The sequence below is a fragment of the Streptomyces sp. NPDC093261 genome (genome assembly GCF_044753645.1).
Taxonomy (GTDB): Bacteria; Actinomycetota; Actinomycetes; order Streptomycetales; family Streptomycetaceae; genus Streptomyces.
Genome location: NZ_JBIVNO010000024.1, coordinates 56191 through 111544, shown reverse-complemented (window position 1 = coordinate 111544; position 55354 = coordinate 56191). Strand labels below are relative to the sequence as shown.

The window sequence follows — 55354 nt, the reverse complement described above, 5'->3', positions numbered from 1 at the left end:
GGTCGTAGATGTAACCCTTCCCGGAGTAGACCTCACGGCCGATGATCACGCCGGAGTCGCCCAGGCCGGGTGCGGCGGTGGGCAGGTAGACGGCCTGGGCCTGGCCCGTGGACGTGCGGACGGGCAGCCGGGTCGTCTCGACCTTTCCGAAGAGGAAGGACGTGAAGGCGTCGGTCAGGACGGACAGCGGATCCCGCATCAGGTCCTTACCTCCGAATGCCGGTGGCGAAGGGGAGTGTGTTGACGAAGGCCCGGTGGTGCTCGCGGTCGCACCACTCCAGCTTCAGATAGGACTTGCCGGCCGAGGCGCGAATGGTCCGCTTGTCGCGCGCCAGCGCCTCCGGCGAACGGGCGGAGACGGTGATGTAGCCGACCAGGTTGACACCCGCGGCGCCGCTCGCGAGGTCCTCGCCGCGCTGGTCGAGGCGGGAGTGTGCGGCGACGTCACGGGGGTCGACGGTGCGGTTCATCTTGGCGGCACGGCTGGCCTCGGCCTCGTCGTTCGTCTTCTCGGTCAGCATGCGTTCGATGGCGACCTCGGTGGGTTCGAGGTCCATGGTGACGGCGACGGTCCGGATGACGTCCGGGGTGTGGACCAGCAGGGGCGCCAGGAAGTTCACGCCGACCGGCGTCATCGGCCACTCCTTGACCCACGCGGTGGCATGGCACCAGGGGGCACGCGTCGAGGACTCCCGGGTCTTCGCCTGGAGATAGGTGGGCTCCATGGCGTCGAGCTCGGCGGGCCAGGCGTTGCGCTTGGTCATCGCCTGGATGTGGTCGATCGGGTGGTCGGGGTCGTACATGGAGTGGATGAGGGAGGCGAGCCGGCCCTGGCCCAGCGGTTGCCGTACGCGGATGTCGGCCTCCTGAAGGCGTGAGCAGATGTCGGTCAGCTCACGCGCCATGACCACCGCGAGGCCCGCGTCCCGATCGACCTTGCTGCCGCCCTGGGGCCGGGCGGCGCGCGCCATGGCCTGTGCCTCGGCGGCGAGTTCACGGGTGTAGTGCATACACGCGACGAGGTACGCGCGGTGCTGCTCGCTGCTTGTCGACACCATGGACTGCAGCTGGTCGTAGGACTGCCGCAGCCAGGCCGGGGCGCGGTCGTCGCCGCGCTGGGCGACGTCCTTGGCGTGCGCGTCCGGGTCGGCGGGCAGGGTGCGGGCCAGCATCTGGAGGCGGGTGACGAAGCCGTCGCCGTTCGCCACGTGCTTCAGCAGCGTGCCGAAGCGGTCGACGAGGGCCTCCTGGTCCTCGCTGTCGCGCAGGCCGACGCCCGGTCCCTCGATCTCGATGGCGGCGGTGACGGTGCGGCGGTCGGCGTGCAGCAGTACGGCGATCTCGTCCGGGCCGAAGGGGGCGGCGAGCCAGGTGATCCGGCCGATGCCCGGCGGCGGTCCCACCTCGACCTCGCGCCCGTCGAACCCGGTGCCCGCCTCCATCACGGTGCTCCGGTACGCCGCCCCCTGGCGCAGCGTCCGCTTGTAACTGCGGTTGACCTCGAACCACTTGTAGAACGTGCGGTGCTTGTACGGGATGTACACGGCGGCCAGGGCGAGCAGCGGGAAGCCCATCAGGAGCACGATGCGCAGGGACAGGACCGGGACGAGGAGCCCGCACATCATGCCGAGGAACGCGCCCGCGATGATCAGCACGATCTCGCCGGACTCGCGGTTGCGGCCGATGATCGCGTTCGGCCGGGCGCGGCCGATCAGATATGTCCGGCGGGGCGTGACCGGATGCGACACATGGGACTGGGTCGTCAACGCCCTTCACCTCCCGTGCGGTTGGTACTGCTGTTGCGGGTGCTGCTGGCGTGCGGGGTGTCGGCCGGGCTGGTGCGCGGCGGGGGCGCGGACGAGGTGACGGCTCCGCCGCCCGGGGTGCGGGTGCTGTGCGCGGCCACACCGCCGCTCGCGGGGTTGGCGGGGCGGGGCGGCTGGGCGCCGCCAGGGCCGCCGCCGCTGTCGGCGCGGGTGCTGTGGGTCTTGATGCCCTGGGCGACGAGGGTCGCCGGGGAGCTGATCACGGCCGCGGCCTTGCGTTCGGCGCCCTGCATCACGCGGTTGTTGCGGCCGGCGGCGATCTCGTCGCCGAAACCGGGGACGAAGCGGTAGATCATGCCGCTCGCGAAGATGGCGAGCAGGATGATGGCGAGGCCGGAGACGACGGCCGCGAGGGAGTCCGGGCCCTTGTCCGTGGCGAGGGCGCCGGCGAGCCCGAGCACGATGACGATCACCGGCTTGACCAGGATCACCGCGATCATGATGCCCGCCCAGCGGCGGACGTGGCCCCAGAGGTTCTTGTCGACGAGCCCCGAGTAGACGACCACGCCGAGGAGGGCGCCGACGTACAGCAGGACCGCCCTGAGGAACAGTTCCAGATACAGGACGCCCGCTGCGAGGATCGAGATCAGCGACACGATGATCAGCATGATGGGGCCGCCGCCGATGTCCGTGCCCTTGCTGAGCGCGCCGGAGAACGAGCCGAAGAAGGTCTCGGTCTGGTCGCCCGTGGTCTTGGCGAGGACGTCGCTGACAGCGTCGGTCGCCGAGACGACCGTGTAGAGGATCAGCGGGGTGAAGGCGGAGGCCAGCACGGTGAGCCAGAGGAAGCCGACGGCTTCGGAGACGGCGGTGGTGAACGGGACACCGCGGACCGCCCGCTTGGCGACGGCCAGGAGCCACAGCAGGAGGGTGAGGATGGCCGAGGCCGCGAAGACGATCTCGTACTGGTGCAGGAACGCCTGGTTGGTGAAGTCGACGCTGGCGGTCTGCTTCACGGCCTCACTGAGCTTGTCGACGGTCCAGGAGGCGGCCTTGGCGCAGCCCTTGGCGAGGGAGGAGAGGGGGTCGAGGCTGTCGGTGAGGGTGTTGGAGGGGCTGTTGGAGCCGGAGGAGTTGCCTTTTTCGCAGTACTTCTTGGCAGGGCCTGAGATCAGCGAGCAGGGGTCGCTGGACGACGTGGGCGTGGGTGTCGGGCTGGGGGCGCCGTAAGCCCGAGAGGCCAGCAGCACGGCCGCCGTCTGTGCGGCTGCCACGATGCCGGTGAGCTTGAGCACGCGGTATGGACTAGCGGGCATACGTGAACCCTCCGTACTCCTCGACCGCTTTGCTGATCTCGTCGGACCCGGAGACGGGGTTGTCCCCGCTCACGGGGGTCGGCCCCGTCTGCTGGCTGGTCTCCATGACCTTCCAATCGCCACGGGTCCAGTTGAGCTTCACCGTCACGGTGAACCAGCTGCTGGTGACGGGATTGGTGGAGCTGTCGCCCGTGAGCCCGAACAGGCCGGTGCACCACACCTGCACGATGGTTGTGGAAGCGCTGTACGACGTCACTTTGGTGCCGACCGGCAGGGTGCGGTTGACGAATGTGCTGCCGGAAGGCGCACTGCCGTCATCGTTGAGGCCGATCTTCTTCAACAGGGCGGCCGAGTAGTCGGCGTCGAAGCCGGACTGGAGCCGGTTCAGCGCGCTGGGGTCGGACACCGACTGGACGATCGCGTGCCGTTTGTCGGCGTTGAACATGCCGTCGGAACCCAACGCCACCGCATAGTTCGCCGCAGCCGACTGTGCTCCCTGTTCGTCGTGGGCGTAGCCCGACGGGATCGATCCCGGTCTTGCCCGGACCGGGCGGGTGCCCGTCGCTGCCGTGGGGGCCGTGCCCGCCTTGTTGCCGTTGCCGTTGCCGTCGTCGGACGAGGACGAGTCGCCCCCGCGGTTCGCGAAGGCGATCGCGGCGATCAGCAGGACGACCACCCCGACGACCGTGGCCAGACTGCGTGAGGAGGACCGGCCCCGCCGGGCGCCTCCGTACACGTCACCGGCCCGGTCGGGCAGCCGCGTCCGCGTCTGCCCGACGCCGCCGTACTCCCCGTCGCCCCTGCCGGAGGCACTGTCACCGGGACTCACGTCGCGCACGCCCCCTCGAACTCGTGGCCGTTCCGCGTCCCGTGCGGAAACGCGTAGAAGTACGACGGTAGCCGTGCTGGTTCCCGCGCGGGCGCGGTGTGGTGACTCGACATCAGGGAAACGCAACCTCAGCCGGTGGGCGCGACGGACGGATGGGTCGGAGGAGTAAGCCGGGCGCGCCCGGAGGGGACTGGCGGCGCGCCAGGCGGGATGTGACGGTCCGGGGTCGGCCCTACACGGCCATGCCGTACACGATGGTGAACAGCGTGCCGAGTGAGCCGATGATGAAGACTCCGGTCAGCCCCGCGATGATCAGGCCCTTGCCCTGTTCGGCACTGAACGTGTCGCGCAGGGCGGTCGCGCCGATGCGCTGCTTGGCCGCGCCCCAGATCGCGATCGCCAGGCAGAGCAGGATGGCGACGGCCATCACCACTTCGACCATCACGCGAGCCTCGTTGCCCAGGCTGCCGAACGGGCCCCAGTCTGGGGCGATACCGCCGATGATCGTGTTGATGTCGCCTTTTGCGGCCGCGAGATGCATGTAAGTCACCGCCCCTGGTGGGTAGTTCCGTAGCCCCTGCCACACGCGCAGAGGTCACGGACATTCTCGCTGACAAAGACGCCGTCGTATGTCGACTTGGCGTCATTGGTTGGCGGGTTTCGCGCGTGTCCCTTGCCTTCGGCCCGTACAGGCCCCTCATGGGAACGTCGGACGGCAGGGGAGCAGGCGCATGGTCACTGTGTGTATCACGGCAGGTCACGGCGGGCAATGAGGTCGCAGCGGAACCTGTCGTGCGGTTTCGTCGTTAACCCCCTCTGTGCCGCGGCGACTCGGGCCGGCCCGTGGGGTGACCCGTTCGGCCGGTCCGTTCGGTACGGGGGTCACCCGTACGAGCGGAAGGCTATATCCGGACGGCGACGCGGGACGCTCCGGGTGCCCGCGCCCCGCCCGCATGAAGAGGGCCGCGGCTGGATGCCGCGGCCCTCTTCATGGTGGGTCGCCGGGCGGGTGCCCCACGCACCGTGCCGGCGGCCCCTTCGCCCGGAGATCAGCCCGTGAAGGCCGCGACCCCCTCCGGGGTGCCCCAGCCGGTCGGGCCGTCGTAGCCCGATCGCGCGGTGCACAGGTAGGTGGTGGTGCAACTGCCGTTGTTGCCGCTGGTCACGTCGTTGAGGGCGGAGGTGCCGGCCGCGTTGTAGGGGAACTTGGCCGGGTAGGAGCCGCTGGAGGGGGTGCCCGCGAGGGCGTAGACGCTCGCGATGATCGGGGACGCGGCGCTGGTGCCGCCGAAGGTGTACCAGCCGGCCGTGACGCCGTAGGAGTCGTAGACCGAGACGCCGGTCGCGGGGTCGGCGACGGCCGCCACGTCGGCGATGGTCCGCTTGGCGCAGCCGGTGTCGGTCTGCCAGGTGGGCTTGGCGTCGTAGGCGGAGCAGCCGGAGCCGGTGCCCTCGGTGCTGCTGGTCTTCCAGACGGACTCGGTCCAGCCGCGGCTGGTCGATGTCGACTTCGACAGGGCGGTGCCGCCGACGGCGGTGACATACCGGGAGGCGGCCGGGTATTCGGCGCCGTAGCCGCTGTCGCCGGCGCTGACGGTGATGGCGACGCCGGGGTGGTTGAAGTACGAGGAGTCGTAGGTGGTGTCGGAGGAGGACTCCGAGCCGCCGTAGCTGTTGGAGACGAACTTCGCGCCGAGCTTGACGGCCTCGTTCACCGCGGTGCCGAGGTTCGCCATGGTGGCGGACTTGGCCTCGACGAGCGTGATGTTGCACTTGGGGCAGATGGCGCTGGCCATGTCGAGGTCGAGGGAGATCTCCTCGGACCAGCCGGCGTCGCTGGAGGGCAGGGAGGTCGTGGAGCCGGTCTGGCCGACCTTCCTGAAGCAGCCGTTGGTGGTGGTGCAGGCGGGCAGGCCGTAGTACGAGCGGTATGCGGCGAGGTCCGACTCCGCGTTCGGGTCGTTGTACGCGTCGACGATCGCGATGGTCTCGCCGGATCCCTTGGCGGCGGCCGCGGCGGTCAGGCCGTAGGCCGACTGAAGGTCGCTCGGGCCGTAGCCGGAGGGGGAGGCGGCGTCGGCGGCCTTGGGGGCGACGCCCTCCGCGTCGGCCTTCGCCTTCTGGAACGCGGTGATGCCGCCGGTGACGCGCAGCGCCTTGCAGGCCATCTCCCCGGCCTTGCTCGGGGTGGCGCAGGCGCGGGTCCATGTGACCTTCGAGGAGGTGGCGCTCGCCGCGGCGTCCGCGTGGACGGCGGTGCCGAAACCGGCGAGGACCAGGGCGGCGCCGGCGAGGGCGACGGACCCGGTGCGGCGCAGGCGGCCGGACCGGGTGGATCTGCTCGCTCTGTCAGAGGATGTGATGCGCAACGTACTGCCTCCTGGGATGGGGTGACAGGGGCGGTGCGGGTGCGTGCGGAAAACCGCCGGTACGGTGTCCCCGACGTGGGGCCGCGAGGGCCTGCGGACGACGATGACTTGTTGAGTACGTGACAACAAGGGGCGTCTGGAATCCTGACTTCCGCCTTACTCGGCGAGGCCCGCGCGTTACGTTCCGATGGCCGGTTGATGGCCGCACGATGATCCCCTCTTGACCCAACTCACAGACGGATCAGGGGTTCTGCGGGGACCGGGGAAAGCGGAACCGGGCCGCGGCCGGCTGCCGTGGCCCGGTTCCGGAAGGACGCCGTCGGTCAAGTCCCCACGTCTTTCCCGGCGGTGTCCGTCCTGGTGTGGTGAGAGGGGATCAGCCGGTGAAGGCGTCGGTTCCCTCCGGGGTGCCCCAGCCGGTCGGGCCGTCGTAGCCGGACCTGGCGGTGCAGAAGTAGCTCGTCGAGCAGCTGCCGTTGCTGCCGCTGGTCACGTCGTTGAGGGCGGACGTGCCGGCCGCGTCGTACGGGAACTGCGCCGGGTAGGAGCCGCTGGACGGGGTGCCCGCGAGGGCGTAGACACTCGCGATGATCGGCGCCGACGCGCTGGTGCCGCCGTAGGTCGCCCAGCCGGTGCCGTCGCCGTAGGTGTCGTAGACCGAGACGCCGGTCGCCGGGTCGGCGACGGCCGCCACGTCGGCGATCATGCGCTTGGTGCAGCCGGTGTCGGTCTGCCAGGTGGGCTTGGCGTCGTAGGCGGAGCAGCCGGAGCCGGTGCCCTCGGTGCTGCTGGTGTGCCACACGCTCTCGGTCCAGCCACGGCTGTTGGAGGAGGTGGAGAGCCTGGTGCCGCCGACGGCGGTGACATACCGGGAGGCGGCCGGGTACTCGGCGCCGTACGCCTCGTCGCCCGCGCTCACCGTGATGGCGACGCCCGGGTGCTTGAAGTACGAGGAGTCGTAGGTGGTGTCGGAGGAGGACTCCGAGCCGCCGTAGCTGTTGGAGACGAACTTCGCCCCGAGCTTGACGGCCTCGTTCACCGCGGTGCCGAGGTTGGCCATCGAGGACGACTTGGCCTCGACGAGCGTGATGTTGCAGTTCGGGCAGATGGCGCTGGCCATGTCGAGGTCGAGCGAGATCTCCCCGGCCCACCCGCTGTCGGCGCTCGGCAGAGAGGTGGCCGAGCCGGTCTGGCCGACCTTCCTGAAGCAGCCGTTGGTGGTGGTGCAGGCGGGCAGGCCGTAGTACGAGCGGTATGCGGCGAGGTCCGACTCCGCGCTCGGGTCGTCGTACGCGTCGACGATCGCGATGGTCTTCCCGGAGCCGTTGGAGGAGGCGGCGTCGGTGAGGCCGTAGGCGTCCTGGAGGTCGCTGGGACCGTAGCCGGTGGGGGAGCCGGCGGCGGCCTCGGGGGAGACGGCTCTGGGCGTGATGCCCTCCTCCTTGGCCCGCTGCCGCTGGAAGGCCGTGATGCCGCCCGTGACGCGCAGGGCGTTGCAGGCCATCTCGCCCTTCTTCCGGGGCACGGCACACGAGCGGGTCCACGTCACCTTCGCGGACGGGGAGGCGGACGCGACGGCGGTCGTCGGGGCGGCGTTCGCGTGCGCCGCGGTGCCGAGGCCGGCGAGCAGAAGGGCGGTGGTGGCCGCGGCGGCCGAGCCGATGCGGCGCCACCTGCCGCGTATGGCCGATGAGTTGGGGGGTGTGCTACGCAACGTGCGTTCTCCTGGGTCAGGTGGGACGGGAAGCTGTGCGGGTGCGTCGCCGGGGCGTTTCCCGGCGACGAGGCGGCGGCCCGCGACGACCCTGACTTGTTGAGTACGCGACAAACAAGGGAGTTCGGGATTCCTGACTCCCGCGTTACCGAACCCAGGTGGCCGCCTTACCGCTCGATGGCCCGGTGATGGCATGTACCTGGCACTCGCTTGACGGGGTGCACACGGGGCTCACGGGCCGCCGGTCTATGCGCGTCCGCCTGTGGCGGCGTGTGGCAGGGCCGGTGTCGGTGTCTTTCGGCGAATCATTTCAATGTGGCCTTATATGAGCGGACGCTGATAGGCTCGGCCCATGCACGCATTCGATGTGCTCGGAGACCCCGTGCGCCGCAGGATCCTCGAACTGCTCGCGGACGGGGAGATGGCGTCCGGGGCGGTCTGCGAGGTCATCACGGCGGAGTTCGGTATATCCCAGCCGGGCGTCTCCCAGCATCTGAAGGTGCTGCGGGAGAACGGCTTCGCGACGGTGCGCCCGCAGGGGGCGCGCCGGCTGTACGCGGTGAACTCCGAGCCGCTGCGCGACGTGGACGAGTGGATCGGCCGCTTCCGGCGGTTCTGGGCCCCGCGGCTGGACGCGCTGGAGACGGAGCTGGCGCGAGGAAGGCGGGCACGCCGCCTGGAAGGAGACAGCGATGCTTGACGGCATTGACGTGACGCACGAGATCAATTCCGTACGGCGGCGGGTGGGCCGCAAGGTGTTCGGAGCGGGCGAGGCGCGGGTGGTGACCATCTCGCGGACCTACGACTCCCCGCTCGAGGATCTCTGGGACGCGTGTACGAACCCCGAGCGCATCCCGCGCTGGTTTCTGCCCGTGTCGGGCGAGCTGCGCCTGGGCGGGCGCTTCCGGTTGCAGGGCAATGCGAGCGGCACGATCGAACGGTGCGACCCGCCGAAGGGGTTCTTCGCGACCTGGGAGTTCGGCGGTGAGGTCAGCTGGATCGAGCTGCGGCTGACGCCGGTCGAAGAAGGGCGGACGCGCTTCGAACTGGAGCACATCGCTCATGTGGACGACGAACGTTGGGCCGAGTTCGGTCCGGGCGCGGTGGGCGTGGGCTGGGACCTGGGTCTGCTGGGGCTGTCACGTCATCTGGCGTCCGGGGCCTCCGTGGACCCCGCCGCGAGCATGGCGTGGCTGACGTCCGAAGAGGGACGCCGCTGTGTGATGCTGAGCAGCGCGGCCTGGGGGGAGGCCAACGCGGCGGCGGGCGAGCCGGAGGAGGCGGCGCGGGCCGCGGCGGAGCGGACGACCGCGGCGTACACGGGCGGGTAGGCGGTACGCCCGAAGGGGCGAGGTCGCCGTGGGCCGGATGCGCGTGCTGACCTGGGGAAACGGAAGCTCATAGGTTAATTTCAGGGTGGTCACAGAGTTTTTCTCACCTTCGTGGGCCAGAGTGGACGGTGATGAACCGCATCACACGCCCCCCTGGCAACCGCCGGCACGCGTTCCTCGGTGCTCTCGTGCTGCTGGCCGTCACGACCTCCTCCGTGGCCGCCGCCGACGGCGGTCGCGGACCGCTGGGCGTGACCGCCGAGGCCGAGGTCGGTCCGGCCGCCTCGCGGATCGGTGCGCTCTTCGGCCCCGGCGGCGCCTTGGAGGGCGGCCACTTCTGCACCGCCTCCGTGGTGCACAGCAGAGCCCACAGCCTGATCGTGACCGCCGCGCACTGCCTGGGCACGGGCACCGTCTGGTTCGCCCCCGGCTACCGGGACGGCAAGGCCCCGTACGGGCTCTGGAAGGTCACCAAGACCTACGTGGCCGACGGCTGGAGCGGGGACCAGGACGAGGACAGCGATGTCGCCTTCGCCACCGTGGAGACCATCGGCGGTGTCGACGTCGAGGACATCGTCGGGGGAAACCGGTTCGTCACGGGACGGGAGACCGGTGCCACCGCGGTCACCGTCACGGGCTACCCCGACTCCCGCGAAACGCCCGTAACCTGTGTCAACAAGCCGACCGTCCACAGTGCCACGCAACAGCGCATCGAGTGCCCCGACTTCAGCGGCGGTACGAGCGGCAGCCCGTGGGTGAACGGCGACGGCGAGGTCGTCGGCGTGCTCGGCGGCCATGAACAGGGCGGCTCCACCGCCGATGTCTCCTACAGCGTCGTCCTCAGGGACGACGCCGCGGACCTGTACCGGAGGGCGTCGGGCAGCGCGTAACCCCGGCCGCGGACGCGCCCGCGGGGTGGCCGGTGAGAGTCCGTGAATCGGCCGTGGTGGTCTCGTCTGACGGCCGTGGGGGTCACACCCATCGGTTGCCGGTGGTCTCGACGGACAGTCCATGCCGGGCCGCTTCGGATCGCCGCCTGCGGCGTGTCGATGGGCCGCTTCGGATCGCCGCCCGTGGCATATCGATGGGGAGCGGCGCGCGCCGGCCTCCGGGCGGTCGCTCGGGGAGGTGCGTCGAACAGCCGTGTGGGTTTCGGCGGGCGGCGCGGGGCGCCACCGTACCGCCGTAGAGCCTCGCCCCGCTGGACCGCCGCTGAACCGCTAGCCACCCCCGTCCGCCCCGTGACTGGCCGACGTTGTGCGGTGGTGGTGGCCGGACCAGCTCTTTTCCGGTTCTCGAGCGGCCTCGCACCTTTACACTGACGCTCGGCGGACTCCCGTGCGGCGAGGGGCGGTTGACGGTGCGTAAGGCGTGGATCTGGGCGACCGCTGCCGTCGGTGCCGCGCTGAGCTTCGTGATGCTGCTCGTCGTCGGCGTCTATCTGGTGGCCGGAAACCTGGCGAACGGCCTCGGGAACGGGACCGTCGGGCTCGCCAGGAACGCCGTGCCCGCCGCGTACGCCTCGATCGTGCAGCAGTGGGGCAACCTGTGCGCCGCGATCAACCCCGCCCTGCTCGCCGCCCAGCTGTACCAGGAGAGCGGCTTCAACCCGGAGGCCAGGAGCCCGGCGAAGGCCGAGGGGATCGCGCAGTTCATTCCCGGCACCTGGGCCATCCACGGCATCGACGGCAACGGCGACGGACGCGCCGATGTCTGGGACCCGCGCGACGCGATCCCGTCGGCCGCCTCGTACGACTGCAAGCTGGCCTCGTATGTGAAGGACACCCCCGGGAACCTGACGGAGAACATGCTCGCCGCGTACAACGCGGGGGCGTACGCGGTCATCAAGTACGGGGGCGTGCCGCCGTACGCCGAGACGCAGAACTACGTGAAGACCATCACGACCCTGGCGAAGAGCTTTGCCGCGCCCGTGCGCCGGCTCGACCCCTCGAGGCAGGCGGCGGGCGCCATCTACTTCGCGCAGAAGAAGCTCGGCACCCCGTATCTGTGGGGTGGTGACGGCACCGCCGACCAGGGCGGGCGCTTCGACTGCTCAGGACTCACCAAGGCCGCGTACGAGAGCGTGGGCGTCACGCTGCCGCGTGTCGCCAACGACCAGTACAACGCCGGACCCCACCCCAAGCGGAACGAACTGCTCCCGGGGGACCTGGTGTTCTTCTCCGACGATCTGACCAATTCCCGCGCCATTCGGCACGTAGGCATCTACGTCGGCGGCGGTTACATGATCGACGCGCCCAGAACCGGTGCCGTGATCCGTTTCGACCCGATCGACACCCCTGACTACTTCGGGGCGACCCGTGTCACCGAAGATGGCGCGAAAGCACTGCCCACTACGGTGTGAACCGGGGTGTGACGGACATCCGCGCGGCTGCGCTCCGGCTGGAACTCTCGGTTACGCACACCCCGCTGAGCTGCGAGGACGAGTCTCTCTTCGATAACGTCTGCGTGATCATTGTGTGGAGTGCGGAACGTTGACCGGAGGGCTGTGCGTTCCTTCTGACGTAGAGCGTTGACGTACGGCAGCCGGCTTGACGTGGAGCGGATCTACGGCCACGGGGGTGGTGGAACGGCGCGCACACCGGCGTGTCCGTGGAACGGGACAGAGGACGAAGGGGCCGCGCACGATGGCTGCACTCGCCGAATCCGGGTCGAACCCTGACGTCGATCTGCTGTACGACATCAATGGCCTGGCCAAAGACGCCCCGCACCGGTTCGACCGCGTCATGGCGTTCGTCGGCGAGTACGGGCTGCTGCTCGCCATGGTCCTGCTCATCCTGGTGTGCTGGTGGACCGTGCGCCGGAGGGGCGGTGCCGAGGCGGCGTCCTCGGTCGCCGCGCTGGTCTGGGCCCCGCTGGCCGCGGGAATCGCGGTGCTCGTGAACGTGCCGATCCGGGGCTTCGTGGAGCGCCCCCGCCCGTTCGCCGACCACCAGGGGCTCGACGTCCTCGCCCCCGGCAAGACGGACTACTCCTTCGTCAGCGACCACGCCACGCTCACGATGGCGGCGGCGGTCGCCCTGTTCGTCGCCCACCGGAAGTTCGGGCTCGCCGGCCTGGGACTCGCGCTGCTCGAAGGGTTCTGCCGGGTCTATATGGGGGTGCACTACCCGACGGACGTCGTCGGCGGCTTCGCCCTCGGTACGGCCGTCGCCCTGCTGCTGTCCCCGCCCGCCATGGCGCTGCTCACCCCGCTCATGAAGGCGATCGAGGCATCGCCCCGCGCCGGACGGCTGATCCGTGCCCGCGGGGCGCGTACGGCGCAGGCCGTGATTCCCGGGGCGCGCACGGAACAGACGACGGGGGAAAGGGATCTGGCGGCCTGACGACGGCCGGCCGTGCCGGCTGCCGCACGGCAGCCGGCACGGTCGGCGTGAACCCGGCCGCCGCCTGGAGCGGCACCGCCGCCGACGGCATGCTGCCGGGGGCCGCGGCCCGATGCCACGGCCCCCGGCGGCGGCCCGTGCGGGAAGGCCCGCGTGCGGCGTTCCCTACAGTGCCTGCGGGAACGTGAAGAAACCGCTCGGGTCGTACTGGTGCTTGAGCTGCGTGAGCCGGGTGGCCGCGTCCCCGTAGTACGCCTTCCGCCAGTTCGTCAGGGTCGGGTCCGTGTAGTTCTGGTACGCGGCGCCGGAGGCATAGGCGCGCAGGGAGGCGTGGGCGGACGTCAGCCAGGACTGGGCCGTCGTGCCGGAGCCGCCCGCGCCCCAGCTCGCGATGTACTGCGCCAGCATGCGCGAGCGGCGGTGCACGAACGCCGTGGCCGTCGGCGAGACCCGGTTGACCGCGCCCCCGAGGGCGGTGAACGCGACGCTGCCCGCGCCGCCCCGCGCCTGCGCCACCTGGTTCAGGATCGTCTGGATGCCGGCCGCCGGGATCGAGCGGTCGAAGAAGTCCGAGCGGGCCGCGTAGGTCTCGCGGCCGAGGGCGCCCTGCGGCGAGCGGCCCGGCGTCGAGCCCGGCAGATGGCACTGGGCGGCTGTCGGGAAGGACGAGCAGCCCGCGTAGGCCTCCATCGCGCCCTCGTACGAGTGCCGCTTGAGGGAGACGCTACGGGCCGGGGAGCCCACCTTCGCGGCGAGGCGGTCGACCGCGTTCTGGAGTTCCCCGTATGTGCCGAGCGAGAACGCCGCGACGGAGACGGTGGGCGTGCCGCCGTTCTCGAGATGGCAGGAGGACCAGATCTCGTCGGGCTGGCTGGGGCCCCACTCCTGCCAGGCCTCGAGCACGGCGGCGGCCTTGGCCCAGGGCCAGGTGAGGTAGGCCGACACCGCCTGGGGCGCCGGATGCGTCCTGAACCGCAGTTCGGTGACGACGCCGAAGTTGCCGTTGCCCGCGCCGCGCAGGGCCCAGAAGAGGTCCTTGTTCTCGGTGGCGTTCGCGACGAGCTGCCTGCCGTCGGCGGTGATCAGGGTCGCCTGGGTGAGGCTGTCGCAGGTCAGTCCGTACGCACGGGAGACCACGCCATGGCCGCCGCCGAGGGTGAGCCCGGAGACGCCGACGGTGGGGCAGGAGCCGGCGGGTATGGTGACGCCCTTCGCGGTGAGCGCGCGGTAGACGTCGATCAGCTTGGAGCCCGCCCCGATGACCGCTTCGCCGCCGCTCGCCCGTATCTGGTTGAGCTTCGACACATCGAGGATCAGCCGGCCGTCGCCGGAGGACCAGCCGGCGTAGGAGTGGCCGCCGTTGCGTATCGCGACCTTGATGTGGTGGGCCCGGGCGTACGCCAGCACGGTGCGGATGTCGTCGGCATGCGCCACATACGCGACCGCCGCGGGCTTCAGTGAGTCGAAGCGGGTGTTGTAGAGCTGGTGGGCCGCCGGCCAGGCGCGGTCGCCGGGGCGGACCAGGGCGCCCGCCAGATCCTTGGCCAGAGCCGTCCAGTCGGCGGCGGCGCGGGCGGCGGTGGTGGCCGTACGCACCGGCGTGCCCGCGGCGCTCGCTGTTCCCGCGGCGCTCGCTGTTCCCGCGGCGCTCGCTGTGCTCGCGGCCGCCGCGGAGCTGGTCGTACCGCCGGTGCACGCGGCGGTGACCGCCGTCGCGAGTGCGGCGGTGCTTCCGCCGATGAACATACGCCGTTGCATGTGGGCCTCCCCTGGGTTCTGTGGAATGAGATGGTCCGGTCATGCGGCGAGTTCGCGGAGAAGTGCCACAGAATCGCTACAGCGCGGGGCAGTTGTGGTCGGTTATGACCGATTTCACCCGGTGTGCTGGATATGGTCCGGCCGTCCGCCCCAGCCGAGGGCATGCCCCTCGGCGTCCGTCCTCGCCAGGCTGCGGGCTCTGCGGGCCGGCCCCCGCCAGCCACAGGTGCACCGGGCCACGCAGAACCGGCCCTGTTCGACCGTCGTGGTGCGGTGATCCTCCGGACCGGCGGCTATGTCCCCTTGTTCCACTCCGGCAAGGTTACCCACGGCAAGTGTGATGCCGGGCGTGGCGGGTGGGGTGCCGGCCAGGGCAAGTGCGGTGCCGGCCAAGGCGCGTGAGACCTCGGGGCGCGTGACGGCTCTCTCTACCGGTCGTTAACCGGAACGACAGGAGGGACACCGGGACGTACCGGCTGGGGGTAGGCGGACGATGGTGGTGCGGCAGCACGGTCGGGTCGGTGCGGCGATCGCCGTGACGCTGGGACTGCTCGTCTGCGGCGCCTCGGTCACCGGATGCGCGGGCGGCGGGGCCGTCGCCGATGACGCGCCCTCCGGCACGGACGCCGTCCGGGAGCTGCACCGGGTGGCCGGGGTCCTGGTGCGGGCGGGCAGTTCAAGGACGCGGACGTCGATGGAGATGGCCACCGGCGGCACCCGGGTCACCATTCACGGCGAGGGGGTCTACGACTACCGCGCCCGGCTCGGCCGGCTGACGGTCCTGCTGCCGAGGGACCCCGCCGGCACCGAGGAGCACCGGCCCATCACCGAACTGCTCTCCCCGGGCGCCCTGTTCATGAAGAACCGGGGCGCGGGGGTGCCGGCGGACAAATGGGTACGGGTCGACCTGGCCACGCTCTCCGACGGCAACCTCGTCACCGGTGGCGCCACCGACCCGTACGCGGCGGCCGCGTTGCTGCGCGGGGCCCGCAGCGCGCAGTACGTCGGACGGGCCGAGCTCGAAGGGACCTCCGTGCGGCACTTCCGGGGGGTGGCCGACATCGGGCTCGCGGCACAGAGCGTTCCGGCCGTGGAGCAGGAGCCGTTCCGGGCGGCGGCGAAAGGGTTCGCCACGGCCGAAGTGCCGTTCGACGCCTATATCGACGACCAGGGGCGCCTGCGGAAGGTGCGCCACCGGTTCAGTTTCGTCAACGGCCGGCAGAGGACGACCGTGGCGGTGGCGTCGACGACGCTGCTGTACGGCTTCGGGGCCCCCGTCGACGTACGACTGCCGGCGAGCAGAGACATCTTCGCCGGGAAGATCGCGGAGCAGTGAGGAGGACCGGGCGCCGCCGGGGGCGGGCAGGCCGAAAGTGGCGCGGCTGAGGGGCCGGAAATGGTCCGTCCGTGCCATGCGCGGCCCGTAGACCGCTCCCTACTCTAGGAAGTCGGTGACGGCAGAAAGAGGTGATGCACGTGGCTCCGCTCGGCGGTACGGCAGTACAGGACCACGTGGCCCTCGCCGAGATCGAGCTGTGCGGCGACCTGATCATCGCCGCCTCGGCCGCACACGAGGACCGGCTCAGCCTGGAGAGCATCGACGAGGTGCTGAGGGTGGCCGAGGAAAGGGCGCGGCCGGCGAGTGAACCGTGAGCCGGCTCCCGGCGGCGGACCCACGCCCGCCCCCGGCCTCAGGTGCGCAGCAGCCGGCCGATCGCCCGCGTGGCCTCCTCCACCTTCGCGTCGATCTCGGAGCCGCCCTTGAGCGCGGCGTCCGCGACGCAGTGGCGCAGATGCTCCTCCAGGAGCTGGAGCGCGAAGGACTGGAGGGCCTTCGTCGAGGCGGAGACCTGCGTGAGTATGTCGATGCAGTACACGTCCTCGTCGACCATGCGCTGGAGGCCCCGGATCTGGCCCTCGATCCGGCGCAGCCGCTTGAGGTGCTCGTCCTTCTGCTTGTGGTAGCCGTGGACGCCGCGGTCGTGGTCGGTCACCACGGTCCCGTCGCCCTCGGAGGGCGTCGCCGCGCCGGCCTCGGTGGTCGTCATCGCGTCCTCCTGTCGACAGCTGCCGGGGGAGACGAAACCGGACGGATGACTCGCTGTGGCGGATCCTGCGCTTTCCGGCACCGACATATACCCCTGGCGGGTATATGGTAACGAACTTTGCTGGGTATAGGGCCCTTGGCCAGAGCCTTGGCCGCCCCCGCACCGCCCCCGTGCTGACCACTGTGTCCGATGGGCGACACTGGAGGACGGCCCCTTAGCCGTGGCCGGATGATGCGCCTAGCATCAGCCTGACCGAAACCGAAGCATCCCGAGGACCCCACGTGCGCTTTCGTCTGACCCCCAGGGAGACGAGCTTCTATGACATGTTCGCCGCGTCCGCGGACAACATTGTCACGGGCTCGAAACTCCTGATGGAACTGCTCGGGGCGGACGCCTCCTCCCGGGCCGAGATCGCAGAGCGTATGCGGGCAGCGGAACACGCCGGTGACGACGCCACGCACGCGATCTTCCACCAGCTGAACTCCTCGTTCATCACGCCGTTCGACCGCGAGGACATCTACTCTCTCGCGTCCTCCCTCGACGACATCATGGACTTCATGGAGGAGGCCGTCGACCTGGTCGTCCTCTACAACGTCGAGGAGTTGCCGAGGGGTGTCGAACAGCAGATCGAGGTGCTGGCCCGGGCGGCCGAGCTGACGGCCGAGGCGATGCCCCATCTGCGCACGATGGAGAACCTGACCGAGTACTGGATCGAGGTGAACCGTCTGGAGAACCAGGCGGACCAGATCCACCGCAAACTGCTCGCCCATCTGTTCAACGGCAAGTACGACGCGATCGAGGTGCTGAAGCTCAAGCAGATCGTGGACGTGCTGGAGGAAGCGGCGGACGCGTTCGAGCACGTGGCCAATACCGTGGAGACCATCGCGGTCAAGGAGTCCTGAGGCGTCCATGGACACCTTTGCTCTGATCCTCACCATCCTGATCGCACTGTTCTTCGCGTATACCAACGGCTTCCACGACTCGGCGAACGCCATCGCCACCTCGGTGTCGACGCGCGCGCTGACGCCGCGCGCCGCGCTGGCGATGGCGGCGGTGATGAACCTCGCCGGTGCGTTCCTCGGCAACGAGGTGGCGAAGACGGTCAGTGAGGGCCTGATCCAGACGCCCTCCGGCGGCAAGGGGATGGGCATCCTCTTCGCGGCACTGCTCGGCGCGATCGTATGGAACCTGGTCACGTGGTATTTCGGCCTGCCGTCGTCCTCGTCGCACGCGCTGTTCGGCGGACTGGTGGGCGCGGCGCTGGCCGGCGGTACGACGGTGTACTGGTCCGGGGTTCTGAACAAGATCATCACGCCGATGTTCCTGTCCCCGGTGGTGGGGCTGATCGTCGGCTATCTGGTGATGGCGGCCATCATGTGGATCTTCCGCCGGGCCAGTCCGCACAAGGCGAAGCGGGGATTCCGTATAGCGCAGACCGTCTCGGCGGCCGGCATGGCGCTCGGCCACGGCCTCCAGGATGCGCAGAAGACGATGGGTGTCGTGACGATGGCGCTGGTCATCGCCGATGTCCAGCACTACGGCGACCCGATCCCGGTGTGGGTGAAGCTCGTCTCCGCGGCGATGCTGTCGCTCGGGACGTACGCGGGCGGCTGGCGTATCATGCGCACGCTCGGCCGCAAGATCATCGAGCTGGACCCGCCGCAGGGATTCGCGGCGGAGACCACCGGTGCGTCGATCATGTTCGCGACGGCCTACCTGTTCAAGGCGCCGATCTCCACGACGCACGTCATAACGTCGGCGATCATGGGCGTGGGCGCGACGAAGCGGGTGAACGCCGTGCGGTGGGGCGTCGCCAAGAACATCGTCCTGGGCTGGTTCATAACGATGCCGGCGGCGGCGGTGGTGGCGGCCTGCGCCTTCTGGGTGGTCAACCTGGCGTTTCTGTAGTCACCCGGCCGGAGGGCCGGAGCAGAAACCTTTCTTCACCCCCTCTCCTGCCCGGCGGGCTACACCGAAGCCGCCGGGCAGGAGAGGGGGTGCTTCGTTGTGCGCACGCCCCTGGGTCCCGGTTCGAGATGCGAGGCCACGGGGCGTGACAAGACTGGAGCTATGACTGCGAAGGCACTCCTCGAAGGCGGGCCGGACGATCTCGCGGGCAAGCTCGTGCCGATCGTCCCGCCCGGAAAAGAGCTGAAGATTCCGCACCGCGGCGGATACGAGCACTACAAGATGACGCCGCGCCACGAGAACAGCCAGGAGGGGCAGGTCACCGTCTACCAGTGGTGGGAACGCACGGAAGTCGCCGAGTGACGAGAACGGGCCCGCCCCCGGGAGCCAGGGGCGGGCCCTCTTCTACCTCGCGGTGGCACCGCCATGCAGCACCGCGAGGGGTCCTCGGACCGGATCCGGATCAGCCGAAGCGACCCGAGATGTAGTCCTCCGTGGCCTGGACCGACGGGTTGGAGAAGATCCGCTCCGTCTCGTCGATCTCGATCAGCCGGCCCGGCTGGCCCACGGCCGCCAGGTTGAAGAAGGCGGTCCGGTCGGAGACACGCGCGGCCTGCTGCATGTTGTGCGTCACGATGACGATCGTGAAGCGCTCCTTCAGCTCGCCGATCAGGTCCTCGATCGCGAGGGTGGAGATCGGGTCCAGGGCCGAGCAGGGCTCGTCCATGAGCAGGACCTTCGGCTCCACCGCGATGGCGCGGGCGATGCACAGACGCTGCTGCTGGCCACCGGACAGGCCGGAGCCCGGCTTGTTCAGGCGGTCCTTGACCTCGTTCCAGAGGTTGGCGCCCCTGAGCGACTTCTCCACGACGTCGCTCAGCTCGGACTTCTTGTAGCTGCCGTTCAGGCGCAGGCCCGCCGCCACGTTGTCGAAGATCGACATCGTGGGGAACGGGTTCGGGCGCTGGAAGACCATGCCCACCTCGCGGCGGACGGAGACCGGGTCGACCCCGGCGCCGTAGAGGTCCTCGTTGTCAAGGAGCACCTTGCCCTCGACGCGTCCGCCCGACGTCACCTCGTGCATGCGGTTGAGGGTGCGCAGGAACGTCGACTTGCCGCAGCCCGAGGGACCGATGAACGCCGTCACCGATCGCGGCTCGACGGACATCGAGATGTCCTCGATCGCCTTGTGGGAGCCGTAGTAGGCGGTGAGACCGCTTACGTCGATTCGCTTGGCCATGACTACTTCACTTCCAGTATCAGTCGCTGTGGGCCCCGACCGGCGGAGCCGGGAGTCGTCGCCTTAGCGACCGGTCTTCGGGGCCTTCCAGCGGGCGATGCCGCGGGCCACCAGGTTGAGGATCATCACGAAGGCGATGAGGGCGAGAGCCGCCGCCCAGGCCCGGTCGTAGGCCGCGCCGGCTCCGGCGCTGTTCGCGTACTGCTGGTAGATGTACAGCGGCAGCGAGGCCTGCGGGTCCTTGAACGGGTTGCTGTTGATGAAGTTGGTGCCCCACACCAGCAGCAGCATCGGCGCGGTCTCACCGGTGATGCGCGCGATGGCGAGCATCACGCCCGTCGTGATGCCGCCGATCGAGGTCGGCAGAACCACCTTGAGGATGGTGCGCCATTTCGGGACGCCCAGCGCGAGGGAGGCCTCGCGCAGCTCGTTCGGGACGAGCTTGAGCATCTCCTCCGTGGAGCGGACCACCACGGGCATCATCAGGATCGCCAGGGCCAGTGAACCGGCGAAGCCGGAGTAGCCCATCTTGAGGATGAGGATCCAGAAGCTGAGGACGAACAGACCGGCGACGATCGACGGGATACCCGTCATGACGTCGACGAAGAAGGTGACGGCCCGGGCGAGCCTGCCGCGGCCGTACTCGACGAGGTAGACGGCGCTCAGCACACCGATCGGCACGGCGATCACCGTGGCGAGGCCGACCTGCTCCAGGGTGCCGAGAATCGCGTGGTAGATACCACCGCCGGTCTCGGTGTCGGCGACCACACCCATCGAGTGGGTGAGGAAGTAGACGTCGAAGACCTTCACACCGCGCTTGAGCGTCTCCCAGATGAGGGAGGCCAGCGGGATGACCGCGAGGAGGAAGCACACCCAGACGAGGCTGGTCGCGATCCGGTCCTTGGCCTGCCGGCGGCCCTCGACGCGCGCCGCGACGACATAGGTGCCGAGGACGAACAGGACCACGGCCATCAGGGCCCACTGGATGCTGCTGTCGAGGCCGGCGGCCAGGCTGATGCCCACGCCCACGGCGATCGAGCCCGCGGCGATCGCCCAGGGCGACCACTTCGGCAGGCTGGCACCGCGCAGGGTGCTCGGACGCTTGTCGCTGACGGCTGCGGTGCTCATGCGTTGGCCCCCGAGTACTCCTTGCGGCGGGCGATGATCGCGCGAGCCGCACCGTTGACCAGCAGAGTGATGACGAAGAGGACCAGACCGGAGGCGATGAGGGCGTCACGGCCCTGGTCGGTGGCCTCGCCGAACTTGCTGGCGATGTTCTGGGCGAAGGTGCCGCCGCCCGGGTCCAGCAGGCTGGCCTGGATGTCGAAGGTCGGGGAGAGGACGGTGGCGACGGCCATCGTCTCGCCGAGTGCACGGCCGAGGCCGAGCATCGACGCGGAGATCACACCGGAGCGGCCGAACGGCAGCACGGCCATGCGGACGACCTCCCAGCGCGTGGCGCCGAGGGCGAGAGCCGCCTCCTCGTGCATCTGCGGGACCTGCCGGAAGACCTCACGGCTCACGTTGGTGATGATCGGCAGGATCATGATCGCGAGCAGGATGCCGACGGTCAGCAGGGAGCGCGGGGCGCCGCCCTGCCAGGAGAAGATGCCGGTCCAGCCGAGGTAGTCGTTCAGCCAGCCGAACAGGCCGTCCATGTGCGGTACGAGGACGAGGGCGCCCCACAGGCCGTAGACGATGGAGGGCACGGCGGCGAGCAGGTCGATGACATAGGCGATGGGCCCGGCCAGCCTGCGCGGCGAGTAGTGCGTGAGGAACAGCGCGATACCCACCGCGATCGGAACCGCGATGGCCATGGCGATGATCGAGGAGACGACCGTGCCGAAGGCCAGGACCGCGATGCCGAAGACCGGCGGGATCAGGTTGGTGTTCCACTCGAAAGTGGTCAGGAAGTTGCCGTGGTCATTGCTGATCGCGAGGGTCGCACGGTAGGTGAGGAAGACCGCGATCGCGGCCATGATCACCAGAAGGAAGATGCCGGACCCCCGGGACAGGCCGAGGAAGACCCGGTCACCGGGACGGGTGGCGCCGCGGCTCGTGCGCCTGTGAGTGGCCGCGGAAGGCTGGGGGGCGGGGGGAGGCGCTTCTGTGTTTTGTGTAGTGATGTCCATCAGGATCTCCGGTCTGCGGAGCCGTGGGCTGATGGCGGCTCCGGGCGGCGGTGCACCGGACGGTGCGGCCCGCTCCCCTTTTTCGGGGAGCGGGCCGCACATCGGGTCAGCTCAGGCTCGAGATGGTCTCGCGAACCTTCGAGTTGATCTCGGCGGGGATCGGCGCGTACTTGGCCTCGGCCAGCTGGCCCTGGCCGTCCTCGGACGCGATGTAGGAGAGGAAGGACTTCACGGCCGGCAGGGTGTCGGCCTTGTTGCCCTTGTCGCAGGCGATCTCGTAGGTGACGAGGGTCAGCGGGTAGGCGTTGGCCTCGGTCGGCTGGTAGTTCAGCTTGAGGGCCAGGTCCTTGCCGGTGCCGACGACCTGGGCGCTCGCGATGGCCTTGGTGGCGTTCTCGACGGTGGCCTTGGCCGGGGTCGCGGCGCCGGTCTTGAGGTCGACCGTCTTGATGCCGTCGGCGGCGTAGGACAGCTCGAAGTACGAGATGGCGCCCGAGGTCTGCTTGACCTGCTGGGCCAGGCCGGCGGAGCCCTGCGCGGACTGGCCGCCCTTGGCCTGCCAGGCCTTGCCGCCCGAGTAGGGCCAGTCGCTCTTGGCGGTGGCGATCAGGTACTTGGTGAAGTTGTCCGTGGTGCCGGACTCGTCGGAGCGGTGGAAGGCCTGGATCTTGAGGGCCGGCAGCTTGGCGCTCGGGTTCAGCTTCGCGATCGCCTTGTCGTTCCACATCTTGATCTTGCCGTTGAAGATCTGGGCGATGGTGGACGGGTCGAGGGTGAGGCTGTCCACGCCCGGCACGTTGAAGCCGACCGCGATCGGGCCGCCGACCATCGGCAGGTCGATGGCCTTGCCGCCACCGGTGCAGACCTTGCTCGACTGCGAGACCTCGTCGGGCTTCAGCGGGGAGTCCGAGCCGGCGAACGCGGTCTGGCCACCGAGGAACGCGGTGATGCCGGCGCCGGAACCGGTGGGGTTGTAGTTGATCTGCACGTCGTGGCAGGCCTGGGTGTACTGCTTGACCCACGCGTCGATCGCGTTCTTCTGCGCGGAAGAGCCGGAGGCCTGCAGCTGGCCCTTGGCGTTGTCGCACTTGATGGCGGAGGAGCTGGACGCCGAGGCCGAGCTGCCGCCGCTGCTGCTCTTGCCCGTGTCATCGGAGCCGCACGCCGTCAGGGCCAGGGCGCCGGAGACGGCGACAGCACCGAGAGACAGGGCGCGAAGCCGGTTCTTGCGCTGAAGCATCACTTTCGGGAGTTCCTTCCAGGAGCCGCCGTCCGTGGCGGCGTGCGAAGTGTGGTAGCCCATCGGGGCTGCTGTGTCGATGTAGTGCGGCAGCACGCCCCATGCGCGCTTCGCACCGTGTACGGCCGAAATTAGGCAGAACAGGTGAAGCTGCTGATGGTCGAGAGTGAACGGAAGGTGAACCCCTGCGGTCGGTGTGGTTAGGTCACGGAACGCTTACGTCTCGGACACGAGGGCATTCCGGCGGCCGAGCCGGATCAGGGTGCGGCTGGCCTGCGGATTTGGGCCGACGGCGCGCTGTCTCCGGTCGCTGACGCGGTTCCCGCGCCCCGAGCGGGCGCGGGCGTCACACGGGCTCCCCCTTCGGGGCACATGGGCGCTTATGCCAGGTTTAGCGCGTTGAGGAAGGCGTCGACCAGTTCCCTGTCGCGCGGCTGCGTCAGACGGGCCCGGGCCGCGGTGGGCGGGAGCCACAGGATGCGGTCGACCTCGCGGTTCGGGGTGAAGGAGCCCCCCGTCGCCTCGGCCGCCCAGTAGTGCACCTGCTTGGGGCGGCCGTTCACCTCGTAGCGGGCGGTGGGCAGGGGCGCGCCGGGAACGGCGGTGTACCCCGTCTCCTCCTCCACCTCGCGCAGCGCACCCGCGAGCGGGTCCTCACCGCGCTTGAGCTTGCCCTTGGGATGGGACCAGTCGTCGTACCTGGGCCGGTGGACCAGACAGATCTCCGGTTCGCCGTCGACGGGGGAGCGGCGCCACAGGACACAGCCCGCCGCGCGGATGGTGTCATCGGTCATCGGGTGCTCCGGCTCCTCTCTCGTGCCTGCGGCGCGCCTGTCGCGGCGCGTCGTCGTACGAGTGCCTGTCGTGGCCGTGCCGTCGTCCTCGTGCCTCGAGCCTCGTGCGCGTGTCTGTGGTGCTGTCGGGCCGTCGTCCTCGTTCGTCGTGCGGGTGCCTGTCGTCCCCGTCCGTCGTGCGCGTGCCTGTCGTCCGTCGTTCGTCGTGCGGGTGTCTGTCGTCCTCGTCCGTCATGCGCGTGCCTGTCGTCCGTCGTCCGTCGTCCGTCGTGCGCGTGCCTGTCGCGCCGTGCCCGGGGGCGGGGCCCCTCGAGCACGGCGAGGGGCCGTCGCCGGGCGCCTACGGAGTACCCACCGCCTGCTTCTGCCATGACTGCTGGAACGCGAAGCGGGCCGCCTCCACCTCGTGGCGCTGGTCGGCGTGCAGCACACCCAGGGCGTACGCCGTCGCCGGGGCGATGCGCGGGGTGCGCGCCGCCGCCGCGGCGGCCGCGGCCGCCTCCGAGGCGTCCCGGTGCCGGTTCAGGGCCTGACCCGCCGCCAGTAGTCGTACGTCGACGGGAGCGTCCTCCCCGTAGAGCACCTCCCGGGCGTACCGGTGCAGGCGCAGCAGCAGCCGCACCTGGTGCCAGGGGCCATCCTGCGGATGTGGGGCCGGGTCGGGGGAGAGACCGTGGATCAGGGCCTCCGCGTTGTACGGATGGCCCGCGGTGACCAGCGGCAGCGCGGCCACCGCGTCGCACAGCCGCTCCTCCGCGGCGGCGGCCAGCGGGCGCAGATCGGCGGTGGCCGCGGCGGACGTGAGCGGGACCTCGCTGGCGAGGACGGCGACACTGTCCGCCACCGCGTGGAACCGGCTGGAGCCGAGAGCCTGGAGGGCCGCCGAGTGGGCCCGCGTCCGGGCCAGGGTCAGCTGGCGCTCCAGCAGGGCGCCGGCCTTCGCCGCGCCGACGGTCAGATTGCCCCGCTCGGGGACGCCGGGCTGGCTGCGCGGGCCGGTTCCGGCTTCCCCCGCGCCCCCCGTCGGCGCGGGGAAGACCGAGGAGCCCGACAGCCGGTGCAGGGCGAGCAGCAGCCGTTCGAGCCGGGCCGCGTACGCGTGCTCGCGGGCCAGGGTGCCCGAGAGCCAGGCGAGTTCCGGGCGGATTGCCTCCGACCAGTCGGCGTCCAGGAGGGGACGGAACGTGTGCAGCGTGCCGCTGATGCGCCGGGCCGAGCGGCGCAGGGCGAGCGCCGCGTCCCCGGCGTCGTCCGTGCCGTTGCGCCCCTCTCTCGGCTCCTCCCCCACTCTCGACTTCGCTCGTACGGAGGGACCCCCGTGGGCGGAGGGACCCCCACCGGCGCCGGTTTCCCGGTGCTGCCGCAGTGAGCGGAGGAACTCCGTGGCCTGGGCCCGCAGATAGCCCGCGAGGGCGTCCCCGGTGGGCCCGGCCGTGGGGTCGGTGGAAGGGTCAAGGTGTTGCTGTGCCACGCCGGCGCCTCCGGGCGTCTATGAGCATCTCCTGGATGTTCCGCAGGGGCTGGCCGTCCGCGTCGGTCGCGTGCCGGGTCCACTCGCCGTCCGGGCCCAGGCGCCAGGAGGCCGTGGTGTCGGACATACCGGTCTCGATGAGCCGGTTGAGGGCCGCCCGGTGCGCCGGGTCGGTGACCCTGACGAGTGCTTCGATGCGACGGTCGAGGTTGCGGTGCATCATGTCGGCACTGCCGATCCACACCTCGGGCTCGCCGCCGTTTCCGAACACGAAGACGCGCGAGTGTTCGAGGAAGCGGCCGAGGATGGACCGCACCCGTATGTTCTCCGACAGGCCGGCGACGCCGGGGCGCAGCGCGCAGATGCCGCGCACCCACACATCGACCGGCACGCCCGCCTGCGACGCGCGGTAGAGCGCGTCGATGATCGCCTCGTCCACCATCGAGTTGACCTTGATGCGGACGCACGCGGGCCGGCCGGCCCGGTGGTGCTGGATCTCCTTGTTGATCCGGGAGATCAGACCGTCGCGCAGGGACTTGGGGGCGACCAGCAGCCGGCGGTAGGTCTCCCGGCGGGAATAGCCCGACAGCCTGTTGAACAGGTCGGACAGATCCGCGCCGACCTGCGGATCGGCGGTCAGCAGACCCAGGTCCTCGTAGAGGCGTGCGGTCTTCGGGTGGTAGTTGCCCGTGCCGACATGGCTGTAGCGGCGGAGCGTTTCGCCCTCCTGCCGCACGACCAGGGACAGCTTGCAGTGCGTCTTCAGACCGACGAGCCCCCAGACGACATGGCAGCCCGCCTCCTCCAGCTTGCGGGCCCACTTGATGTTGGCCTGCTCGTCGAAGCGGGCCTTGATCTCGACCAGCACGAGGACCTGCTTGCCGGACTCCGCCGCGTCGATGAGCGCGTCGACGATCGGCGAGGTCTCCGAGGTCCGGTACAGCGTCTGCTTGATGGCGAGCACGTCGGGGTCGGCGGCCGCCTGCTCCAGGAACGCCTGCACCGAGGTGGAGAAGCTGTCGTACGGGTGGTGCAGCAGGACGTCGCGCTCCCGCAGTGCCGCGAAGATGTCGGGCGCGGACGCCGACTCGACCTCCGCGAGGTCACGGTGGGTGCCCGCGACGAACTTCGGGTACTTCAGCTCGGGCCGGTCCAGGTTGGCGATGCCGAAGAGGCCCGTCAGGTCCAGGGGACCCGGCAGCGGGTACACCTCGGCCTCGGAGATCTTCAGCTCGCGCACGAGCAGGTCCAGCACATAGCGGTCGATGGACTCCTCGACCTCCAGGCGCACCGGGGGCCCGAAGCGGCGCCGCATCAGCTCCTTCTCCAAGGCCTGGAGCAGGTTCTCGGCGTCGTCCTCCTCGACCTCGAGGTCCTCGTTGCGGGTTATCCGGAAGGTGTGGTGCTCCAGCACCTCCATGCCCGGGAACAGCTCCTCCAGGTGCGCGGCGATGACGTCCTCGATGGGGACGTACCGCTGCGGGGAGGCCTCCAGGAAGCGTGAGAGCAGCGGCGGCACCTTCACGCGCGCGAAGTGGCGGTGGCCGGAGACCGGGTTGCGCACGACGACCGCGAGGTTGAGCGAGAGTCCCGAGATGTACGGGAAGGGGTGCGCGGGGTCGACGGCCAGCGGGGTGAGCACCGGGAAGATCTGGTGCCGGAAGAGTGTGAACAGGCGCGCCTGCTCCTTGTCGGTCAGCTCGTTCCAGCGGACCAGGTGGATGCCCTCCTCCGCGAGCGCGGGGGCGACGTCCTCGTGGAAGCAGGCCGCGTGCCGGGCCATGAGCTCGCGGGAGCGGGCCCAGATCATCTCCAGAACCTCGCGGGGCTGGAGGCCGGAGGCGGACCGGGTGGCGACACCGGTGGCGATACGGCGCTTCAGACCGGCCACCCGGACCATGAAGAACTCGTCCAGGTTGCTGGCGAAGATCGCCAGGAACTTCACGCGCTCCAGCAGGGGCGTGTTCGGGTCCTCGGCCAGCTCGAGCACGCGCGCGTTGAACTGGAGCCAGCTGCGTTCCCGGTCGAGGAAGCGGCCCTGCGGGAGCTGGGCGGCCTCGCCCTCCTCGTACGCGTCGAGGTCGGCGTCGATGTCGGGTTCGAGTTCGGAGACCGTCGCGGCCACGGTGTGCGGGCGGTGCGCGGCGATGGAACCCACGGAGGGCTGCTGATTCTGCGTGTTCGCGCGACCCGAGGATTCACCCTCACGGGGGGTGGCGGGGGACGGGTGGGCCGGTGCCTGGGCGTTCTGCTGGCTCATAAACCCATTCTTCCGCGCCGATCGGGTGACGGGCGCGTCGGAGAGAACGGGAGGCGGCGCGGAGGCCGGACGCCCGCGCTCCGCACCGGCCCCGTTGTGCGGGGGCGGCGAGGGCTCTGGCACGACGGCGTTCATTGGCCGAGCGTCGCAAGTCCGTCTGAATCAATGGTTACGGCGACATGACGTGCGGGATAGCGAGGGAAGGCTCGCGGACGTCTACAGGGGGCGCGGCGGCGTACGAGGGGGCTGGACGAGGCGTGTGCGGTGTCCTGGGCCGGGGTGGGGGCGGTGAGGGGCGGGGTTTGGCGGGTGCGGGGCGGTTCGGGGACTGCTGCGAGGCTGTCGGGGGCCCAGACTCGGCGGGGGGGGTCCGCTTCGGGGTCCGCTGAGGATCGGCCGGAGGGGGAGCGGAGGGGGAGGCGGGGCCAGGGGCCCGGGCCGGGGCCAAGGCGGCCCGGGGCGTCGGCGTGCCCGTTAGGCGTCGGCGGCGGACCGTCCGGCTCGTTGAAAGATTGTCCTCCTGAGCGGCCTGGCGACGCTCGCCCTCCCGTGTACGGACCGTGTGCGCCGTTCCGGTGTACGGACCGTGTGCGCCGTCGCGGTGTACGGACCGTGTGCGCCGTCCCGGCTGCTCCCTGGCCTCGCCCTGACCCCCACCGGGCTCGCCCCGACCGCCATGGGGCTCGCCCTGCCGTCCGGCTGGGCCCGGACCTCACCCCGGCCCTGGTCGGCGGCGGCTGGGTCGCCCTGCCGGTGGTGGCCGCGAAGGCCGTCCACGGGAGGCCCCCGCCGTTCACGGTCGCGAGCCAGGGCGTGGCGCGGCGGTCGCGGTCGTCGCGGCCGTTGTGCTGTACCGCCTGCGGGACCGCTTCGACGCCTCGGCGGCCCACTCCCCGTTCTCCGACTTCGCCCCCAGGGCGCCTCCTGATCACCGCCCCACCGTCGCGGCCTCCGGCCTGACCGTGCGCTACGGCGGCACGGCCGCGGGGGACGACGTCTCCCTCCGTCTCCATGAGGGCGTCACGGGACTGCTCGGCCCCAACGGCGCGGGCAAGACGACCCTGCCGCGGGTGCTCGCCACCGCCGTGCCCGCTGACCGCACGGGCCGTGGGCCGGGTGTGGAGCAGTACGGAACGCCACCTGGGCGCCCGCGCCGGCCGGCGCACGGGCAGGGGCACGTTCCGATGTCGGCGACCCGCGCCAGGGCGCCGTCCTTCTCCAACCGGCCTTCGAGGACGGCTACTTTCCGGCCCTCGACGGCGAGCCCGCGGAGGTGGCGTCCGTATGAGTACGGTTCTCGACAAGGCCCCCGCGGTCGCCCCGCCCGCGCGGACCGGCCGCCACTCGGCCACCGCGGTTCTCGCGCTCGCCCGCTTCGAGGCGCGCGAACTCCTCCTGCAGGTCCCTGTGTTCGCGCGGACACCGGTTCCCGGTGCTCCGGCCCCGGCACTGAGCCCGGCTCACCGGCTCACGTTCAACCGGCACCGGCCCCCGGCCCCCGGCTCACGTTCAACCACCGGCCCCCGGCTCACGTTCAACCAGCCCCGTCCCCGTCCCCCAGCTCACCGGCTCAGGTCCAACCGGCCCCCGGCTCACGTCCAACCGGCCCTCGGCTCACGTCCAAGCAGCCAGGGCGCCCGGCCCCCGTCCTCCGGTCCACCCGTCCTTCCGGTTGCTCAGGTCTCCGTGCGGTACATCAGGTCCGTCTCGTAGGTGCTGAAGCCCAGCCGCTCGTACACCGCGAGTGCGGCCGCGTTGTCGGCGTCGACGTACAGCATGGCGGTCGGCAGGCCCTGGGCGGTGAGGTAGCGCAGACCGATCGTGGTGAGGGAACGGCCGAGGCCGCCGCCCTGGGCGCCGGGCCGGACACCGAGGACGTACACCTCGCCGAGGCGCTCCTCCGCGTGGACCTTGGTCCAGTGGAAGCCGATGAGTTCGGGGCCGCGCGCGCCCTCGCGCTCCGCGAGGAAGAAGCCCTGCGGGTCGAACCACGGCTCGGTCTTGCGGTCCTCGAGGTCGCGCTGGGTCAGGGAGCCCTGCTCGGGGTGGTGGGCGAAGGCCTCGGCGTTGACGGCGAGCCAGGCCGCGTCGTCCTGGCCGGGCACGAAGGTGCGGACGGTGACACCCTCGGGCAGCTTCGGCTCGGGCAGTTCGAGCTGGTCCAACGGGCGGCGCAGCTGGCGCAGTTCGCGGAAGAGGGTGAGGCCGAGGACCTGGGCGAGATGCCGGGCGGCGGAGTGACCGCCGTGCGCCCACACCCGCAGCCGTTTGCCGGAGGCGGCCAGAAGGGCGGCGCCCAGTGCCCGGCCGTGCCCGTGGCCGCGGTGCGAGGGGTGCACGACCAGTTCGGCGGCCGGGGCCTCCACCGGGTCGGTGTCCTCGAGCTGGGCGTACCCGACGAGCGTCTCGCCGACCATCAGCAGCAGATGGGAGACGCCCTCGCGCTCGCCGCCGCGCAGTTGCAGCCGCCCCTGCTCGGACACCGCCTGTTGTCCGTCGACCCGGGCGGCGTCGGCGAGCAGCTCTAGCACGGCCTCGGCCTGTGCGGGCGAGAGCACGGTGACGGTCTCGATGGAGCGGATCCCTGCCGGTCGGGCGGTGTCGTCGCTGGTCATGGATACGAGGGTAAGGGGCGGGCCGGGGGGAGGGGAGGGAACAAGGTGGGGTGGGGGAAGGTCCGGGCGCCTACCCGCCTACCCGCCTACCCGCCTACCCGCCTACCCGCCTACGCGCCCGGGCCCGGCGGCGGTGTCGGGGCGCCCGGCAGCCGTAGCGTCGCCACCGTGCCTCCGCCCTCCGCCGGCCGCAGGACCACCTCGCCGCCCGCCTGCTGGACCGTGCGGGCCACGATGGACAGGCCCAGGCCCGAGCCGGGCAGCGCGCGGGCCGAGGGGGAGCGCCAGAAGCGGTCGAAGACATGCGGGAGTTCCTCGGCCGCGATGCCGGGGCCGTGGTCGCGGACCGTCAGTACGCCGTTCGTGAGGGCCACGTTGATCGTGCCGCCCTCGGGGCTGAACTTCACCGCGTTGTCGAGGATGTTCACGACCGCCCGCTCCAGCGCGGATGGCTCCGCCCGTACGTACCAGGGCTCGAGGGCCGCCGTGATGGTCAGCTCGGGGCCCCGCAGCCGGGCGCGGCGCAGCGCGGCCTCCACGGTGTCCTGCAACTCCACCACCTGGGCCTTGCCGGCGTGCAGGCCCTTCTCGGGGCGGGACAGCTCCTGGAGATCACCGATCAGCGAGGCCAGCTCGGTCATCTGTGCCTTCACCGAGTTGAGGAGCGCCTTGCGGTCCTCCGCCGGGAGCGGGCGGCCCGTCTCCTCGCTGCGGGTGAGGAGTTCGATGTTGGTGCGCAGGGAGGTGAGCGGGGTGCGCAGCTCATGGCCCGCGTCCGCGATCAGCTGCTGCTGGAGTTCGTGGGAGCTGGCGAGGGCCGAGGTCATCGAGTTGAAGGAGCGGGACAGACGGGCGATCTCGTCCTCGCTGTCCTCGTCCACCGGGATCCGGGTGGTCAGGTCCTCGGTGCGGGCGATGTGCTCGACCGCCTCCGTCAGCTTGTCGACGGGGCGCAGACCAGCACGGGCCACGGCCAGACCGACGGCACCGGCGCCCACGACGCCCAGGCCGGACACGATGAGGAGGATCACGGCGAGGTCGTCGAGCGTCTTGTCGGTATCCCTCAGGGGGTACGCCAGGACCAGGACATAGCCCGGGTACAGCTGAGGACCCCCGGGGCTCTCGCTCAGCAGGGGGGTCGTCAGCACCCGCACCGGCTCGCCCTTGCTGTCGACGCTGTTGTGCAGGATGCCGTGCGTCGGGTTCCGGGCGATCTCGGTGTCGCTGCGGGTGATCTTGACCATGCCGGCGGAGTTCGGGTACACGCAGATCTGGCCGTCGACGTTGACCACCTGTGTGTAGTAGGTGCTCATCTCGGGGCCCCGGTCGTCCTGCGGGGAGGGCGTGGTCGTGCAGTTGGCCAGGACGCTCGCCAGACCGCCCGGCCGCACCGGCGCGCTGGAGCTCTTCAGGTCGCTGTCCACCTGCTCGTACAGCTTGCCCTGCACGATGAACCAGCAGCTCACCGACACCGCCGCCACCCCGAACGCCACCGCCGTCGCCACCAGCAGGGCGAGGCGGGAGCGCAGCGGCAGAGAGCGGAAACGCTTGATCACTCGGCGCCGCCCTGCCGCAGGACGTAGCCCACGCCGCGCACCGTGTGCACCAGCCGGGGCTCGCCGCCCGCCTCGGTCTTGCGGCGCAGGTACATCACATACACATCGAGGGAGTTCGACGACGGCTCGAAGTCGAAGCCCCAGACCGCCTTGAGGATCTGCTCGCGGGTCAGCACCTGGCGCGGATGCGCCATGAACATCTCCAGGAGCGTGAACTCCGTACGGGTCAGCTCCACTGCCCGCCCGCCCCGTGTGACCTCGCGCGTCGCCAGATCCATCCGGAGGTCGGCGAAGGTCAGCGCCTCGTCCTCCTGGGTGCCCACCGCCGTGGCCGCGTACGAGCTGCGGCGGAGCAGGGCGCGGATACGGGCGAACAGCTCGTCCAGCTCGAAGGGCTTGACCAGGTAGTCGTCGGCCCCGGCGTCGAGGCCGGTGACACGGTCGCCGACCGTGTCGCGGGCCGTGAGCATCAGGATGGGGGTGGTGGCGCCCGCGCCGCGCATGCGGCGGGCGGCGGTGAGGCCGTCCATCCGCGGCATCTGGATGTCGAGGACGACCAGGTCGGGCTCGTACGCGGTGGACTTCTCCAGCGCGTCCGCGCCGTCCACGGCGACCTCGGTGTCATAGCCCTCGAAGGCCAGGCTGCGCTGGAGTGCTTCGCGGACCGCCGGCTCGTCGTCGACGATCAGAATGCGCTGGGGTTCACGGTCGCCTTCGGCGGGGCTCATGGATAGCGGGTTCCTCGGGGTGCGACGGGACGGTGGCTGAATGTCCTCAGCCTCGCACGTTTCGCGCGGTGGGGGCGGAAAGGTCCGGACGGGTGCCGGCGCCGGGGTCGTGTGCCGTACGGGGGCGAGTGCCGGCGCCGGGAGCGTACAGGCGGGCGGGAGGATCGGGTGGGTGCCGGCGCCGGGGCGTAGGGGCGGGCGGACTGATCTGCGGAGTGGGCGGTTCGACGGGGCGGGTTGACCTGCGGAGGGGGCGGGTTGACCTGCGGAGTGGACGGTTCGACGGGGCGGGTTGACCTGCGGACTCGGATCGAGGGTGCGGGCTGATCCGCGGACCGGGCGATCGGACGGATGCCGGGGCCGTAGCGCGTGCGGAAGGATGCCGGGGCCGTAGCGCGTGCGGAAGGATGCCGGGGCCGTAGCGCGTGCGGACGGATGCCGGGGCCGTAGCGCGTGCGGACGGATGCCGGGGCCGTAGGGCGCGCGGAGGATGAGGGCGTGCGGAGGGATCAGCACATCGCCGTGGTGAGGCGGTTCAGCGGCACCTTGCGGCGATGCGGGCGCCCGACATTGGTGCGCCGCAGACCCATCAGCTGCGGAACCGGCACGACCTCCGGGGCCCGGGCGGCCGGTGCGCGCAGCTCGTACGCCTTCGAGGCGGGAGCCGCGGGGGCCACGACGGCGTGGAGTTCGTACGCCTCCGGCGCGGGTGCCGCCGGGGTGTGGAGCTCGTGGGCCACGGCCAGGGCCAGGCAGACCCGGGCCGGGGCGACGGGGGCGGTCGTGTGGTGCAGAACCTGCTTGATCATGTCGTGCTCCTTACCAGCCGGCCCTACCGGGCGCCCGCTCAGCTCTGGGAACCGGAGCGGAGCGTCGCCAGGTCGGACTTGACGGTGTTGATCGGGATGGCGAAGCCGAGACCCACGCTGCCGGCGCTCGACGAGGTCGAGTCCGAACTGGCGGAGTACATCGCCGAGTTGACGCCGATGATGTTGCCGTTCATGTCGATGAGGGCGCCGCCGGAGTTGCCCGGGTTGAGGGACGCGTCCGTCTGGATCGCCTTGTACGTGGTGGTGGAGGAACCGGTGTCGCCGTTGAAATGGCGGCCGCCGAACTCGAACGGCCACTGGCCGTTGCCGTTGCCCTGACCCTGGTTCTCGTCGGTCGAGACGGTGACGTCACGGTTGAGGGACGAGACGATGCCACTGGTGACGGTCCCGGTCAGGCCCTCGGGGGAGCCGATCGCCACGACCTGGTCGCCGACCTGGATGCCGTCGGAGTTGCCGAGCGTGGCGGCCTTCAGCCCGGAGGCGCCCTCCAGCTTGATGAGCGCGAGGTCCTTCTTGCTGTCGGTGCCGACGACCCGGGCGGTGTAGGACTTGCCGCTGCTCGTGGTCACCTTGATCGAGGACGCGCCGGAGATGACGTGGTTGTTGGTGATGATCTCGCCGTCACGGGTGATGATCACACCGGAGCCGGTCGACTGGCCCGAGCCGGAGGTGGCGCTGATCTCCACGATGCTCGGACTGACCGCGGCGGCAACGCCCGCGACTGTGCCCCTCTTGCTCGACGGCACGACGTTGGTACTGGTCGAGCTGGAGGAGACCGTGCTCTTGCCGGTCAGTTCCTGGATGCCGTAGGCCGTGCCGCCGCCTATGGCCGCGGCGACGATCGCCACGGCGGCGAGGATCGCGAGCGGCCCCTTGGCCCGCTTCTTCGCGGCGGGCGCCGCGGGATCCGTGCCGGGGTGCGAGGCTCCGCCGCCGTATTCCGGGGCGGCTGCCACCAGGCCCGGCGCGTATGCCGGCGGGGGCGGCCACTCGGGGTTCACGGGGGGAGAGACGTGCTGCTGCCGGGGGTAGGCGGACTGGTGTCCGTCACCCTGGGGGTACTCGTCCTCGCCGCTGCGGCGGAAGCTCTCGGTCATGGAATAGAGAGTGTCCCGCGATCATGAGAGCCACCTGAGTCGCCGCTGAGAAGCCCGACAGAACCTCGTATGCCCGATATAAAGGCGCTCCCGGAGGCCTTCGAGAGCGGGGGGTGCGCGAAGGTCTCGAGAGGCCCGGGGCTCCTGGTGCCAGGGAGGTCAGGGAAACCTCAGGTTTCTGTGGGATGAGTGAACAGGGAGCGGCAGGCGAACGTTTGTCCGAGGCCTGTGAAGCCCGTGTCACAAAAGGGCGCCCGAGGCTACGATCACGACCGCCGGAGGGGGGCTCCGCGGTTTCGCCCGACCGCACTGCGCGGCATTCGCGCCGCGCTGCGTCGGGCCGGTGCGTCGTACGCCCTCCTCGGGCCCTTGTCTACGACACACCCAGGAGCCCTGAGTGATACGTGCCCTGCGCGACCGCTGGAGACGCCCCGCCGTGGCGCTCCCCGCGGCCGCCCTCGCGCTGGCCCTGACCGGCGCCGGCGCCCTGGCGGCCCAGTCGGCGGCCGCCGCCGACGGACTCCCGAAGCCCGGAGTCACCCAGCAGCGGACCGGCGCCCCGAAGCCGGCCGCCTCTTCCAAGGAACTGCACGAGCGCCTGATCAACGCCGCCAGGAAGCAGGCGGCCGTTAACACGGAGCAGGCGCAGCAGGCGGCCGACAAGGTCCCCGCCGCCGCCACGGGCAAACCCTCCTCGTTCATCATCGGCGGCACGGAGACGACGATCGCCTCCGCGCCCTGGATGGTCCAGCTCGGCTACTACGACCCCACCACCGACGAGGGCTACTTCTGCGGCGGCACCCTGGTCGCGCCGAACAAGGTCCTCACCGCCGCGCACTGCGTCGCGGGCCTGAACTGGGTCGACAACGGCGTCGTCCGGGCCGGTTCGGCGGACCTCGACGGCGGGACCGCGGTGGCCGTCATACGTCAGTGGAGCCACCCCCGCTTCAACCACGACACCCTCCAGAACGACATCGCCGTCCTCACCCTCGGCGCGCCCCTGGAGCAGCAGTGGATGCGCCTGGCATCGTCGAGCGACAGCGCGCTCTACAAGCCCGGCACCACCGCCAACGCCACCGTCTACGGCTGGGGCCTGACCTCCGGTGCCGACGGCGCCGACCTGTCGGCCACCCTGCGCAAGGTGAGCCTGCCGATGGTCGCCGACGCGACCTGCGACAGTGCGATGAAGTCGGTCATCGGCGCGGACTACTTCGCCGAGGGCTCGATGATCTGCGCCGGCACCCCGGCGACCGGCACCGACGAGGGCACCAAGAGCACCTGCAACGGCGACTCCGGCGGCCCGCTCGTGGTCGGCGGCAAGATCGTCGGTGTGGTGTCGTGGGGTGTCGCGGGCTGCACGGCCAAGGGCGCCTACCCGGTCTTCACCAAGGTCTCCTCGTACACCTGGGCCGCCCAGCCCCGGATCGACGACACGGACCTGAACTACGACGGCCGCGCGGACCTGCTGGAGCGCACCCCGTCCGGGGGCCTGTTCGAGCAGGACAGCAAGGGAACCTCGCTCACCCAGCGTTCCTTCGGCAGCAGCGGCTGGCAGGACGCCGGCTGGGCGCTCCAGGCCGACCTGGACCGCGACTACTACCAGGACCTGATCGTCCGCGAGAAGAGCGACGGCAAGCTGTACCGCAGCTACTACGACCACGCCGCCCAGGACTTCACCTGGATGCAGATCAGCTCGGTGTGGGGCGGCTACAAGTCCTACGCCATCCCGGGCGACATGACCGGTGACGCCCGCCCCGACCTGGTCGCGGTGGACGCGGACGGCTCGGTCTACCTGTACCCGGGCAAGGGCAACGGCCAGTTCTACGGCCGGGTCAAGGTCGTCGACCGTGCCTGGAAGGGTGTGCAGATCTTCGGCCGGGGCGACCTGTCCGGCGACGGCAAGGCCGACCTGCTGGCCCGCTCCACCGACGGCACCCTGTGGCTCTACCGGGGCACCCAGCAGGAGCAGACCCCGTGGTCGGCCCGGATCAAGGCGCGTACGGGCTGGAACTTCACCTCGTACGTGTCCAACGGCGATGTGACGGGCGACGGCATCGCCGACGTCATCACCCGCGACTCCGGCGGCACGCTGTGGCTGTACCCCGGCACCGACAAGGCGTCCTCGGACCTGTTCGGCTCGCGGATCAGGCTGGGCACCGGCTACAACCAGTACAACCTGCTGTTCTGAGCCCCTGAGGCACACAGCCCCAGCGACGGCCCGCCGGTTCCACCGGCGGGCCGTCGCGTTCGAGTCACCCCGAAGGCCGGGCGCGAGGTCCGGGCGGCAGGGGAGCCGGGTGTCCGGCTCAGCCCTCGCAGCCGCAGGACCGGCGCACCACCAGCCGCGACGGGAACTGCCTGACCCGTTCGCGGCGCGAGCCGGCCACCCGGAGGCCGTCGTCGAGGACCAGGTCCACGGCCGCCCGGGCCATCGCCGACCGGTCCGAGGCCACCGTCGTCAGCGGCGGATCCGTCAGCGCCGCCTCCTTGACGTCGTCGAACCCGGCCACGGCCAGTTCGCCCGGTACCTCGATGCGCAGCTCGCGCGCCGCGCGCAGCACGCCGATCGCCTGGTCGTCGGTGGAGCAGAAGATGGCCGGCGGACGGTTCGGCCCGGACAGCAGCTCAAGGCCCACCTGGTACGCGTCGTAGCGGTTGTACGGCGCCTCGAACAGCCGGCCCTCCGTCGGGAGCCCGGCCTCCTGCATCGCCCGCCGCCAGCCCTCGACGTGGTCGGAGACCGGGTCGCCCACTGCCGGGGTCTCCGCGGTGCCGCCCATACACGCGACGTACTCGTGGCCGTGCTCCAGCAGATGGCGGACGGCGAGCTGGGCGCCGCCGAGGTCGTCGGTGACGACCGCGACGTCGTCGATCGCCTCGGGCCGCTCGTGCAGCAGCACCACCCGGGCGTCCCACGCGTCGATCTCGGCGGCGGCATGGTCGTTGAGCGCGTGGCTGACCAGAATCAGTCCGGAGACGCGCATGCCGAGGAAGGCCCGCAGATAGTGGACCTCGCGCTCGGCCACGTAGTCGGTGTTGCCGACCAGCACCATCTTTCCGCGCTCGGCGGCGGCCTGCTCGACCGCGTGCGTCATCTCGCCGAAGAAGGGCTGGCGCGCATCCGGGACGATCATGCCTATGAGGTCCGTGCGCCGCGAGGCCATGGCCTGGGCGACCCGGTCCGGCCGGTACCCCAGCTCCTTGATCGCGGCGAGGACACGCTCGCGCGTGGCCGGGGCGACCGGCCGGGGTCCGTTGTTGATGACATAGCTCACGACCGCCGTGGAAGTCCCCGCCAGCCGCGCCACATCGTCCCGAGTCACCTTGGCCACGCGCGGAGTCTACGCGGATGGACCGCCTCTGGGCAGGGCGTACGTGGTTCTATGCCTCAGCCGTGACCTCGGCCGTGGACACAGCCGCCGTCTCGTCCGCATCCTCCGCCTTTGGCCGGCCCGCCTTCGCCTTCGCGTCCTCGGCCGAGCGGTCCGGTTTCTCCGGGGTCACGAACCGGTAGCCGACGTTGCGGACGGTGCCGATCAGCGACTCGTGCTCGGGGCCGAGTTTGGCGCGCAGCCGCCGCACATGGACGTCGACCGTGCGCGTACCGCCGAAGTAGTCGTAGCCCCAGACCTCCTGGAGCAGCTGGGCGCGGGTGAAGACGCGGCCCGGGTGCTGCGCGAGGTACTTCAGGAGCTCGAACTCCTTGAAGGTGAGATCGAGGACGCGGCCCTTGAGCTTGGCGCTGTAGGTCGCTTCGTCCACGGACAGGTCGCCGTTGCGGATCTCCATCGGGGAGTCGTCGTTGACGAGCTGCTGGCGGCCCATGGCCAGCCGCAGCCGCGCCTCGACCTCGGCCGGTCCCGCGGTGTCCAGCAGGACGTCGTCGATGCCCCAGTCGGCGGTGACCGCCGCGAGACCGCCCTCGGTGACGACGAGGACGAGGGGGCAGCCGGGTCCGGTGGAGCGCAGTAGCTGGCACAGACTGCGGACCTGCGGGAGATCCCGCCGCCCGTCGATGAGGATCACATCGGCGCCCGGGGTGTCGACGAGCGCGGGGCCTTCCGCCGGAGCCACTCGCACGCTGTGCAGGAGCAGGCCGAGAGCGGGAAGCACCTCCGCGGACGGCTGGAGGGCGTTGGTCAGAAGAAGCAGAGAACTCATCGTGCGCCTCCCGCCTCAATCGTCGTCGGTTTGTGCACGGTTCGCTCGCCCATAACGTCTGGTTCCTCCTCGGTCCCTTCGAGGACGTTTGCGGCACTGCTTCGTACGGTGGCGAATCCCCGCCTCCCCGGGACCCGCTATGCGTTCGCCCGCCCCGTACACCTGCGGTTTCCCGCTTCGTATACAACGCTTCCGAAAGCACAAAAGGACCCGGGGGCTACGCTGCCCGAGTCCTCTGCCCAGCAGAATAGCCCACATGAGCACTGGTCGGGCAGGTCACATGGCACGATCCACGGTTCGTCCGCACTGCGAGACGGCGCGTCGTGGGCCTTTGCGGACGTTTCTGCGCACGGTCGACGGAGTCGCGATCGATGCCGCATACGACCCGGGCCTGGGCATATCCGACACCGGGCGTGCATCCACCGGCCATCTAGGGGATCTTGCGATCGTCGTGGCGCACGGCTTCACCGGCGATCTGGAGCGGCCCCATGTCCGCCGGGTCGCCGGCGTCCTCGCCCGGTACGGCGCCGTCGTCACCTTCTCCTTCCGCGGGCACGGGGCGTCGGGAGGACGTTCCACGGTCGGCGACCGGGAGGTGCACGACCTGGCGGCCGCGGTGCGCTGGGCGCGCGAGCTGGGGCACTCCCGGGTGGCCACCGTCGGCTTCTCGATGGGCGGATCGGTGGTGCTGCGGCACGCGGCACTGCACCAGGAGGGCGCGGACACGGACGCGGTGGCGGCCGTCAGCGCTCCGGCCCGCTGGTACTACCGGGGCACGGCCCCCATGCGGCGGCTGCACTGGCTGGTCACCCGGCCGGAGGGCCGTCTGGTGGGCCGTTACGGCCTGCGCACCCGTATCCACCGCCGCGACTGGGACCCGGTGCCCCTCTCGCCGGTGCAGTCCGTGCCGCTGATCGCGCCGACCCCGCTGCTGATCGTGCACGGTGACCAGGACGGCTACTTCCCCGTCGACCACCCGCGGATGCTGGCGGAGGCCGCGCCCGGCCATGCCGAACTGTGGCTGGAGCCCGGCATGGGCCATGCCGAGCACGCCGCCGACGACGCGTTGATGGCGCGGATCGGGGCGTGGGCGGTCTCGCGCGCGGGCTAGCCTGACGGTGTTCACGACGACGAGTTGAGGAAGCAGATGGCAAAGGGCACGGTGCGCTACTGGGCCGCCGCCAAGGCCGCGGCCGGGACCGCCGAGGAGCCGTACGACGCGACGACGCTCGCGGAGGCGCTCGACGCGGTCCGTGGGCGACACCCCGGCGAACTCGTCCGTGTCCTGCGGCGATGCTCCTTCCTCGTCGACGGTGACCCCGTCGGGACGCGCGCGCATGAGACGGTACGGCTGGCCGAGGGCGGCACGGTCGAGGTGCTCCCGCCGTTCGCAGGAGGATGAGCGATGAGCAACCAGCCCCATGAGGGGTACGACCCGGGCTACGACCCCTACGGACAGCAGGGGCAGCAGGGCTATCCGCACCCGGCGCCGCAGCCGGGATATCAGCAGGCGGGGTATCAGCAGCCCGGATACCAGCAGCCCGGATACCAGCACCCTGGGTATCAACAGCAGGGTCATCCCGAGCAGCAGGCACAGCAGCAGGGGTGGTACGACCCGAACGCGGCTGCGTATCCGCAACAGCAGCCCCAGGCGTATCCGCAGCAGTCTCAGCGGCAACAGCCGTATCCCGCGCAGCAGCAATGGCAGGGCCAGGGTCAGGGCCAGGCGCACGGGCAGCCGTTGCCGCCGGAGACCCCGGCGTACGGGTCCCACGGCTATGCGACGCCCCCCACCCAAGGCCTGGCCCACCCGGCCCGCGGTGACGGCGCGCACGCCGGTACGGCGACGGCCACGCATCCCGCCCCCGTCGACCTCTCCGCCCTTCCCGCCAACCAGCGGGCCCGGCTGGAGGGCCGTTCGCCGATCATCGAGCCCGGGCTCCAGCCCGCCGCGCTCACCGCCGGCCTCGGGGTCCTCCTCGCCGGTGCCGCGGCGCTCGGGACGTACGCCCTGGTCGTACCGCTCGTGGTGCTCCAGGCCGTGACGGCCGCCGGCTGGTTCCGGCTGAACGGCATGTGGCCCGCCCGGCAGGGCATCGCGCTGGCGTTCCTCGGTGCGGTCACCGCGGACGTCGCGCTGCTCGTGGCCGGCCGGGAGCACGCGCCCGCCGCGATCCTGGGCACCCTCGGTGTCTGGGTGCTGCTGTCCCTCGTGCTCCAGCTCCGATCGCACGCCGATCCGGACACGCGGATGTACGGCCTGATGGCGACGGTCGCCTCGGCCGCGCTGTCGATCCTCGCGGCCGGGCATCTCGCGGCCGCGCCGCACGCCGTCACGGTGGGCGCCCTCGCGGTCGCCGCCGCGGTCCTGGCGCGTGCGCTGCCGCTGCCGACCGCGGCCTCCGTGGTCGTCGCCCTGCTCGCGGCGGCGGGAGCGGGCATCGCGATGGGCGCGGCGACGGGCCTCGGTACATCCGGTGCCTTCCTCGGGCTCGGAGCGGGCGTCTGCGCCCTGATCGGCCACCGGGCCGCGTCGTACGACTACCCCTCCCGCTTCGTCCACTTCACGGCGGGCGTGGCCCTGCCGCTGACGGCGGCGGCGCCGGCCGTCTATCTGCTGGGGCGTGCCCTCGGCTAGCGCTATCTGCCGGGGCGTGCCCTCGGCTGGCGCTATCTGCCGGGGCGTGCCCTCGGCCGGCGCGTGTCACAGGTGATCGACAATCCGGGGGCCGCCACAGCGCACGGGGATACAGTCGCGCTCGGCGGCCACCCGGTCGTCGCTGAACTGTCGTGGACGACCGCCGAGGTGGGGGCACACCGAGCATGCGCGCACTGCGAATACTGTTGACCGTCATCGTGATCCTGGGCGCACTCTTCGCGATCGTGGACCGGGTGGCGGTCCACTTCGCCGAGGGGAAGGTGGCCGACAAGCTGCGGACCACGGAGAACCTGGCCGACACCCCGGACGTGTCGATCAACGGTTTCCCCTTCCTCACCCAGGTCGCCGGCGGGGAGCTGGACGACGTCGAGGTCGGCATCAAGGACTACGAGGCGCCCACCGGCAACGGCGGCCAGAAGCTCCGGATCGACGACCTCCACGCGCACATGAAGGGCGTCAGGTTCTCCGGGGACTACAGCTCCGCCACCGCGTCCGACGCCACGGGCACCGCGCTGATCTCCTACGCCGAACTGCTCAGGGCCGCGAAGTCGGAGCCCACCGACGTGGGGCTCGGCGTGACGGCCCGGGTGATCGGGCTGTCGGACGGCGGCAACGGCAAGATCAAGGTCACGCTCACCCTCACGGCCCCCGGAATCAAGGCGACGAAGCCCGTCTCCGTGCTCGGCTCGGTCACGGTCCACGGCAACAGCTTCCAGGTGCACGCGGACGGGCTGCCCAGCCTCGACGGGGTGTCGCTCGTCGAGAACCGCATCCGGGCCATCACCGACTTCCAGCAGGGGATCACCCAGCTTCCCGGCGACATACGCCTCGCCACGGTGCGGGCGGCGAAGGACGGCGTGGAGATCACGGCGAAGGGTTCGAACGTCAGGCTGGCGGGGTAGGACGCGCGACGGCCGGGGCCGAGGGGCGAGTGTCCGAGGGCGCGTGTCCGAGGAACAAGTGTCCGAGGAACAAGTGTCCGAGGAACAAGTGTCCGAAGAGCGAGACACCCCGTCCGTAGCGCAGACGGATCAACGCCCGGGTGGGTCCGGCGCTCTCCCGGCGGCGGGACGGGCGGCCCAGCCTTCTCGCATCCCGGACGATCGCGTCTCAGTATGCGACACACCGGTGACATGTCCCACGATCGGTCCCTACGATCGACCCCATGCAGCGACAGGCGGATCTCACGAAGCGGCGGGCAGTAGACCTGTGCCGCGTCGCCGCCATGCTCTGTCGCCCCTTCTGAGCGGGAACCCCTTCCCGTATCGCCGGCCCCGCGCCTGAACCGGGGCCTCCGTGCGCCGTGTACGCCCCAGCCCGATCGCGTACCCGCGCCCTTCGCACCGCATCACCCGCCGCAACTGCCCCGGAGGAGAAAGCGCATGAGCCGCAGCGACGTCCTGGTCGACGCCGACTGGCTGCAGGAGCACCTGGACGACCCGACCCTCGCCATCGTCGAGGTGGACGAGGACACGTCCGCGTACGACAAGAACCACATCAAGAACGCCATCCGGATCGACTGGACGAAGGACCTCCAGGACCCGGTCCGCCGCGACTTCATCGACCAGGCCGGCTTCGAGAAGCTCCTGTCGGAGAAGGGCATCGCCAACGACCACACGGTGGTCCTCTACGGCGGCAACAACAACTGGTTCGCCTCCTACGCCTACTGGTACTTCAAGCTGTACGGCCACGAGAACGTGAAGCTGCTCGACGGCGGCCGCAAGAAGTGGGAACTGGACGCCCGCGAGCTGGTCGACGGCACCGACGTGCCCGAGCGCCCGGCCACCCAGTACCAGGCCAAGCCGCAGGACACCTCCATCCGCGCCTTCCGCGACGACGTGGTCGCCGCGATCGGTGCGCAGAACCTGGTCGACGTCCGCTCGCCCGACGAGTTCTCCGGCAAGCTGCTCGCCCCGGCCCACCTGCCGCAGGAGCAGTCGCAGCGTCCGGGCCACGTCCCGAGCGCCCGCAACATCCCGTGGTCGAAGAACGCCAACGACGACGGCACGTTCAAGTCGGACGAGGAGCTGAAGGCGCTCTACACCGAGGAGAACGTCGACCTCGCCAAGGACACCATCGCCTACTGCCGCATCGGTGAGCGCTCCGCGCTGACCTGGTTCGTCCTGCACGAGCTCCTCGGCGTCCAGAACGTCAAGAACTACGACGGCTCCTGGACCGAGTACGGCTCCCTCGTCGGCGTCCCGATCGAGCTGGGCGCCGCCAAGTAATCCCGGACCTACCCGAAGGAAGAACCATGTGTGGAGCGAAGGCCGGCGGCCCCGACGCCTCGACGATCAAGCCCGGTGAGACCACGATCCAGGGCCAGGTGACCCGCGACGGCGAGCCCGTCGTCGGCTACGTGCGCCTGCTGGACTCGACCGGCGAGTTCACCGCCGAGGTCCCGACCTCGGCGACCGGACAGTTCCGCTTCTACGCGGCCGAGGGCACCTGGACCCTGCGCGCCCTGGTGCCGGGCGCCACCGCGGACCGTACGGTCGTCGCCCAGAAGGGCGGCCTCGCGGAGGTCGCGATCGCCGTCTGACGGGCACACTCCACGACGGTCCGAGGGACCGTGTGTGACGGCTGAAGGGCCGCATCCCCCGGGGGTTGGACGCTTGCCGGCAGGGGTGCGGCCCTTCGGCATGTCCGGGCTCCGGGCATAGCCTGGAGGTATGTACGCACGCAGGCGTCATCTCTACTTCGCCATGATGGGGACTTGCATCGGGCTGTTCGTCCTGGCGTGGGGAGTCGTGCGGCTCTGGTCCGTCCCCGTGGCGGTGGGGATGTGCGTGGTCGCCATGGTGATCCCGCCGCTGGCCGCGATCGTGGCGAACCGCCGCGGCCCCGACGACCGCTGGTGGGACGACCCGTCCGGGGACCCGAAGTCCGACGAGTGGTGGGACGAACTGGACGGGAAGAAACGGCACTAGGCTTCGGCCCGGTGCGCCCGCGTCTCAGTACACGAGTGCCTGTGTGTCGTCCGCAAGCGACTCCTGTACGAACACCTGTGCGCCCGCGATCCGTACGCCGTCGATGACGTCCTTCTCCGTGATGTCGCGGCGGGCCGCGCACTGCGTGCACAGGGTGATCCGCCCGGCCGCCATGATCGACTCGATCAGATCCGGCAGCGGCGCTGCGTGCGGCAGCTCGAACTCGGCGGCCCGGCCCGGCAGCGCGAACCAGGACGACTCCCCGGTCAGCCAGAGCGAGACATCCACGCCGCTGGCCACGGCCACGGCCGCCACGGTGAACGCCTGCGAGCACCGCTCCGGGGCGTCCGCCCCGGCCGTCACCTTGATCACGAGCTTCTTCGCCATGCCCGCAGCCTAGTCCGGCGGGGTCATGCGCGGTGCTCCTTGTTGTGGTGGCGGCGCAGCAGAACGTTGGCGTCCGTCTCCGCGCTGGCGTCGTGCTCCGCCCGCGCGGCCTCCCGCAGCCCGTCCAGCTCCGTGCACATCGCACAGCCACGGACCGGAAGCGGCGGGCGGCTCGTGTCGCCGGCCGTCCGGGCGCGCTCGTTCGCCGCCGTCACTCCGGCACTGAGCCGCTCCCGGGCCGTCGCCGGGCGGAGCGCGGCCGGGTCGGCCTGCCATTCCCGGCCCCCGCCGACCGGGCGCAGCATCGCGTACGGCCCCGACCGGTCCTGGTACGCGCCGACCTTGCCCGTCGCCGGGTCGTAGAGAAGCGCTCCGCGCTCGGGGGACTCCGCCGTCATGGGTGCCGTTCCTTTCCCGACAACGCCTGCGCGCCGCGTGACCATTGAACTACGCTGCGTGTTCCGCACCGTATGAGCATGGCCGCCGAGCAGGGCCGGAATGCCGTGGACGGGATCTCCTTCGCCGCCGCCCGGCGCTCCTTCCACACCTTCCACGGCCGTCTTCCGTGAAAGGAGCGCGATGCCGCCGCGAAGGGTGATCACGGGACGCAGTCAGGAGCCGAGGAAGCGGTTCGCGGAGGAGCTCCGGTTACTGCGCACCGAACGGGGCGAGAGCCTGCGGAAGCTCGGCGAGGTGCTGGGCTGGGACTGGTCCCTGTTCGGAAAGATGGAGAGCGGCCAGACCCTGGGCAGCCCCGAGGTGGTCCAGGCGCTGGACCAGCACTACGGGACCCCCGGGCTGCTGCTGGCGCTGTGGGAACTGGCGGTGGGGGATCCGACGCAGTTCAAGGAGCAGTATCGGCGGTACATGATGCTGGAGGCCGAGGCGGTGAGCCTGTGGCACTTCGGGGTCAGCATTCTGCCTGGCCTGCTCCAGACAGACGGGTACGCGCGTGAGGTGCTAGCGCTGGGCGGCGCCAAGGGCAAGGAGTTGGACCAGCAGGTCGAAGCCCGTACATGGCGGCGGAAGCTGCTGGAGGGGGACGAGGCGCCGCCGTTCCGTGCCGTCCTCGCCGAGGCGGTGCTGCGCACCCCGCTGCGTGACGTGGCGGCCTGGCGGGAGCAGTTGGAGTACCTGCTGGAAGTGTCCGACCACTCCAACGTCACGCTTCAGGTGCTGCCGCAGGAGGCCGGACTGCACGCCCTCGTCGGCACAGCTGTCATGTTCCTGCGCCTGCTGGACGGCAAGACCGTGGCATACACGGAGAACGCCCACCGTGGTGAACTGGTGGAAGAAAACAGCGCAGTTGAACTGCTGCAACGTGCGTACGATGCGATGCGTGACCTGGCTCTGAACCCGGCCGAGTCGCGGAAGTTCATCCTGCGGATGTTGGAGGAAGTGCCGTGCGAGCCATCGACCTGAGCACCGCGACATGGCGTAAGAGCAGTTACAGCAATCCGGACGGCGGCGAGTGTGTCGAGGTCTCTGACGACTTCCTGAGCGCCGCGACATGGCGCAAAAGCAGTCACAGCAACTCGGATGGCGGCAACTGCGTAGAGGTCGCCCAGAACCTCCCCTCCGTCGTCCCCGTCCGCGACAGCAAGGACCCCTCCCGGGGCGCCCTCGTCTTCACGGCCGCCGCATGGTCCCGGTTCATCGACGACGTCAAGCGCTGACCCGGGCAGGCGCCACCCTCATCGAGAACCCGGGGTTCCCGCCACGTAAGCTGGGAGCCGGCTCTTGTGTACCCACCCTCGCTCACCAAGGAGCACCCCGTGGAGATCTTCTTCGAAACCCTGCTGGTCCTGGTCTGCGTCGGCGTCCTCGCCTTCGCCGGGCTGGCCGTGAAGAAGCTGTACCAGGGCCAGCGCTGACCTCCGCACTCCCGACGCACACGACGAAAAGCTGCTCATGATCGAGATCCCGTCCGACCTCCACAAGGACCTCGTCCCGCTCGCCTTCCTGCTCGGCAACTGGGCGGGCGCGGGCGTGCACGACTTCCCCGGCTCCGAGAAGTGCAACTTCGGCCAGGAGGTCTCCTTCACCCACGACGGCCGGGACTTCCTGGAGTACCACTCCCACACCTGGGTGCTGGACGGCGAGGGGAACAAGGTCAGGCCGCTGGAGTCCGAGTCCGGCTTCTGGCGGATCGACAAGGACCGCAAGGTCGAGGTCACCATGGTCCGCAACGACGGGGTCGTCGAGGTCTGGTACGGCGAGCTGGCCGAGAAGAAGCCGCAGGTCGACATCGCGACGGACGCCGTCGCCCGGACGGCGGCCTCGGGTCCGTACACCGGCGGCAAGCGGCTCTACGGGTACGTCAACAGCGACCTGATGTGGGTCGGCGAGAAGCAGACCCCCGAGGTCCCGCTGCGCCCCTACATGTCGGCCCACCTGAAGAAGGTCGTCACCCCGGAGGACGTCGAGCGCTGGGCCAAGGCCCTCCCGGACGACCTCCCGGACGACGGCATCGCCTTCTTCAAGTAGGTGGGGTTCACCCGTTCCGGACGACGGTGCAGACGCAGTCGGATTCGCGCCGGGGCACCGCGAGGAACTGGGTGAAGCCGCGCCCGCCGGGATGGGCAGGTTCCGCAGCCCGCCGGTATTCCCCTCCGGTCGGCTGCACGCCGTCCCGGCGTCGTGTCCGAGGGCGGCGAGTCCCGTTCGGCGGCCCGTGATACGGGACGCCGGTCCTACACTGGGTGCTGTGGTGAGCACCGACTGGAAGAGCGATCTGCGGCAGCGCGGCTACCGGCTGACCCCGCAGCGGCAACTCGTGCTCGAAGCCGTGGACACCCTGGAGCACGCGACCCCCGACGACATCCTCGTGGAAGTGAGGAAGACCGCGTCGGGGGTCAACATTTCCACCGTGTACCGCACGCTGGAGCTTCTGGAGGAGCTGGGGCTGGTCAGCCACGCCCACCTGGGGCACGGCGCGCCGACGTACCACCTCGCGGACCGGCACCACCACATCCACCTGGTCTGCCGCGACTGCACGAACGTGATCGAGGCCGATCTCGACATCGCCGCCGATTTCACCGCGAAGCTGCGTGAGACGTTCGGTTTCGACACGGACATGAAGCATTTCGCGATCTTCGGCCGGTGCGAGGACTGTTCTCTGAAGAGTTCAAATACCACGTCGTAGGCTTGGCTCCATGAAGAGTCCCCTGCTGTCCCTGCCCGGCGCTGTCCCCGCCGAGGGCGTGGACGAAGGCGTCGCCGCCCACTACGGCGACCTGTTCCGCGAGCAGCGTGCCCTTGCCGACGGCTCCGGATTCGTGGACCTCTCGCACCGCGGTGTCCTCACCGTCAGTGGCGAGGACCGGCTGAGCTGGCTGCATCTGCTGCTCACCCAGCACGTCAGCGAACTGCCTCCGCACCAGGCCACCGAGGCCCTCATCCTGTCCGCGCACGGGCACATCGAGCACGCGCTGTACCTGGTCGACGACGGCGAGACGGTCTGGGCCCATGTGGAGCCCGGCACCCAGGACGCGCTGATCGCATACCTGGAGTCGATGAAGTTCTTCTACCGCGTCGAAGTCGCCGACCGCACGGACGACTTCGCGGTCGTGCACCTGCCCGCCGGTTCGATCGCGGAGGCCCCCGAGGGCGTACTGGTCCGCGAGACGCCGTACGGCCGCGATCTCTTCCTGCCGCGCGGCGACCTGGAGTCCTACGCCGAGGTGAACGGCCCCGCGGCCGGCCTGCTGGCGTACGAGGCGCTGCGCGTGGAGCAGCACCGGCCCCGCCTCGGCTTCGAGACCGACCACCGCACCATCCCGCACGAGCTGGGCTGGATCGGGACGGCCGTGCACCTCCAGAAGGGCTGCTACCGCGGTCAGGAGACGGTCGCGCGCGTCCAGAATCTGGGCAAGCCACCGCGCCGCCTGGTCTTTCTGCACCTCGACGGCAGCGAGGTGCATCTGCCGCCGCCCGGCACCGAGCTGCGGCTCGCGGACGAAGGCCCGGAGGGCCGCAAGATCGGGTTCGTGACGACGTCGGTACGCCACCACGAACTGGGCCCCATCGCCCTCGCCCTGGTCAAGCGGAACATCCCGGTCGACGCCCGCCTCGTGGCGGACTCGACGGCGGCGGCGCAGGAGGTCGTCGTAGAGCCGTAGGGCTTGTACGCGCCTGGGGCCTCAGATCTCCAGGAGCACGGTGAACGGGCCGTCGTTCGTCAGCGACACGCGCATCCGCGCGCCGAACCGGCCCGTCGCCACCGTCGCGCCCAGCGCACGCAACCGGGCGACCACCTCCTCGACGAGGGGTTCGGCGACATCGCCCGGGGCGGCCGCGTTCCAGGTGGGGCGGCGGCCCTTGCGGGCGTCGCCGTAGAGCGTGAACTGGCTGATCACCAGCAGCGGCGCATCGATGTCGGAGCAGGACTTCTCGTCGTGCAGCATGCGGATCGACCACAGCTTGCGGGCGAGCTGGGCCGCCTTCTCCTTGGTGTCCTCGTGGGTGACCCCGACGAGCACGCACAGCCCCTCGCCGTCGATCTCGCCGACCGTCTCGCCGTCCACGACGACGCTCGCGCCGTCCACTCTCTGCACCACCGCACGCATGGGGCCCATGATGCCGTGCGGCGCGAAGGGCCTGGCGGGCACCCCGGAGAGCGTTCCGGGACCGGTCGGTGAAAACCGACCGGTGATCTCTTATGAGGGCATTCTTATTACCCCTTAACGCCTCCATCCGGGGCAGATCGGTGGCACTCGGTCACGCGGCGGCCGCACGGGGTGGCACGATGCGTGTGTCGCGGCCCATCCGTGGGGGGTGCCGCGCCGGTCGAGGGGACGGTAGAGGTACATGAGCACATCGAGTACCGGGCAACCGCCCGGGATTGCGGCGCCCGCCCTGTCGGGAGTCCTGGGACAGCACCGGCCGCCCGTGCAGCGCACGGACAGCCTCCTGGCCGCCGATCCGCCCGGGCCTGACCTGTCCACGCTGCGGCTGAGCGAGTTGCGCGCGCTGCGCCGTGACGCCCAGCGGGACGAGGCCGATCTCAGCTACGTACGACGGCTGCTCCAGGGCCGTATCGACATCCTGCGGGCGGAGCTGGCCCGGCGCGGCGGCCGGGCGGCCCCCGAGGGTGTCATGGAGCGGCTCGCGGAGATCCTGAGGGACGCGCCCGCCCGCCAGCGTTCCTCCGCCCGCCATGTGACGCTCGGCACACCGCACGGGGAGGAGTACCGGCGGCTGGCGTCCCGGATGCTCGGCGAGGTCGAGCTGTCGGACCTCCAGGCGCGCACGGACGAGGAGTTGGGCGCGGGGATGATCCGGCTCGTGGGCTACGAGCGGCAGGTCTCCCGGCGGCGGCAGCACCTGCAGCGCACGGCGGATGACTGCAGTGCCGAAATCGCGCGCAGGTACCGTGAAGGGGAAGCGCAAGTAGACGACCTGCTCATGTGACGCGAGGGCCCTGGTGAACCCGGGGCCCCGAGTGTGCACGGAGGGCTCGCCCGGGCCGGAGAACCTCCTGGCCGGGCGTCGCCGGGCGGGTCCCCGTCCCGGAGGCCACCGCCCATGTCGACGTCCGCCCAGCCCACCGTGTCCGCCCAGCCCACCGTGTCCGCTCCGGCTCCCGTGCCCCCGGTGCTCGCCGAGGTGGTGCGCTCCGGGTTCGTCGAGGGGCGGCACCGCGGGAGCCTGGTGCTGCTGGCCGCGGACGGTTCCGTGGAGTTCGCGCTCGGGGACGTGACCGCACCGGTCTTCCCCCGGTCGTCCAACAAGCCGATGCAGGCGGCCGCGGTGCTGCGTGCGGGCCTGGAGCTGACCGGGGAGCGGCTGGCGATCGCCGCCGCGAGCCACTCGGGCGAGGCGTTCCACCGGGACCTGGTGCGGCGGATGCTGGCGGAGCACGACCTGACCGACGAGCGGCTCCAGTGCCCGCCCGACCTGCCGCTGGACCCGGCGGAGGCGGAAGCGTATCTGGCGTCGGGCGCCGTGCGGGAGCGGATCACCATGAACTGCTCCGGCAAGCACACGGCGATGCTGGCCGCGTGCGCGCTGCGGGGCTGGCCGCTGGACTCCTATCTCGACCTCGCGCACCCGTTGCAGCAGCTGATCCACTCGGTGGTGGAGGAGGCGGCCGGCGAGCAGGTGGCGGCGGTCGGTACGGACGGCTGTGGGGCCCCGCTCATGGCGATCAGCCTGGTCGGCCTGGCCCGTGCCTTCCGCTTCTTCGTCCTCGCGGCACCGGGCACGGCGGAGCGCCGGGTGGCGGACGCGATGCGGGCGCACCCGGAGTACGTGGCCGGCACCCGCAGGCCCGACACCTGGCTGATGCGCGAGATCCCCGGCGCCCTGTCGAAGATGGGCGCGGAGGCGGTCCAGGCGATGGCCCTGCCCGACGGCCGGGCCCTCGCCTTCAAGGTGGACGACGGCGGCACCCGGACTCTGGGCCCGATCCTCGCCCGCGCCCTGACCCTGATGGGCGTCGAGGCCCCGGTGGTGACCCGCATCGGCCGGGCCCCGCTGCTGGGCGGGGGCCGGGAGGTCGGCGGGATACACGCTGCCTTCTAGTGCCCCGGCAGGCGACGGGGCGGACGTTGCCTGCCGGGGCACCAGCCGCCGGCCGGACGTCTGGGCCGGCTGTTGTCTTCCGGCTGCGGGCCGGGCCCCGGCCGTAGCTCCTACCCGGCCGTCGCTCTTACCCGGCCGTCGCCCCCCGGACCACCGCATATTCGGACGACACCCGGGCCGCCGCCCCCTAGCGTGTCCGCATGAGTCGCCCTGAGGACATCGACGTACGCGCCATCACCGAGCCCGAGACCAAGGAGTGGAGCCGCGCCCTGACCGCCGGCTTCCTTCGTCCCCCGGGGCTCTCCGACCACGACGTCGCTGACCTGGCCACGCACCTCATCCCGTCGCGCACCCTCGGTGCCTTCGACCACGGCGCCCCGCGCTCCCCGGGCGCGGAGCCCCCCGTCGTGGCCACCTTCCGCTCCTTTCCCCAGGAGCTGACCGCGGTCGGCGGCGCCCGGGTCCCGGCGGACGCGATCACCAACGTCTCCGTCACGGCCACCCACCGCCGCCGTGGCCTCCTGAGCCGGATGATGGCCCTCGACCTCGCCGCCGCGAAGGAGCGCGGTGACGTCGTCGCCACGCTCATCGCCGCCGAGTACCCGATCTACGGCCGCTTCGGCTTCGGTCCGGCCACCCACACCGCCCAGTGGGCTGTCGAGGTCCACCGCACCGGCCTCGACCGCCACCGCCCGGTGCCGGACGACGGCGGCCGCATCGACCTCGTCGACGGTGCCACGGTGCGGGAGCTGGGTCCCGCGCTGCACGAACGCCTCCGCGGCGGCCAGGCCGGCGCCATCGACCGCTCCGAGCGCTGGTGGCAGGTCGCCACGGGCGCGATCCGGATGGACGCCCGGCCCTGGACCGAGCCGTTCCACGCCGTGTACCGCGGGCCCTCCGGCGCGGTGGCGGGCCTGGTCACCTATGTGTGCGAGAACCGCTGGGGCGACGACAAGAAGCCCGGTGGCGAGGTCACCGTCAAGGGCCTGATCGCCACGGAACCGGCCGCCGAGCGCGCCCTGTGGCACTACCTCTGCTCGATCGACTGGGTCACGACGGTACGGTCGGGCCACCGCGCCCCGGACGACCTGCTGCCCCATCTCCTGCCCGATCCCCGTGCGGCCCGTCTCGTCACCCACTCCGACTGGCTGTGGGTGCGGATCCTGGACGTCGTACGGGCCCTGGAGGCACGGACGTACGACACCGCGGGCACGCTCGTCCTGGAGGTCGTGGACAAGGCGGGGCCGGCCGCGGGCCGCTACCGGTTGGAGGCCGGGCCGGACGGCGCGCAGTGCACGCCGACCGACGAGGAGCCCCAGCTGACTCTGCCGGTGGGGGAGTTGGCCACCTTGTGGCTGGGTGACGAGTCCGCGGTGCGGCTCGCGGCGCTCGGGAGACTGAGCGAACAGCGGCAGGGCGCCGCCTCCGTGGCCGACGCCCTGCTGCGTACGTCCAGGCGGCCGTGGTGCCCGGACATCTTCTGAGCCGTCTCAGGCTCGCTCGCGGAGGATGCTCCTTCCGTGCGGATCGTGGCTGCCGTGCTGTGCATCCGTAGCTGTTCAGTTGTGGTGAGGACGGTTCTCGTGGTGCGGGCCGGCCGGGCTCCCGGCTCCCCTCCGGAAGGGAGCCCGGTCGGCCGGACTGCCGGAGCCTGAACCCCCGGTCAGCCGGCCTGGGCGGGCGACGTCATGAGGTCACGATGACCAACCTTTCCAAAATCTGACCACGTCGCATAAGAACGCTCAAACTTGCTCAACTTCCATCGAAGTTGGCGACCAACTTCAACTGACTTATCTCCGCCTGGAGTCGTCTCATAACCACCTTCCGGTGAACTGCCCAAAGATGGCGCGAAGTTGTAGCGTTGGGCCGTGGAGGCGGAACAGGCTGCCGCCCATGGGCGGACGAGGTCACAACGGCCACAGAAGTCCCACCACGACGTGGCCGACGAACTGCGCAGCCGGATCAGGTCCGGGGTGCTGCGGCCGGGGCAGCGCATGCCCACCCAGGCCAAGCTGGCGGACGAGTTCGGCGTGGAGCGGGGTGCCGTACGCCAGGCGCTGCGCATCCTCCAGTCCGAGCATCTGCTCACCGATGTCTCCAAGGGAAGCCCGGCGACCGTGGCGCGGCACGCGGGCGGGGCACCGGCCGGGCCCGAGGCCCCGCCCAGGCCCACGACGGTGGCGCTCGCCCAGCGGGTGTCCGCCGCGTTCGCCGCACCGCACGTGGTGATCGACGCCCTGTGCCTGACCGCGGTATCGCTGACGCTGGCGCTGAGCGAGCCGTTGCGCGAGATTCACGCGGGACGCATAAAACCGGCCAGAGTCGATGTGCGCGTCCTGCTGCCGAGCGGCCGGATCGACCTGGCGTTCCCCACCCCGGTGGAGGGCCCGGACGACGACCGGCTGCACCGGCGCTGGCTGGCACAGCGCAACGCGCAGGGCCACGTCCTGCGGCACAATCTGCTGACGCTGCGGAGCACGCACGGCATCGACGTGCGTGTCTCCTTCCGAGCACTGCCCTTCACCCCGCCCGTGAAGCTCTATCTGCTCAACGGGTCGGAGGCGCTGTTCGCCTACTACACGCTGACGCGCCGCGGCGAGGAGTTCGACCAGGAACATCTGGACGTGTACGACGCCGAGGGCACGCGGTCGATGCTGTTCCGCTTCGCGCAGGGCGCGACCCTGCGGGACACCACGTTCGTGGAACAGTCGCATCTGTGGTTCGACGCCCTCTGGGAAACCATCACCACGGACCTGACACTTTCCTAGTGACCTCTGATACGACGCGGACCATGTCGGTGACAGCGGAGACCGAGAAACTGCGTGAACTGGTCGAGGACGCACGCTTCGTGCTCTTTGACTTCGACGGCCCGATCTGCCGTCTGTTCGCGCGCCACCCGGCGGCGGAGGTCGCACGGGCGATGAGGGAGTGGCTGCACGGGCAGGGGCTGCGCCTGCCGGCGGCCGAGGAGCAGCGCGAGCAGCCCGACCCCCAGGCGGTGCTGCGCACGGTCCACCGCCGGCACCCGGGGAGCGATCTTGTCGCCGAGCTGGAGGAGGTGCTCACCCAGCACGAGCTGAGGGCCGTCCCCAGCGCGATGCCCACTCCGTACGCCGATCCCCTCATCCGTACCTGGACCGCGCGCGGCGCACGGCTCGCGATCACCACCAACAACTCGGCCCGTACGGTCTCCCTGTATCTGGCCGGGCGGGGACTCGCCGGCTGCTTCGCCCCGCACATCTACGGCCGTACGCACGAACTCCACCGGATGAAGCCGGACCCGTACCCCCTGAACCGGGCCCGGCGGGCGATGGGGGCGGCCTCCGGGAACACCGTGATGATCGGTGACGCCCCGTCCGACCTCCATGCGGCCCGGCGGGCCGGGGTGCCGTTCCTCGGCTACGCCCACAACGAGGACAAGGAGAAGATCCTGCGCGAGGCGGGCGCCGAGGTGGTCGTGCGCTCGCTGGAGGCGGTGCTGTGGATCCTGCGGAGGTGAGTCCGGGCACGACCGCTGGTGCGGGGTGAGCCCGGTGCTGTGCGGGGCAGGGCGCCTCACAGGGCCGGCTGGGTGAACAGCACGGCGAGGATGAACGCTCCGAGGGAGCTGCACAGGTGGCTCTTCGTCTTGATTCCCACGGTGAGCAGCAGCAGCCCGACGATGCCCGTCGGGCCGTAGCGCCATTGGACGAACTGTTCGAAGCCGGCGGCGAGGACGGCGGAGAGAAGGGCTGAGGCGGGCATGGCGGCACCTCTTTCCGAGGGGGCGGACCGGCGCGGTCCCCGTGGCGTTCGGGCACGAGGAATCAGCCGTCTGCGGGGGTGAGGACCTACGGGTGGTGCGCGAGAGGAAGCAAACCTTCCGCCAACTCTGCCAAGTTGGCTGCCAACTCCCTGGGAGTTATTCCCAGTTGGTCGTCGGTAATAAACAGGTTCTAAACAACTCCCCATAGATGGACAGAGGTTGTAGCGTTTGGTCGTGACCCAGGAGAACGTCGCAGTGAACGGCAGCAGAAGGTCCTCGCCCCAGGAGATCGCCGACGCGCTGCGCGCCCGCATCCGCGCCGGCGATCTGAAGGCCGGCGACCGGTTGCCCACCCAGGCCGAACTGGCCGGGGAGTTCGGGGTGGAGCGAGGCGCGGTCCGCCAGGCCCTGCGTGCCCTGCATGAGGACGGCCTGCTCAGCAACGTCAGCAAGGGCAGCCCGCCCCGGGTCGCCGAGCCCCCGCCGGCCGGGGACGAGCCGCAGCCGACGATGGTCGCACTGGCGCCGAGGCTCACGGAGGCGTTCGCGGCCCCGCATGTCCGTATCGACGCGGCCTGCCTGACCGCGGAGACGCTGATGC

General features: G+C 70.7%; 58 protein-coding genes and 1 pseudogene (2 of these 59 running past the window's edge). 31 read left to right on the top strand and 28 right to left on the bottom strand.

What is annotated here, in order from left to right; translation table 11 throughout:
• From ACIP94_RS33895 to ACIP94_RS33865, 7 genes are all read right to left on the bottom strand, one after another.
• A protein-coding gene (locus ACIP94_RS33895; RefSeq protein WP_402434416.1) for an ATP-binding protein crosses the window boundary here: on the bottom strand, positions 1-199 show its 5' end (the start). 1226 nt of this gene lie to the left of the window's left edge; only the first 199 of its 1425 coding nucleotides appear in the window; it begins with the start codon at positions 197-199; its stop codon lies off the left edge, out of view.
• A 7-nt stretch (positions 200-206) separates the two neighbouring features.
• Positions 207-1766 carry an SCO6880 family protein gene (locus ACIP94_RS33890; protein ID WP_402434413.1) on the bottom strand — a complete coding sequence of 520 codons (1560 nt, stop codon included), beginning with the start codon at positions 1764-1766 and terminating at the stop codon, positions 207-209.
• Positions 1763-3082, bottom strand: coding sequence for a hypothetical protein (locus ACIP94_RS33885; RefSeq protein ID WP_402434410.1), 1320 nt, complete (start codon positions 3080-3082; stop codon positions 1763-1765). The genes ACIP94_RS33890 and ACIP94_RS33885 overlap by 4 nt, the downstream gene beginning before the upstream one ends.
• Positions 3072-3911 carry a hypothetical protein gene (locus tag ACIP94_RS33880; RefSeq protein WP_402434436.1) on the bottom strand — a complete coding sequence of 280 codons (840 nt, stop codon included), beginning with the start codon at positions 3909-3911 and terminating at the stop codon, positions 3072-3074. The genes ACIP94_RS33885 and ACIP94_RS33880 overlap by 11 nt, the downstream gene beginning before the upstream one ends.
• A 232-nt stretch (positions 3912-4143) precedes the next feature.
• Entirely contained in the window at positions 4144-4452 is a 309-nt protein-coding gene (locus ACIP94_RS33875) for a hypothetical protein (protein WP_043441655.1), read from the bottom strand.
• A gap of 508 nt (positions 4453-4960) precedes the next feature.
• On the bottom strand, positions 4961-6280 hold the full coding sequence (locus ACIP94_RS33870; protein WP_402434407.1) for a peptidase S8: 1320 nt from the start codon (positions 6278-6280) through the stop codon (positions 4961-4963).
• Between the two features lie 376 nt (positions 6281-6656).
• Entirely contained in the window at positions 6657-7994 is a 1338-nt protein-coding gene (locus ACIP94_RS33865; protein WP_402434404.1) for a peptidase S8, read from the bottom strand.
• Positions 7995-8346: 352 nt separating this feature from the next.
• On the opposite strand from ACIP94_RS33865, the gene ACIP94_RS33860 reads away from it, so the two are divergent.
• The 5 genes from ACIP94_RS33860 to ACIP94_RS33840 all read left to right on the top strand — a co-directional run bounded on the left by ACIP94_RS33860 (position 8347) and on the right by ACIP94_RS33840 (position 12669).
• Positions 8347-8694: an ArsR/SmtB family transcription factor gene (locus tag ACIP94_RS33860; protein WP_402434401.1), complete on the top strand. Its 348-nt coding sequence runs from the start codon at positions 8347-8349 to the stop codon at positions 8692-8694.
• Positions 8687-9325 (top strand): SRPBCC family protein, encoded by a 639-nt coding sequence (locus ACIP94_RS33855; protein ID WP_402434398.1) that lies wholly within the window; start codon positions 8687-8689, stop codon positions 9323-9325. Before ACIP94_RS33860 ends, ACIP94_RS33855 begins: the two co-directional genes overlap by 8 nt.
• A 131-nt stretch (positions 9326-9456) precedes the next feature.
• Entirely contained in the window at positions 9457-10215 is a 759-nt protein-coding gene (locus ACIP94_RS33850) for a trypsin-like serine peptidase (RefSeq protein WP_402434395.1), read from the top strand.
• Positions 10216-10679: 464 nt separating this feature from the next.
• Positions 10680-11687 carry an NlpC/P60 family protein gene (locus tag ACIP94_RS33845; RefSeq protein ID WP_402434392.1) on the top strand — a complete coding sequence of 336 codons (1008 nt, stop codon included), beginning with the start codon at positions 10680-10682 and terminating at the stop codon, positions 11685-11687.
• A gap of 283 nt (positions 11688-11970) precedes the next feature.
• Positions 11971-12669: a phosphatase PAP2 family protein gene (locus tag ACIP94_RS33840; protein WP_402434390.1), complete on the top strand. Its 699-nt coding sequence runs from the start codon at positions 11971-11973 to the stop codon at positions 12667-12669.
• 165 nt (positions 12670-12834) lie between these two features.
• Here the strand turns inward: ACIP94_RS33840 and ACIP94_RS33835 are convergent, their stop codons facing one another.
• Both ACIP94_RS33835 and ACIP94_RS33830 read right to left on the bottom strand, forming a co-directional pair.
• The gene (locus tag ACIP94_RS33835) at positions 12835-14427 is read right to left on the bottom strand and encodes an FAD-binding oxidoreductase (protein ID WP_402434387.1); all 1593 of its coding nucleotides are present in this window, start codon (positions 14425-14427) and stop codon (positions 12835-12837) included.
• A 114-nt stretch (positions 14428-14541) separates the two neighbouring features.
• Complete coding sequence (locus ACIP94_RS33830; protein WP_402434384.1) at positions 14542-14739, bottom strand: hypothetical protein; 198 nt, start codon at positions 14737-14739, stop codon at positions 14542-14544.
• A gap of 181 nt (positions 14740-14920) precedes the next feature.
• On the opposite strand from ACIP94_RS33830, the gene ACIP94_RS33825 reads away from it, so the two are divergent.
• Positions 14921-15763 carry a hypothetical protein gene (locus ACIP94_RS33825; protein WP_402434381.1) on the top strand — a complete coding sequence of 281 codons (843 nt, stop codon included), beginning with the start codon at positions 14921-14923 and terminating at the stop codon, positions 15761-15763.
• A gap of 134 nt (positions 15764-15897) precedes the next feature.
• Complete coding sequence (locus ACIP94_RS33820) at positions 15898-16080, top strand: hypothetical protein (RefSeq protein ID WP_402434378.1); 183 nt, start codon at positions 15898-15900, stop codon at positions 16078-16080.
• A gap of 38 nt (positions 16081-16118) precedes the next feature.
• Here the strand turns inward: ACIP94_RS33820 and ACIP94_RS33815 are convergent, their stop codons facing one another.
• Positions 16119-16475 carry a metal-sensitive transcriptional regulator gene (locus ACIP94_RS33815; RefSeq protein WP_402434376.1) on the bottom strand — a complete coding sequence of 119 codons (357 nt, stop codon included), beginning with the start codon at positions 16473-16475 and terminating at the stop codon, positions 16119-16121.
• Positions 16476-16756: 281 nt separating this feature from the next.
• Here ACIP94_RS33815 and ACIP94_RS33810 point away from each other — a divergent pair, with 281 nt between their 5' ends.
• The 3 genes from ACIP94_RS33810 to ACIP94_RS33800 all read left to right on the top strand — a co-directional run bounded on the left by ACIP94_RS33810 (position 16757) and on the right by ACIP94_RS33800 (position 18746).
• Complete coding sequence (locus ACIP94_RS33810) at positions 16757-17377, top strand: DUF47 domain-containing protein (protein ID WP_402434373.1); 621 nt, start codon at positions 16757-16759, stop codon at positions 17375-17377.
• A gap of 7 nt (positions 17378-17384) precedes the next feature.
• A complete protein-coding gene (locus ACIP94_RS33805; protein ID WP_402434370.1) occupies positions 17385-18383 on the top strand; it encodes an anion permease in 999 nt (332 codons plus the stop codon).
• A gap of 162 nt (positions 18384-18545) precedes the next feature.
• Positions 18546-18746, top strand: coding sequence for a DUF5988 family protein (locus ACIP94_RS33800; RefSeq protein ID WP_234518154.1), 201 nt, complete (start codon positions 18546-18548; stop codon positions 18744-18746).
• Positions 18747-18846: 100 nt separating this feature from the next.
• Here the strand turns inward: ACIP94_RS33800 and pstB are convergent, their stop codons facing one another.
• The 7 genes from pstB to ACIP94_RS33765 all read right to left on the bottom strand — a co-directional run bounded on the left by pstB (position 18847) and on the right by ACIP94_RS33765 (position 27655).
• Positions 18847-19623 (bottom strand): phosphate ABC transporter ATP-binding protein PstB, encoded by a 777-nt coding sequence (gene pstB / locus ACIP94_RS33795; protein WP_402434366.1) that lies wholly within the window; start codon positions 19621-19623, stop codon positions 18847-18849.
• A 63-nt stretch (positions 19624-19686) separates the two neighbouring features.
• Entirely contained in the window at positions 19687-20751 is a 1065-nt protein-coding gene (gene pstA, locus ACIP94_RS33790; RefSeq protein WP_402434363.1) for a phosphate ABC transporter permease PstA, read from the bottom strand.
• Positions 20748-21755, bottom strand: coding sequence for a phosphate ABC transporter permease subunit PstC (gene pstC, locus ACIP94_RS33785; protein WP_402434360.1), 1008 nt, complete (start codon positions 21753-21755; stop codon positions 20748-20750). The genes pstA and pstC overlap by 4 nt, the downstream gene beginning before the upstream one ends.
• 106 nt (positions 21756-21861) lie before the next feature.
• Positions 21862-22998: a phosphate ABC transporter substrate-binding protein PstS gene (gene pstS, locus ACIP94_RS33780; RefSeq protein ID WP_402434433.1), complete on the bottom strand. Its 1137-nt coding sequence runs from the start codon at positions 22996-22998 to the stop codon at positions 21862-21864.
• A gap of 377 nt (positions 22999-23375) precedes the next feature.
• Entirely contained in the window at positions 23376-23789 is a 414-nt protein-coding gene (locus ACIP94_RS33775; protein ID WP_402434358.1) for an NUDIX hydrolase, read from the bottom strand.
• Between the two features lie 340 nt (positions 23790-24129).
• Positions 24130-25260, bottom strand: coding sequence for a CHAD domain-containing protein (locus ACIP94_RS33770; RefSeq protein ID WP_402434355.1), 1131 nt, complete (start codon positions 25258-25260; stop codon positions 24130-24132).
• Positions 25241-27655 (bottom strand): RNA degradosome polyphosphate kinase, encoded by a 2415-nt coding sequence (locus ACIP94_RS33765; RefSeq protein ID WP_402434352.1) that lies wholly within the window; start codon positions 27653-27655, stop codon positions 25241-25243. The genes ACIP94_RS33770 and ACIP94_RS33765 overlap by 20 nt, the downstream gene beginning before the upstream one ends.
• An 821-nt stretch (positions 27656-28476) precedes the next feature.
• Between ACIP94_RS33765 and ACIP94_RS33760 the strand changes: the two are divergent.
• Positions 28477-28638: pseudogene (locus tag ACIP94_RS33760) on the top strand (ATP-binding cassette domain-containing protein); the annotation flags it as partial.
• A gap of 558 nt (positions 28639-29196) precedes the next feature.
• On the opposite strand, the gene mshD reads toward ACIP94_RS33760, so the two are convergent.
• The 5 genes from mshD to ACIP94_RS33735 all read right to left on the bottom strand — a co-directional run bounded on the left by mshD (position 29197) and on the right by ACIP94_RS33735 (position 34346).
• On the bottom strand, positions 29197-30135 hold the full coding sequence (gene mshD, locus ACIP94_RS33755; RefSeq protein ID WP_402434349.1) for a mycothiol synthase: 939 nt from the start codon (positions 30133-30135) through the stop codon (positions 29197-29199).
• A 110-nt stretch (positions 30136-30245) separates the two neighbouring features.
• Positions 30246-31691, bottom strand: coding sequence for a sensor histidine kinase (locus tag ACIP94_RS33750; RefSeq protein WP_402434346.1), 1446 nt, complete (start codon positions 31689-31691; stop codon positions 30246-30248).
• Positions 31688-32419 carry a response regulator transcription factor gene (locus ACIP94_RS33745; RefSeq protein ID WP_402434343.1) on the bottom strand — a complete coding sequence of 244 codons (732 nt, stop codon included), beginning with the start codon at positions 32417-32419 and terminating at the stop codon, positions 31688-31690. Before ACIP94_RS33745 ends, ACIP94_RS33750 begins: the two co-directional genes overlap by 4 nt.
• 509 nt (positions 32420-32928) lie before the next feature.
• A complete protein-coding gene (locus ACIP94_RS33740; protein WP_402434340.1) occupies positions 32929-33228 on the bottom strand; it encodes a hypothetical protein in 300 nt (99 codons plus the stop codon).
• Positions 33229-33266: 38 nt separating this feature from the next.
• Positions 33267-34346, bottom strand: coding sequence for a S1C family serine protease (locus tag ACIP94_RS33735; protein ID WP_402434337.1), 1080 nt, complete (start codon positions 34344-34346; stop codon positions 33267-33269).
• A gap of 397 nt (positions 34347-34743) precedes the next feature.
• On the opposite strand from ACIP94_RS33735, the gene ACIP94_RS33730 reads away from it, so the two are divergent.
• Positions 34744-36534 carry a trypsin-like serine protease gene (locus ACIP94_RS33730; RefSeq protein WP_402434334.1) on the top strand — a complete coding sequence of 597 codons (1791 nt, stop codon included), beginning with the start codon at positions 34744-34746 and terminating at the stop codon, positions 36532-36534.
• A gap of 118 nt (positions 36535-36652) precedes the next feature.
• Here the strand turns inward: ACIP94_RS33730 and ACIP94_RS33725 are convergent, their stop codons facing one another.
• Positions 36653-37678, bottom strand: coding sequence for a LacI family DNA-binding transcriptional regulator (locus tag ACIP94_RS33725; RefSeq protein ID WP_402434331.1), 1026 nt, complete (start codon positions 37676-37678; stop codon positions 36653-36655).
• A 49-nt stretch (positions 37679-37727) separates the two neighbouring features.
• On the bottom strand, positions 37728-38507 hold the full coding sequence (locus ACIP94_RS33720; RefSeq protein ID WP_402434328.1) for a winged-helix domain-containing protein: 780 nt from the start codon (positions 38505-38507) through the stop codon (positions 37728-37730).
• A gap of 256 nt (positions 38508-38763) precedes the next feature.
• On the opposite strand from ACIP94_RS33720, the gene ACIP94_RS33715 reads away from it, so the two are divergent.
• From ACIP94_RS33715 to ACIP94_RS33680, 8 genes are all read left to right on the top strand, one after another.
• Positions 38764-39618, top strand: a complete 855-nt coding sequence (locus ACIP94_RS33715) for an alpha/beta hydrolase (protein WP_402434325.1) — start codon at positions 38764-38766, stop codon at positions 39616-39618.
• Positions 39619-39654: 36 nt separating this feature from the next.
• Positions 39655-39909, top strand: a complete 255-nt coding sequence (locus ACIP94_RS33710; protein WP_402434322.1) for a MoaD/ThiS family protein — start codon at positions 39655-39657, stop codon at positions 39907-39909.
• 3 nt (positions 39910-39912) lie between these two features.
• On the top strand, positions 39913-41145 hold the full coding sequence (locus tag ACIP94_RS33705; RefSeq protein ID WP_402434319.1) for a hypothetical protein: 1233 nt from the start codon (positions 39913-39915) through the stop codon (positions 41143-41145).
• A gap of 185 nt (positions 41146-41330) precedes the next feature.
• Positions 41331-42068: a DUF2993 domain-containing protein gene (locus ACIP94_RS33700; protein WP_402434316.1), complete on the top strand. Its 738-nt coding sequence runs from the start codon at positions 41331-41333 to the stop codon at positions 42066-42068.
• Between the two features lie 263 nt (positions 42069-42331).
• A complete protein-coding gene (locus tag ACIP94_RS33695) occupies positions 42332-42412 on the top strand; it encodes an Ms5788A family Cys-rich leader peptide (RefSeq protein WP_351335063.1) in 81 nt (26 codons plus the stop codon).
• 136 nt (positions 42413-42548) lie between these two features.
• Complete coding sequence (locus ACIP94_RS33690; RefSeq protein WP_402434311.1) at positions 42549-43394, top strand: sulfurtransferase; 846 nt, start codon at positions 42549-42551, stop codon at positions 43392-43394.
• A 26-nt stretch (positions 43395-43420) separates the two neighbouring features.
• Positions 43421-43708 (top strand): DUF1416 domain-containing protein, encoded by a 288-nt coding sequence (locus tag ACIP94_RS33685; protein ID WP_043441578.1) that lies wholly within the window; start codon positions 43421-43423, stop codon positions 43706-43708.
• A 130-nt stretch (positions 43709-43838) separates the two neighbouring features.
• Positions 43839-44096, top strand: coding sequence for a DUF3099 domain-containing protein (locus ACIP94_RS33680; RefSeq protein WP_402434308.1), 258 nt, complete (start codon positions 43839-43841; stop codon positions 44094-44096).
• Between the two features lie 24 nt (positions 44097-44120).
• Here the strand turns inward: ACIP94_RS33680 and ACIP94_RS33675 are convergent, their stop codons facing one another.
• Together ACIP94_RS33675 and ACIP94_RS33670 are read right to left on the bottom strand one after the other, a co-directional pair.
• Entirely contained in the window at positions 44121-44483 is a 363-nt protein-coding gene (locus ACIP94_RS33675) for a DsrE family protein (RefSeq protein WP_402434305.1), read from the bottom strand.
• A 23-nt stretch (positions 44484-44506) separates the two neighbouring features.
• The gene (locus ACIP94_RS33670; RefSeq protein ID WP_402434302.1) at positions 44507-44881 is read right to left on the bottom strand and encodes a hypothetical protein; all 375 of its coding nucleotides are present in this window, start codon (positions 44879-44881) and stop codon (positions 44507-44509) included.
• Between the two features lie 181 nt (positions 44882-45062).
• Between ACIP94_RS33670 and ACIP94_RS33665 the strand changes: the two genes are divergently transcribed.
• From ACIP94_RS33665 to ACIP94_RS33645, 5 genes are all read left to right on the top strand, one after another.
• Positions 45063-45905 (top strand): helix-turn-helix domain-containing protein, encoded by an 843-nt coding sequence (locus tag ACIP94_RS33665; RefSeq protein ID WP_402434299.1) that lies wholly within the window; start codon positions 45063-45065, stop codon positions 45903-45905.
• The gene (locus ACIP94_RS33660) at positions 45887-46159 is read left to right on the top strand and encodes a DUF397 domain-containing protein (protein ID WP_402434297.1); all 273 of its coding nucleotides are present in this window, start codon (positions 45887-45889) and stop codon (positions 46157-46159) included. The genes ACIP94_RS33665 and ACIP94_RS33660 overlap by 19 nt, the downstream gene beginning before the upstream one ends.
• 235 nt (positions 46160-46394) lie before the next feature.
• A complete protein-coding gene (locus tag ACIP94_RS33655; RefSeq protein WP_402434294.1) occupies positions 46395-46970 on the top strand; it encodes an FABP family protein in 576 nt (191 codons plus the stop codon).
• A 220-nt stretch (positions 46971-47190) separates the two neighbouring features.
• Positions 47191-47628, top strand: coding sequence for a Fur family transcriptional regulator (locus ACIP94_RS33650; RefSeq protein ID WP_402434292.1), 438 nt, complete (start codon positions 47191-47193; stop codon positions 47626-47628).
• 10 nt (positions 47629-47638) lie between these two features.
• Positions 47639-48604 carry a YgfZ/GcvT domain-containing protein gene (locus ACIP94_RS33645; protein ID WP_402434289.1) on the top strand — a complete coding sequence of 322 codons (966 nt, stop codon included), beginning with the start codon at positions 47639-47641 and terminating at the stop codon, positions 48602-48604.
• 21 nt (positions 48605-48625) lie between these two features.
• On the opposite strand, the gene dtd is transcribed toward ACIP94_RS33645, so the two are convergent.
• Complete coding sequence (dtd, locus tag ACIP94_RS33640) at positions 48626-49051, bottom strand: D-aminoacyl-tRNA deacylase (protein WP_402434430.1); 426 nt, start codon at positions 49049-49051, stop codon at positions 48626-48628.
• 241 nt (positions 49052-49292) lie between these two features.
• On the opposite strand from dtd, the gene ACIP94_RS33635 reads away from it, so the two are divergent.
• The 5 genes from ACIP94_RS33635 (at position 49293) to ACIP94_RS33615 (ending at position 54507) form a co-directional block, all read left to right on the top strand.
• The gene (locus tag ACIP94_RS33635) at positions 49293-49895 is read left to right on the top strand and encodes an AmfC protein (RefSeq protein WP_402434287.1); all 603 of its coding nucleotides are present in this window, start codon (positions 49293-49295) and stop codon (positions 49893-49895) included.
• 114 nt (positions 49896-50009) lie between these two features.
• Entirely contained in the window at positions 50010-51008 is a 999-nt protein-coding gene (locus ACIP94_RS33630) for an asparaginase (RefSeq protein ID WP_402434284.1), read from the top strand.
• Between the two features lie 200 nt (positions 51009-51208).
• A complete protein-coding gene (locus ACIP94_RS33625) occupies positions 51209-52492 on the top strand; it encodes a GNAT family N-acetyltransferase (RefSeq protein WP_402434281.1) in 1284 nt (427 codons plus the stop codon).
• Between the two features lie 384 nt (positions 52493-52876).
• A complete protein-coding gene (locus tag ACIP94_RS33620; RefSeq protein ID WP_402434278.1) occupies positions 52877-53776 on the top strand; it encodes a winged helix-turn-helix domain-containing protein in 900 nt (299 codons plus the stop codon).
• A 23-nt stretch (positions 53777-53799) separates the two neighbouring features.
• The gene (locus ACIP94_RS33615; protein WP_402434275.1) at positions 53800-54507 is read left to right on the top strand and encodes an HAD family hydrolase; all 708 of its coding nucleotides are present in this window, start codon (positions 53800-53802) and stop codon (positions 54505-54507) included.
• 56 nt (positions 54508-54563) lie between these two features.
• Here ACIP94_RS33615 and ACIP94_RS33610 read toward each other — a convergent pair whose 3' ends face one another.
• Entirely contained in the window at positions 54564-54752 is a 189-nt protein-coding gene (locus ACIP94_RS33610) for a hypothetical protein (RefSeq protein ID WP_402434273.1), read from the bottom strand.
• A 229-nt stretch (positions 54753-54981) separates the two neighbouring features.
• Here ACIP94_RS33610 and ACIP94_RS33605 point away from each other — a divergent pair, with 229 nt between their 5' ends.
• Positions 54982-55354: the 5' end (the start) of a GntR family transcriptional regulator gene (locus ACIP94_RS33605; protein WP_402434270.1), read on the top strand. 506 nt of this gene lie beyond the right edge of the window; the window shows 373 of its 879 coding nt (coding positions 1-373); it begins with the start codon at positions 54982-54984; its stop codon lies off the right edge, out of view.

Coding starts and splice junctions, on each gene's coding strand:
- ACIP94_RS33850 (WP_402434395.1), top strand. CDS start 9,457: ATGAACCGCATCACACGCCCCCCTGGCAACCGCCGGCACGCGTTCCTC.
- ACIP94_RS33815 (WP_402434376.1), bottom strand. CDS start 16,475: ATGACGACCACCGAGGCCGGCGCGGCGACGCCCTCCGAGGGCGACGGG.
- ACIP94_RS33710 (WP_402434322.1), top strand. CDS start 39,655: ATGGCAAAGGGCACGGTGCGCTACTGGGCCGCCGCCAAGGCCGCGGCC.
- ACIP94_RS33675 (WP_402434305.1), bottom strand. CDS start 44,483: ATGGCGAAGAAGCTCGTGATCAAGGTGACGGCCGGGGCGGACGCCCCG.
- ACIP94_RS33715 (WP_402434325.1), top strand. CDS start 38,764: ATGAGCACTGGTCGGGCAGGTCACATGGCACGATCCACGGTTCGTCCG.
- ACIP94_RS33765 (WP_402434352.1), bottom strand. CDS start 27,655: ATGAACGCCGTCGTGCCAGAGCCCTCGCCGCCCCCGCACAACGGGGCC.
- ACIP94_RS33645 (WP_402434289.1), top strand. CDS start 47,639: ATGAAGAGTCCCCTGCTGTCCCTGCCCGGCGCTGTCCCCGCCGAGGGC.
- ACIP94_RS33885 (WP_402434410.1), bottom strand. CDS start 3,082: ATGCCCGCTAGTCCATACCGCGTGCTCAAGCTCACCGGCATCGTGGCA.
- ACIP94_RS33800 (WP_234518154.1), top strand. CDS start 18,546: ATGACTGCGAAGGCACTCCTCGAAGGCGGGCCGGACGATCTCGCGGGC.
- pstC (WP_402434360.1), bottom strand. CDS start 21,755: ATGGACATCACTACACAAAACACAGAAGCGCCTCCCCCCGCCCCCCAG.
- ACIP94_RS33695 (WP_351335063.1), top strand. CDS start 42,332: ATGCAGCGACAGGCGGATCTCACGAAGCGGCGGGCAGTAGACCTGTGC.
- ACIP94_RS33825 (WP_402434381.1), top strand. CDS start 14,921: ATGGTGGTGCGGCAGCACGGTCGGGTCGGTGCGGCGATCGCCGTGACG.
- ACIP94_RS33860 (WP_402434401.1), top strand. CDS start 8,347: ATGCACGCATTCGATGTGCTCGGAGACCCCGTGCGCCGCAGGATCCTC.
- ACIP94_RS33625 (WP_402434281.1), top strand. CDS start 51,209: ATGAGTCGCCCTGAGGACATCGACGTACGCGCCATCACCGAGCCCGAG.
- dtd (WP_402434430.1), bottom strand. CDS start 49,051: ATGCGTGCGGTGGTGCAGAGAGTGGACGGCGCGAGCGTCGTCGTGGAC.
- ACIP94_RS33720 (WP_402434328.1), bottom strand. CDS start 38,507: ATGAGTTCTCTGCTTCTTCTGACCAACGCCCTCCAGCCGTCCGCGGAG.
- ACIP94_RS33670 (WP_402434302.1), bottom strand. CDS start 44,881: ATGACGGCGGAGTCCCCCGAGCGCGGAGCGCTTCTCTACGACCCGGCG.
- ACIP94_RS33635 (WP_402434287.1), top strand. CDS start 49,293: ATGAGCACATCGAGTACCGGGCAACCGCCCGGGATTGCGGCGCCCGCC.
- ACIP94_RS33680 (WP_402434308.1), top strand. CDS start 43,839: ATGTACGCACGCAGGCGTCATCTCTACTTCGCCATGATGGGGACTTGC.
- ACIP94_RS33705 (WP_402434319.1), top strand. CDS start 39,913: ATGAGCAACCAGCCCCATGAGGGGTACGACCCGGGCTACGACCCCTAC.
- ACIP94_RS33840 (WP_402434390.1), top strand. CDS start 11,971: ATGGCTGCACTCGCCGAATCCGGGTCGAACCCTGACGTCGATCTGCTG.
- ACIP94_RS33855 (WP_402434398.1), top strand. CDS start 8,687: ATGCTTGACGGCATTGACGTGACGCACGAGATCAATTCCGTACGGCGG.
- pstA (WP_402434363.1), bottom strand. CDS start 20,751: ATGAGCACCGCAGCCGTCAGCGACAAGCGTCCGAGCACCCTGCGCGGT.
- ACIP94_RS33820 (WP_402434378.1), top strand. CDS start 15,898: ATGCACGTGGCTCCGCTCGGCGGTACGGCAGTACAGGACCACGTGGCC.
- ACIP94_RS33665 (WP_402434299.1), top strand. CDS start 45,063: ATGCCGCCGCGAAGGGTGATCACGGGACGCAGTCAGGAGCCGAGGAAG.
- mshD (WP_402434349.1), bottom strand. CDS start 30,135: ATGACCAGCGACGACACCGCCCGACCGGCAGGGATCCGCTCCATCGAG.
- ACIP94_RS33655 (WP_402434294.1), top strand. CDS start 46,395: ATGATCGAGATCCCGTCCGACCTCCACAAGGACCTCGTCCCGCTCGCC.
- ACIP94_RS33875 (WP_043441655.1), bottom strand. CDS start 4,452: ATGCATCTCGCGGCCGCAAAAGGCGACATCAACACGATCATCGGCGGT.
- ACIP94_RS33610 (WP_402434273.1), bottom strand. CDS start 54,752: ATGCCCGCCTCAGCCCTTCTCTCCGCCGTCCTCGCCGCCGGCTTCGAA.
- ACIP94_RS33630 (WP_402434284.1), top strand. CDS start 50,010: ATGTCGACGTCCGCCCAGCCCACCGTGTCCGCCCAGCCCACCGTGTCC.
- ACIP94_RS33735 (WP_402434337.1), bottom strand. CDS start 34,346: ATGACCGAGAGCTTCCGCCGCAGCGGCGAGGACGAGTACCCCCAGGGT.
- ACIP94_RS33835 (WP_402434387.1), bottom strand. CDS start 14,427: ATGCAACGGCGTATGTTCATCGGCGGAAGCACCGCCGCACTCGCGACG.
- ACIP94_RS33700 (WP_402434316.1), top strand. CDS start 41,331: ATGCGCGCACTGCGAATACTGTTGACCGTCATCGTGATCCTGGGCGCA.
- ACIP94_RS33805 (WP_402434370.1), top strand. CDS start 17,385: ATGGACACCTTTGCTCTGATCCTCACCATCCTGATCGCACTGTTCTTC.
- ACIP94_RS33740 (WP_402434340.1), bottom strand. CDS start 33,228: ATGATCAAGCAGGTTCTGCACCACACGACCGCCCCCGTCGCCCCGGCC.
- ACIP94_RS33615 (WP_402434275.1), top strand. CDS start 53,800: ATGTCGGTGACAGCGGAGACCGAGAAACTGCGTGAACTGGTCGAGGAC.
- ACIP94_RS33775 (WP_402434358.1), bottom strand. CDS start 23,789: ATGACCGATGACACCATCCGCGCGGCGGGCTGTGTCCTGTGGCGCCGC.
- ACIP94_RS33685 (WP_043441578.1), top strand. CDS start 43,421: ATGTGTGGAGCGAAGGCCGGCGGCCCCGACGCCTCGACGATCAAGCCC.
- ACIP94_RS33690 (WP_402434311.1), top strand. CDS start 42,549: ATGAGCCGCAGCGACGTCCTGGTCGACGCCGACTGGCTGCAGGAGCAC.
- pstB (WP_402434366.1), bottom strand. CDS start 19,623: ATGGCCAAGCGAATCGACGTAAGCGGTCTCACCGCCTACTACGGCTCC.
- ACIP94_RS33745 (WP_402434343.1), bottom strand. CDS start 32,419: ATGAGCCCCGCCGAAGGCGACCGTGAACCCCAGCGCATTCTGATCGTC.